This is a genomic window from Flavitalea plasmicola (assembly GCF_030546645.1).
Taxonomy (GTDB): Bacteria; Bacteroidota; Bacteroidia; order Chitinophagales; family Chitinophagaceae; genus Puia.
Genome location: NZ_JAUOTO010000005.1, coordinates 115344 through 173014 on the forward strand (window position 1 = coordinate 115344; position 57671 = coordinate 173014).

Annotated in this window: 48 protein-coding genes (2 of these 48 cut by a window edge); 19 read left to right on the top strand and 29 right to left on the bottom strand. The window is 48.7% G+C overall.

The window, feature by feature from the left end; all coding sequences use genetic code 11:
• From Q4E93_RS18820 to Q4E93_RS18830, 3 genes are all read left to right on the top strand, one after another.
• Positions 1 to 2107, top strand: the 3' portion of a protein-coding gene (locus Q4E93_RS18820) for an ABC transporter permease (protein WP_303587813.1). It extends 290 nt beyond the left edge of the window; only the last 2107 of its 2397 coding nucleotides appear in the window; its start codon lies beyond the left edge, outside the window; it ends in the stop codon at positions 2105 to 2107.
• Positions 2108 to 2362: 255 nt separating this feature from the next.
• Complete coding sequence (locus Q4E93_RS18825) at positions 2363 to 2908, top strand: hypothetical protein (RefSeq protein ID WP_303587815.1); 546 nt, start codon at positions 2363 to 2365, stop codon at positions 2906 to 2908.
• Between the two features lie 99 nt (positions 2909 to 3007).
• Positions 3008 to 3469: a hypothetical protein gene (locus tag Q4E93_RS18830; protein WP_303587817.1), complete on the top strand. Its 462-nt coding sequence runs from the start codon at positions 3008 to 3010 to the stop codon at positions 3467 to 3469.
• Positions 3470 to 3484: 15 nt separating this feature from the next.
• On the opposite strand, the gene Q4E93_RS18835 is transcribed toward Q4E93_RS18830, so the two are convergent.
• The 4 genes from Q4E93_RS18835 to Q4E93_RS18850 all read right to left on the bottom strand — a co-directional run bounded on the left by Q4E93_RS18835 (position 3485) and on the right by Q4E93_RS18850 (position 13793).
• Positions 3485 to 5866, bottom strand: coding sequence for an ABC transporter permease (locus tag Q4E93_RS18835; RefSeq protein WP_303587818.1), 2382 nt, complete (start codon positions 5864 to 5866; stop codon positions 3485 to 3487).
• Between the two features lie 178 nt (positions 5867 to 6044).
• Complete coding sequence (locus Q4E93_RS18840; RefSeq protein ID WP_303587820.1) at positions 6045 to 9083, bottom strand: sensor histidine kinase; 3039 nt, start codon at positions 9081 to 9083, stop codon at positions 6045 to 6047.
• Between the two features lie 146 nt (positions 9084 to 9229).
• Positions 9230 to 12883: an ABC transporter permease/M1 family aminopeptidase gene (locus Q4E93_RS18845; RefSeq protein WP_303587822.1), complete on the bottom strand. Its 3654-nt coding sequence runs from the start codon at positions 12881 to 12883 to the stop codon at positions 9230 to 9232.
• A gap of 16 nt (positions 12884 to 12899) precedes the next feature.
• Positions 12900 to 13793: an ABC transporter ATP-binding protein gene (locus Q4E93_RS18850; protein ID WP_303587823.1), complete on the bottom strand. Its 894-nt coding sequence runs from the start codon at positions 13791 to 13793 to the stop codon at positions 12900 to 12902.
• 380 nt (positions 13794 to 14173) lie between these two features.
• Between Q4E93_RS18850 and Q4E93_RS18855 the strand changes: the two genes are divergently transcribed.
• On the top strand, positions 14174 to 15181 hold the full coding sequence (locus Q4E93_RS18855) for a hypothetical protein (RefSeq protein WP_303587824.1): 1008 nt from the start codon (positions 14174 to 14176) through the stop codon (positions 15179 to 15181).
• A gap of 54 nt (positions 15182 to 15235) precedes the next feature.
• Here Q4E93_RS18855 and Q4E93_RS18860 read toward each other — a convergent pair whose 3' ends face one another.
• Positions 15236 to 15397: a helix-turn-helix domain-containing protein gene (locus Q4E93_RS18860; protein ID WP_303587825.1), complete on the bottom strand. Its 162-nt coding sequence runs from the start codon at positions 15395 to 15397 to the stop codon at positions 15236 to 15238.
• Positions 15398 to 15608: 211 nt separating this feature from the next.
• Between Q4E93_RS18860 and Q4E93_RS18865 the strand changes: the two genes are divergently transcribed.
• Positions 15609 to 16577, top strand: a complete 969-nt coding sequence (locus Q4E93_RS18865; protein ID WP_303587827.1) for a hypothetical protein — start codon at positions 15609 to 15611, stop codon at positions 16575 to 16577.
• Positions 16578 to 16683: 106 nt separating this feature from the next.
• Here the strand turns inward: Q4E93_RS18865 and Q4E93_RS18870 are convergent, their stop codons facing one another.
• The 3 genes from Q4E93_RS18870 to Q4E93_RS18880 all read right to left on the bottom strand — a co-directional run bounded on the left by Q4E93_RS18870 (position 16684) and on the right by Q4E93_RS18880 (position 20597).
• Positions 16684 to 18855 (bottom strand): TonB-dependent receptor family protein, encoded by a 2172-nt coding sequence (locus Q4E93_RS18870; RefSeq protein ID WP_303587829.1) that lies wholly within the window; start codon positions 18853 to 18855, stop codon positions 16684 to 16686.
• Between the two features lie 213 nt (positions 18856 to 19068).
• Positions 19069 to 19905, bottom strand: a complete 837-nt coding sequence (locus tag Q4E93_RS18875) for a sulfurtransferase (protein ID WP_303587832.1) — start codon at positions 19903 to 19905, stop codon at positions 19069 to 19071.
• Between the two features lie 29 nt (positions 19906 to 19934).
• On the bottom strand, positions 19935 to 20597 hold the full coding sequence (locus Q4E93_RS18880; protein WP_303587834.1) for a Type 1 glutamine amidotransferase-like domain-containing protein: 663 nt from the start codon (positions 20595 to 20597) through the stop codon (positions 19935 to 19937).
• Between the two features lie 109 nt (positions 20598 to 20706).
• Between Q4E93_RS18880 and Q4E93_RS18885 the strand changes: the two genes are divergently transcribed.
• The 3 genes from Q4E93_RS18885 (at position 20707) to Q4E93_RS18895 (ending at position 23970) form a co-directional block, all read left to right on the top strand.
• On the top strand, positions 20707 to 21864 hold the full coding sequence (locus Q4E93_RS18885; protein ID WP_303587835.1) for an erythromycin esterase family protein: 1158 nt from the start codon (positions 20707 to 20709) through the stop codon (positions 21862 to 21864).
• A gap of 47 nt (positions 21865 to 21911) precedes the next feature.
• Positions 21912 to 22739 (top strand): helix-turn-helix domain-containing protein, encoded by an 828-nt coding sequence (locus Q4E93_RS18890; RefSeq protein WP_303587836.1) that lies wholly within the window; start codon positions 21912 to 21914, stop codon positions 22737 to 22739.
• A gap of 112 nt (positions 22740 to 22851) precedes the next feature.
• On the top strand, positions 22852 to 23970 hold the full coding sequence (locus Q4E93_RS18895; RefSeq protein ID WP_303587839.1) for an epoxide hydrolase family protein: 1119 nt from the start codon (positions 22852 to 22854) through the stop codon (positions 23968 to 23970).
• A gap of 95 nt (positions 23971 to 24065) precedes the next feature.
• On the opposite strand, the gene Q4E93_RS18900 is transcribed toward Q4E93_RS18895, so the two are convergent.
• The 4 genes from Q4E93_RS18900 to Q4E93_RS18915 form a co-directional block, all read right to left on the bottom strand.
• A complete protein-coding gene (locus Q4E93_RS18900) occupies positions 24066 to 25400 on the bottom strand; it encodes a T9SS type A sorting domain-containing protein (protein WP_303587841.1) in 1335 nt (444 codons plus the stop codon).
• Between the two features lie 23 nt (positions 25401 to 25423).
• Positions 25424 to 26155: a hypothetical protein gene (locus Q4E93_RS18905; protein ID WP_303587843.1), complete on the bottom strand. Its 732-nt coding sequence runs from the start codon at positions 26153 to 26155 to the stop codon at positions 25424 to 25426.
• A gap of 285 nt (positions 26156 to 26440) precedes the next feature.
• Positions 26441 to 26884: a hypothetical protein gene (locus Q4E93_RS18910; RefSeq protein WP_303587844.1), complete on the bottom strand. Its 444-nt coding sequence runs from the start codon at positions 26882 to 26884 to the stop codon at positions 26441 to 26443.
• 17 nt (positions 26885 to 26901) lie between these two features.
• The gene (locus Q4E93_RS18915) at positions 26902 to 27477 is read right to left on the bottom strand and encodes a hypothetical protein (protein WP_303587845.1); all 576 of its coding nucleotides are present in this window, start codon (positions 27475 to 27477) and stop codon (positions 26902 to 26904) included.
• A gap of 278 nt (positions 27478 to 27755) precedes the next feature.
• Between Q4E93_RS18915 and Q4E93_RS18920 the strand changes: the two genes are divergently transcribed.
• Complete coding sequence (locus Q4E93_RS18920; RefSeq protein WP_303587847.1) at positions 27756 to 28241, top strand: hypothetical protein; 486 nt, start codon at positions 27756 to 27758, stop codon at positions 28239 to 28241.
• A 23-nt stretch (positions 28242 to 28264) separates the two neighbouring features.
• Here Q4E93_RS18920 and Q4E93_RS18925 read toward each other — a convergent pair whose 3' ends face one another.
• On the bottom strand, positions 28265 to 28612 hold the full coding sequence (locus Q4E93_RS18925) for a hypothetical protein (RefSeq protein WP_303587849.1): 348 nt from the start codon (positions 28610 to 28612) through the stop codon (positions 28265 to 28267).
• A gap of 202 nt (positions 28613 to 28814) precedes the next feature.
• Between Q4E93_RS18925 and thrS the strand changes: the two genes are divergently transcribed.
• Positions 28815 to 30758 carry a threonine--tRNA ligase gene (gene thrS / locus Q4E93_RS18930; RefSeq protein ID WP_303587851.1) on the top strand — a complete coding sequence of 648 codons (1944 nt, stop codon included), beginning with the start codon at positions 28815 to 28817 and terminating at the stop codon, positions 30756 to 30758.
• Positions 30759 to 30799: 41 nt separating this feature from the next.
• On the opposite strand, the gene Q4E93_RS18935 is transcribed toward thrS, so the two are convergent.
• A complete protein-coding gene (locus Q4E93_RS18935; protein WP_303587852.1) occupies positions 30800 to 31372 on the bottom strand; it encodes a cupin domain-containing protein in 573 nt (190 codons plus the stop codon).
• A 138-nt stretch (positions 31373 to 31510) separates the two neighbouring features.
• On the opposite strand from Q4E93_RS18935, the gene Q4E93_RS18940 reads away from it, so the two are divergent.
• Positions 31511 to 31819, top strand: a complete 309-nt coding sequence (locus Q4E93_RS18940) for a DUF1330 domain-containing protein (protein ID WP_303587854.1) — start codon at positions 31511 to 31513, stop codon at positions 31817 to 31819.
• A gap of 16 nt (positions 31820 to 31835) precedes the next feature.
• Here Q4E93_RS18940 and Q4E93_RS18945 read toward each other — a convergent pair whose 3' ends face one another.
• The 8 genes from Q4E93_RS18945 to Q4E93_RS18980 form a co-directional block, all read right to left on the bottom strand.
• Positions 31836 to 32642 carry an AraC family transcriptional regulator gene (locus tag Q4E93_RS18945; protein ID WP_303587856.1) on the bottom strand — a complete coding sequence of 269 codons (807 nt, stop codon included), beginning with the start codon at positions 32640 to 32642 and terminating at the stop codon, positions 31836 to 31838.
• A gap of 21 nt (positions 32643 to 32663) precedes the next feature.
• A complete protein-coding gene (locus Q4E93_RS18950; RefSeq protein WP_303587858.1) occupies positions 32664 to 33749 on the bottom strand; it encodes an aldo/keto reductase in 1086 nt (361 codons plus the stop codon).
• A 54-nt stretch (positions 33750 to 33803) separates the two neighbouring features.
• Complete coding sequence (locus tag Q4E93_RS18955) at positions 33804 to 34832, bottom strand: SDR family oxidoreductase (protein ID WP_303587860.1); 1029 nt, start codon at positions 34830 to 34832, stop codon at positions 33804 to 33806.
• Between the two features lie 113 nt (positions 34833 to 34945).
• Positions 34946 to 37123 (bottom strand): glycoside hydrolase family 44 protein, encoded by a 2178-nt coding sequence (locus Q4E93_RS18960; RefSeq protein ID WP_303587862.1) that lies wholly within the window; start codon positions 37121 to 37123, stop codon positions 34946 to 34948.
• Positions 37124 to 37403: 280 nt separating this feature from the next.
• Positions 37404 to 38381, bottom strand: coding sequence for a YncE family protein (locus tag Q4E93_RS18965; RefSeq protein WP_303587864.1), 978 nt, complete (start codon positions 38379 to 38381; stop codon positions 37404 to 37406).
• Positions 38382 to 38464: 83 nt separating this feature from the next.
• Positions 38465 to 39199 carry an ankyrin repeat domain-containing protein gene (locus tag Q4E93_RS18970; RefSeq protein ID WP_303587865.1) on the bottom strand — a complete coding sequence of 245 codons (735 nt, stop codon included), beginning with the start codon at positions 39197 to 39199 and terminating at the stop codon, positions 38465 to 38467.
• A 26-nt stretch (positions 39200 to 39225) separates the two neighbouring features.
• Positions 39226 to 39930: a LytR/AlgR family response regulator transcription factor gene (locus Q4E93_RS18975; protein ID WP_303587867.1), complete on the bottom strand. Its 705-nt coding sequence runs from the start codon at positions 39928 to 39930 to the stop codon at positions 39226 to 39228.
• Positions 39927 to 40970 carry a sensor histidine kinase gene (locus tag Q4E93_RS18980; protein ID WP_303587869.1) on the bottom strand — a complete coding sequence of 348 codons (1044 nt, stop codon included), beginning with the start codon at positions 40968 to 40970 and terminating at the stop codon, positions 39927 to 39929. Before Q4E93_RS18980 ends, Q4E93_RS18975 begins: the two co-directional genes overlap by 4 nt.
• Before the next feature lie 215 nt (positions 40971 to 41185).
• On the opposite strand from Q4E93_RS18980, the gene Q4E93_RS18985 reads away from it, so the two are divergent.
• Positions 41186 to 41869, top strand: coding sequence for a DUF5041 domain-containing protein (locus Q4E93_RS18985; RefSeq protein WP_303587870.1), 684 nt, complete (start codon positions 41186 to 41188; stop codon positions 41867 to 41869).
• Between the two features lie 38 nt (positions 41870 to 41907).
• Here Q4E93_RS18985 and bla read toward each other — a convergent pair whose 3' ends face one another.
• The gene (bla, locus tag Q4E93_RS18990) at positions 41908 to 42789 is read right to left on the bottom strand and encodes a subclass B3 metallo-beta-lactamase (protein ID WP_303587872.1); all 882 of its coding nucleotides are present in this window, start codon (positions 42787 to 42789) and stop codon (positions 41908 to 41910) included.
• A 125-nt stretch (positions 42790 to 42914) separates the two neighbouring features.
• Here bla and Q4E93_RS18995 point away from each other — a divergent pair, with 125 nt between their 5' ends.
• The 7 genes from Q4E93_RS18995 to Q4E93_RS19025 all read left to right on the top strand — a co-directional run bounded on the left by Q4E93_RS18995 (position 42915) and on the right by Q4E93_RS19025 (position 52072).
• The gene (locus tag Q4E93_RS18995) at positions 42915 to 43256 is read left to right on the top strand and encodes an ArsR/SmtB family transcription factor (protein WP_303587874.1); all 342 of its coding nucleotides are present in this window, start codon (positions 42915 to 42917) and stop codon (positions 43254 to 43256) included.
• On the top strand, positions 43237 to 43704 hold the full coding sequence (locus Q4E93_RS19000; protein ID WP_303587876.1) for an SRPBCC family protein: 468 nt from the start codon (positions 43237 to 43239) through the stop codon (positions 43702 to 43704). The genes Q4E93_RS18995 and Q4E93_RS19000 overlap by 20 nt, the downstream gene beginning before the upstream one ends.
• A 12-nt stretch (positions 43705 to 43716) precedes the next feature.
• Entirely contained in the window at positions 43717 to 45198 is a 1482-nt protein-coding gene (locus Q4E93_RS19005; protein ID WP_303587879.1) for an FAD-binding oxidoreductase, read from the top strand.
• Positions 45199 to 45208: 10 nt separating this feature from the next.
• The gene (locus Q4E93_RS19010) at positions 45209 to 46390 is read left to right on the top strand and encodes an MFS transporter (protein WP_303587881.1); all 1182 of its coding nucleotides are present in this window, start codon (positions 45209 to 45211) and stop codon (positions 46388 to 46390) included.
• Between the two features lie 48 nt (positions 46391 to 46438).
• Positions 46439 to 47227 carry a polysaccharide deacetylase family protein gene (locus Q4E93_RS19015; protein WP_303587883.1) on the top strand — a complete coding sequence of 263 codons (789 nt, stop codon included), beginning with the start codon at positions 46439 to 46441 and terminating at the stop codon, positions 47225 to 47227.
• Between the two features lie 182 nt (positions 47228 to 47409).
• The gene (locus Q4E93_RS19020; RefSeq protein WP_303587885.1) at positions 47410 to 49653 is read left to right on the top strand and encodes a DUF8696 domain-containing protein; all 2244 of its coding nucleotides are present in this window, start codon (positions 47410 to 47412) and stop codon (positions 49651 to 49653) included.
• Between the two features lie 148 nt (positions 49654 to 49801).
• Positions 49802 to 52072, top strand: a complete 2271-nt coding sequence (locus Q4E93_RS19025) for a TlpA family protein disulfide reductase (RefSeq protein ID WP_303587887.1) — start codon at positions 49802 to 49804, stop codon at positions 52070 to 52072.
• Between the two features lie 13 nt (positions 52073 to 52085).
• On the opposite strand, the gene Q4E93_RS19030 is transcribed toward Q4E93_RS19025, so the two are convergent.
• The 6 genes from Q4E93_RS19030 to Q4E93_RS19055 all read right to left on the bottom strand — a co-directional run.
• The gene (locus tag Q4E93_RS19030) at positions 52086 to 52607 is read right to left on the bottom strand and encodes a flavodoxin domain-containing protein (protein ID WP_303587889.1); all 522 of its coding nucleotides are present in this window, start codon (positions 52605 to 52607) and stop codon (positions 52086 to 52088) included.
• A 111-nt stretch (positions 52608 to 52718) separates the two neighbouring features.
• A complete protein-coding gene (locus Q4E93_RS19035) occupies positions 52719 to 53600 on the bottom strand; it encodes a hypothetical protein (RefSeq protein WP_303587891.1) in 882 nt (293 codons plus the stop codon).
• A gap of 133 nt (positions 53601 to 53733) precedes the next feature.
• Complete coding sequence (locus Q4E93_RS19040; protein WP_303587893.1) at positions 53734 to 55149, bottom strand: S41 family peptidase; 1416 nt, start codon at positions 55147 to 55149, stop codon at positions 53734 to 53736.
• 79 nt (positions 55150 to 55228) lie between these two features.
• A complete protein-coding gene (locus Q4E93_RS19045; protein WP_303587895.1) occupies positions 55229 to 55723 on the bottom strand; it encodes a hypothetical protein in 495 nt (164 codons plus the stop codon).
• Between the two features lie 2 nt (positions 55724 to 55725).
• On the bottom strand, positions 55726 to 56298 hold the full coding sequence (locus tag Q4E93_RS19050; protein WP_303587897.1) for an adenylate kinase family protein: 573 nt from the start codon (positions 56296 to 56298) through the stop codon (positions 55726 to 55728).
• A 200-nt stretch (positions 56299 to 56498) separates the two neighbouring features.
• A protein-coding gene (locus tag Q4E93_RS19055) for a BamA/TamA family outer membrane protein (RefSeq protein ID WP_303587899.1) crosses the window boundary here: on the bottom strand, positions 56499 to 57671 show its final stretch. Its footprint extends 1392 nt past the window's final position; the window shows 1173 of its 2565 coding nt (coding positions 1393-2565); its start codon lies off the right edge, out of view; it ends in the stop codon at positions 56499 to 56501.

The following is a 57671-nucleotide window of genomic DNA, read 5'->3' on the forward strand; positions in this document are numbered from 1 at the left end:
TCTTGTTGCAAGCGGGGGCACTCATATACTGGCAACGAGTGAAAAAAAAGTATCGGGTACAGCCATCTATGCGGAGAAGGATTTTCCGGAGATGTTTACGCTTGATATGGTGAGAGGCGGCCGGGACGTGCTGAAAGATCCCACTACCTGTATGATCTCACAATCCATGGCGCTGGCGATCTTCGGGCATGCGGACCCGATAAACAAGGCCATTCTTATCGATAACGAGGTTCAACTGAAAGTGGGTGCGGTGTATAAAGACCTGCCGGAGAATACTACTTTCTATGAGATGGCCTGTATCATGCCCTGGGAGAACAAGGCAAACTGGTGGAATTCGAAGGACCCGCAAAGCAACTGGTATAACCATAACGGGTCATTATATGTCCAGGTGAAAGACAATGTCAGCATGGAACAGGCCGCCGCCTCCGTAAAGGAGGCTCCTACCAGCCATATACAGGGATATACGGAAAACGCTACCTTGTTCCCACTGGACAAGCTCCATTTATACAATGAGTTCACCAACGGAAAAATGTCCGGCGGCCGTATACAAACCGTCTGGCTGTTTGGCATCATTGGGATCTTCGTGTTGCTGCTCGCCTGTATCAATTTTATGAACCTGAGCACGGCCAGGAGCGAGCGGCGGGCGAAGGAAGTCGGTATACGCAAGGCCATCGGCTCTCTGCGTACTCAACTGATCGCACAATTCATCAGCGAATCACTCGCTGTATCATTTTTGTCCCTGGGGCTGGCGCTTCTCCTGGTGGTGATCTCACTTCCCTTTTTCAATGGGCTGGCTGACAAACACACGTCCCTGCCCTGGGGCAATGGTCGTTTTTGGGTACTGCTGCTCACGTTCACGTTCCTGACCGGCCTGATCGCCGGTAGCTATCCGGCCTTTTATTTATCGGCTTTCAAGCCGATCAAAGTGCTTAAAGGCACCTTCCGGGTCGGCCGTTTGGCCGCAATTCCGCGAAAAGTGCTGGTGGTGGTGCAGTTCACGGTGTCGGTCACGCTCATCATCGGGACGATCATCGTTTTCCGGCAGATAAAATACGCGAAGGACAGACCTGTCGGCTATGACCGGGAAGGGCTTATTGCCGTTGATATGAATACGGACGATCTGCACAAACACGACGAGGCCATCCGAACCGCGCTATTGCAATCCGGCGCTGTCATGGATATGGGCGAATCCAATAGCCTCCCCACCGAGATATCTTCCGGCAATGGCGGCTTTTACTGGAAGGGGGTGGGCCCGGACAATTCCTATAATTTCGGTACGCTCAATGTGAATTACGACTATGGACATACGGTGGGCTGGCGGGTGGTGGAGGGGCGGGATTTTTCCAGGAATTTCCCGGGGGATACGGCGTCTGTCATGGGCGGGTTGATCGTGAATGAATCTGCCGTGAAGCAAATGGGACTAAAACATCCCGTCGGAGAGATCGTCAACTATAAAGGCACCATCTTCGCCAATGTCCCTCACGTTATAGTAGGGGTAGTAAAAGATATGGTAATGGAATCGCCCTATGATAAACCGGCCCCGGTGATGTTCTTTTGCGGGGGTTGGGTGGGCAATATGGTCATCCGGGTCAATCCGACAATGCCGATGCGGGAAGCATTGACCAAAATAGAGCCCGTATTTAAGAAATATAATCCGGGCAGCCCCTTCGATTTCAAGTTCATCGATGATATCTATGCAAAGAAATTTGCCGCCGAAGAGCGCGTCGGCCATCTGGCGGCTTTCTTTGCCGTGCTGGCCGTCTTTATCTCCTGTCTGGGCTTGTTCGGCCTGGCTTCTTTCATGGCTGAGCAGCGTGTCAAGGAGATCGGGGTCCGGAAAGTGCTTGGCGCGACGGTGTTCAATCTCTGGACGATGCTGTCAAAGGATTTCGTGATGCTGGTCATTCTTTCCTGCTGTATCTCCATTCCCCTTGCCTGGTATTTTCTGCATGCCTGGCTGGCGAAATACGATTACCGGACCGCACTCTCCTGGTGGGTATTTGTGGCAACAGGCGGCGGAGCATTGTTTATAACGTTATTGACAGTAAGTTTTCAAAGTGTCAAAGCAGCGATCGCAAATCCTGTAAAGAGTTTGAGAACTGAATAGCATTTTTCCCGGATACCAGTTTTTCCTGAAGGCCGTTAGAACTTACGATTTGAAGGCAGTTTAAATTAATCGGCCGAATTTGCTATTTTCACTGCTAAAGTCCAGGGCGATGAAGGCGAAGTATACGATGAAGAAGGCTATCTCGATTCGAGCCTGGAGAATGGTAGCCGCAAAATAAAACAGCCGACAAAACCTTGGTGGAAGTTCTGGTGAGAAATTTACAGAATTCCGTTACCGCATTAAAAGCATTTGACAATGAATCATCTGGACGCTATGTTTGAGCAATATTCCGAGGCTTTTTTAGGCACTATGACAGGGGAGGGTGACATTGTGCACAGAGAAAAAATTGACACAGCAATTTTAAATTACTCGCTGGAAAGTTTGCACGAAGTCGATCGATATTTGAAATTCCTTTATGAGCACCCCATAGAAACATCATGTATAGAATATCAAAATGTGGTTGTATGGTGCGGTGCATATATAGGAGAGGTTATTCGAAAAAATGCCGCCATCGTTTATCATTGGGTTCATTATGAGGAGTACATGAAAGGTCAGGGGGCAAAACTAAAGAATATGATACCATATACGTTGACAACCCATGCGCTTTTAGTGGCAGATGATTCAAGCTACGTAACGATGCCTATGAATAAAGTCGCCCGCTGGCTTGAGGAAGGAGAAGCAAATAATGTTCACTTCTATGCAGGGGCTGATATTTCAAGGAAAAAGCATAATGATGGTTTCGACTCTTCGTTGAAAAAGAGTGCCTCTGCTGATGGCAAACCATGGTGGAAATTATGGTAAAATTATTCGAGAAATACAGCGTATAGATTTGAGCCTTCAGGCCTAAAAAATTGATACGCCCTTTGCTGTAAAACGACACACCACACGCAAAAATACAGGATGAAAAACTCAAAACAAGAAGCAGCAATACCGAATCCTGCACTCAAACCTTTTGAGAGGTTGATTGGAGAATGGGAAACTATTGGGACACATCCATATTTTCCTGGCACTACTTTTCACGGACATACATCTTTCAAGTGGATTGAAGGAGGTGCTTTCGTGATTATGCATTCGGAAATTGAGGAAGAAGGTATTCCCAGCGGCATTGCAATTTTCGGGAGTGACGAGGCTACCGGGGAATATTTCATGCTCTACTTTGACGAAAGGAAAGTTTCAAGGAAATATGATGTTTCATTCAGCGAAAATAAATTGAAATGGTGGAGAAATGCTTCCGGATTTTCACAACGATACACCTGGGCAATTTCTGATGACGGCAACTTCATCATTAGTACGGGAGAATTATCCAAGGACGACACGACGTGGGAAAAAGATCTAGAACTAACATTCAATCGTATAAAGTAATAGAGAACTATGCACTTACTCGCTGCGCAGCGCGCTTACCGGGTTCATCATTGCCGATCTCACCGATTGGAAACCCACCGTTATCGTCGTAATGACCAGCGCAAGGACAGCCGCCGCAACGAATACCACCGGGCTGATGGTGATCCGGTAATAGTACCCCACCAGCCATTGATGCAGGAAATAATACGCCAAGGGCGCCGCTATCGCACAGCTGATACCCACCAGCAGGATAAAATCTGCCGACAGTAACATCAGTACCTGACTCACTGAAGCCCCCAGCACCTTGCGAATGCCGATCTCCCGGGTACGCTGTTCGGCTGTATAGGCCGCCAACCCGAGAAGTCCCAGACAGGAGATAAAGATCGCCAGCGCAGCGAACACCCCCGCCAGCCGCCCGATCAGCATCTCGGTGGCAAGCTTCGACGCATAGGTCTCGTCGACGAAAGAATAGGCAAAAGGATGATCCGGTTGATATTTTTCAGAAATGGTCTTTAGCTTTGCCAATGCCATGGACGTGGATACCGTTGGCGCCAACCGCATCGTGTACTGCCAGGACCAGCTGGGCCGGAAAAGGAACATGGAAGGTTCCGCTGCAGCAAAGGGATTCTGCGTCAGTGCGTCCTTGACCACGCCAACGATCCGCAACCGGTGAGGGGCGCCGTGGAACGAGCAGTGCAGGTATTGGTTCAGCGGCTGTTTCAACCGCATCCGCCGTACTGCCGTCTCGTTGATGATAACGCTGCTCGAATCCGCAGCTTCAACGCCCTTGAAATTATCTCCCTTAGCAAAGGCGATACCCAGCGTCCGGAAATAGTCAGCATCGCCAACGGCATTCACCGCAAGTGACAGCGGTTCGTTCGGCAGCCGCCCCGGCCAATTGTCGATCGTCAACTGTTCATGCGGGTCCGTCTGCAGGTTTGCGGAGCGCGTTAGGTTGCTGACTACCCCTGACCCCATCACCTCCTGCTTGAAAGCAGCAAACGCGTCCGAATGAGCCCGTGATACGATCAGCCGGTTTGGGTCATACCCTCTCGGCCGGTCCTTGGCATATTGTATCTGCTGGTAGACGATGATGGTACTGATGATCAGGGCGATGCTGCATGTGAATTGTAACACCACCAACGCCTTCCTCGGTAGGGATGCCGCCTTTCCGATGCGCACCACTGCTTTGAGGACCTTTACAGGCTGGAAGGAGGAAAGATAGAAGGCCGGCCGGCTCCCCGCGAGCAGCCCCGTCACCAACACAAGCGATAGCAGGATCAGCCAGAAATACCCGCTGCCATACGGCACACGAATAGCATCTCCGGTGAGTGCATCGAACGCGGGCAATACCGCCTGCACCAGGACAAGCGAAAACAGAAAAGCCAGCCCCGTCAGCAGCAGCGACTCTACCAGGAACTGCAGGATCAGCTGTCCGCGCAGCGACCCCATCACCTTTCTCACACCTACCTCCCTGGCCCGCCGCTCACTTCGCGCCGTCGATAAGTTCATAAAGTTGATACACGCGATCAGCAACACCAGTATTCCTACAATACTGAACATCCGTACATAGTCGATCAATCCGCCTTGTGGCTGGCCGTCCTTGAAGCTCGTATACAAATGCCAGTCCTTCAGCGGGAAGAGCATGGCTTCGCGGTGGAAAGTCGTATAAGACTGCGGCGCATACTGCCTCACCAACTGCCTGGCCTTGGCTTTCGCCCTCACGGCGTCGGCGCCCGGTCGCAACGAGACATACAATTGGAAGTAGGCGTCGTTCCAATTGGTCAACGCCTGTTTTATCCCGGGGTCCTGGGCAAAATCGCTGAAGGGCAGCAGGACGTCGAAATGAAAGCTGTTGTTTCGCGGCATGTCCCGCACTACGGCCGTCACCTTGAGTGGGGCGCTCCCGAAACGGACTATCTTGTTCAGCGCATCCTCTTTCCCAAACAGGCTCCTGGCCATTGATTCGGTGATCACGACCGACGGGCTTGCCCCTTTCAGCGCCGTCGCAGGGTCACCTCCCACCAGCGGAAGAGGGAATACCTGCAGGAATTCCTCCCCGGCATATAGTACATCGCCATAGATGCGCTTGTCTTTCACGACCATCACCTGCTGCCCTATATCGAAAGCCGCCGCCGCATGCGCCACCTCCGGGATATCCTTCTTCAGCGCGTCGCCAAGCGGCAAACAGACCTCGGCCTGGTTCCGGATAACGCCATTATCGCTATAATTGAAGCGCACCTGGTAGGCCTGTTCATAACCAGGGACAAACCGGTCATAGGAAAGCTGGTAATGCATCCAAAGCCCAATGAGTAACGCAACGGCCATCCCCATCGCCAGCCCCAGTACATTCAATAAGCTGTAAAGCTTGCCGCGGACGATATTGCGCCACGCGGTCTTGAGGTAGGTAATAAGCATACCAACAGGCCTCTAAAAAAATGCCGGTTCTTAAAATCCTTAAAAATCAAATGATTGCGGCGGCATCCCCACCCCTCCCTGTACGCTATCGATACACCGCCTGTCCGCGGGCGCGCCATTTCATCAGGCAATCCGTTCTATCGATGAAGCATACATCAAGCGCCACTTTACTCATACTTTAGTCCTCTCTATTTAAAACTATGGTTATTTTATTGCCCTTGCCAGCGGATGTATCGATGGCAAGCGTGCCATTGAGCCTGTCCAGGATCTCAATAACAATTTTATATCCCCAGCCATGTCCCGAATCTGCCGGGTTATAGGTTTTTTCAACAATACTCTTCACCAGCGCCTCATCCATGTTCTGGCCCGCATCAGTGATGGTAATGTGGGTAGCCAGCGTATGCTGTGAAGCCTCTATTTTTATTTCACCACCTTTGGTATATTTATTGGCATTGTCTACCAGATTTCTTATCATCACACTCAACAGGCCGGCGTCCGTATCCAGTGTAAGGTCCTCCGGGACCAGATTTACAAATATATTTTCCTGCAGCCGGGCGCCCACTCCATACAAGGTGAAAATATCCTCAATCATTTCTTTCAGCACGACACTTTTCCGGCGGACGACAAAGCCTTTTTTCTGCATATTTATAAACACAAAAAAGCCTTGGGTAAAATCATATATATCGTTGGTCGCATCCCGGAATTGAAGCAATAAATTGGATAATTTATCATTAACCTTCGTTTTATGATCGTCATACATAAGATTGGATAGCATTTGCAGAAACCTGAGCGGCGAGCGCAGATCATGCAGGATAACAGATACCATCAGCTCTTTTACCCTGTTGCTTTCGGACAGCTCAACCGTCCTCTCTTCTACTTTTCGTTCCAGTAATTCGGCCTTTTTTACCTGCAAATTATACCGCACCCGGAAGAAAAACCAGCATACACCCACCCCCAGTCCTGCCAAAAGGCACCTGAACCAGAAGGTCTCATACCAATAAGGCAGTATGGTCAATTGCACGGTGCGGCAGGTGTAATGCGCATAGCGATCCAGTTTTCTTACCGCCAGCGTATACTCACCTTTGCCCAGTCTCGTCAGTATCAACCGGCCGTTTTCGGACAGGGGATACCATTGTCCACTGATCTCTTTGATGGAATATTCTAACTGAAGGTTGTTTTTACTGCCAAAAAAGGGGGAGCAAATGTCGAAACTCAGCCGGTTGGAATCCTGCCTTTCCACCAGTTTGTCACGTAACGGTGTTTTTTTATCATCGGCCATCACTCTGTCGATGAATATGGGCTTATCGGGCAGGACTATATGCAAGCTGTCGGGATCAAACCCTACCAATCCGTCCAGCGAAGGAAAGAAGAAATGGCGGTCCCCGGTGACGATCCCGCAGGGAGTGCAACGGCCATTAAACTCATTGGTGCTGAAGCCCCAGGTTTTATCGATATAGTAGTAATATAGCTGCCCGGGATTTCCGGCGGCGTAATTGTCGAGCTCATGTTTGGTAACCCTGAATAACCCTCTGTTGGTCGTGATCCAGAAAAAACCTTTCCTGTCTTCCTTGATGCAGTGCACTATGGAAAGGCTTTTTTGCCCGTCCATCGGCATCCGCACAAAACGGCCGTCGTAATACTTATAATACCCCTGCCCATAAGTACCCATCCAGATACTGCTGTCGCCTGCTATAAAGACAAACGCCACGGAGGAATTAGCCGTCGAAGGCAGACTTTGCAGCAAATGAAGCGACAGGTTGTAAGTAAACAACCCCTTTGAGGTCCCGATCCAGATGATATCCTTACCGATCTCGCAAATAGTTTGGATCTCCGCCCCCTGCAACAAAGAGGGGTTGTTGCATAAAACGGTATCTCTCCCATTGCCCCGCTCCAGGCATAGCTGGTGGAGCGTGCTGTATAACACTTCCTTGTTTTTCCGCTCGATAATACCGGTGAGCGACCCCTCAATATGGCTCATGCTGATCACGGTGTGAAGGCCGGTGTCGGCCCTTTTTAAGAAACCGTTCTCGGAATACCAAATGAAACCGTCTGACGCCTTCAGCCACGCCTGCTTATCGGGATTACTTGCCGCCGCAAACGGCCGGTGGCCCTTGCCGGTCCGGCTCAGCAGGCCCGTACTGGTCAGTATGCCGTCAGGGACCTCAATCTGTGCAAACTGGCTATTGGCCATAAACCGCGGGCTCTCAAAATATAGCCGTTGGAACTGGTGCATTTTCAAAACATACAAGCCGCTGGTTATGGTGCCTATGAATAAAGCCTGCATTTTTTCATCATATACCATGCATTTGATATCCTTGATCGGGGCTCCGGCTGCCAGTATCACGTCCTCCAGCACGTTGTCTGCCATCCTTATCAGCCTGATGGTGTCATGACATACCATCAGCGTATGGCTGTCGTCCCTTCTTATTTTTAATGACGCCTGCACCGGGTCCGGGTCTACGGCCGCGGCTTCCCTGAGCAGCCGGTGCAGCCCCGCGCCGGCGGTTATATTTTTTTGCAGTATGCCTTCTTTATAGGCATAGAGGCGATACAGGCTGTCTATATAAATGAACGTATCGCCCACGGCAAATTGCAGCTTTAGGCTATGGCCTGCTATGTCTGGCAGGCTGCTGATGCTCCCGGTGTTTTCATTGAGAAAATAACACTGGTCGCCGTCTTTAAAATAAGCCTGTTTTTCATTGATCGTCACCAGACCTTTCGAATAGCCCAGTTTATCCAGCAGGGCTGCATACTTACCGGCGCTTTTTTCAGACGCCTGCGTTTTCCGGATGTTATTGCAGTAAAACAGGTGGTTGTTAGACGTGGTAAACTGGTACGGAATGCTTGAAAGCAGGCTGTCAGTCTCAATCTGGCAAAGGTCGTTGACCGCCAGGATCAGGTGATGGTCGTTCACAGGTTTGATCAGTATTCTCCCGGATGCAGCTACCTGCGGAAGGGAGTATTCATTCCCGTGCAAAGCGGGGCAGTTGTCCTGGTTGTATTCCCTGAAATTCCTGCCGTCGAACCGGACGATGCCCATTTTGGTGGCCATCCACAAAAAGCCATTCCTATCGAAAGCCATACCATTGATGCTGTTCTGGGGCAGGGCATTGTCACTGTTATAGTTAACAATATTATACCGGCCCGCACCGGTCTGTGCATTGGCCGGCGTAAATGCCAATAGGTAAATAAAAGTAAGCGATAAAAGCCTTAACAAATTTATCAGCATAAGCAGTGGCGCGCGGCCTCTTATCCGGCCTGTACAATATTAGCTTTATTTGCGGAACAATGGGCGCCTCTGCCCGGTATTACGACAAAACTCCAACTATTACTAGGTGCGGACTGCCGAAAATCGCTGTTTTTTCAGCGAAGGCTGCAATTTATTGTGTTATCGTCAGGCTGCCGATCGATCAATTTACCATAAGGATCAACACCAGCACTGACGGGGTCCCCCTTGACGGTGATATCAAGCTCATGTTCACCGGCCGTAAGCCTGTATCTCTTAAGATATAATTCATTTGTTTGCGTACGCCCTTCCTTATCCCGGCTACCCGTTCCGAAAATCCCGATATCGACATAGTCGTTCACCTGGTTCGCCGCCATCTCCCTTCCCGAACTGTCGCAATAGCGCTTCCCCACGCTCACCCTCAAATGAACTTTGTACTTCCCGCCCCCGATGGCCGAAGCCGTAGCCGAAATCACTTTATTATCATACAGCGTGATCCTCCCCCACGCATCATCCAAATAATACTGCAGCGAATCGGGCACCATTTTCCTGATGTATCGTAGTAAGTCGCCGCTCCCGGCATAGGGAGGATGGTCCCGGTAGGCATACCCGTCCAGGAATCGTTTTAGAGCCGCATTCAGGCTATCCTCGCCCATGAAGTCCTGAAGTCCATACAGGATCAGCCCCGCTTTCGTATCCGAAACAAAGTCGTTCTTAGAATCGATGAGCGGGTTTTCATTTCCAAACGCAGCGTTGTGCCGATCCAGGTAATATTTCATCTCATCCCGAAGAAAGTCCCGGACCTTATCCTTGCCCATCTTTTTCTCATACACCATTAAAGCCCCATACCTGGCCAGCCCTTCCGGTATTTCCTGTGACCCAAGGGTATAGTTGCCGGCTACCTGGAATGCCCACCATTGTTTCGCAAGCTGGAAGGCAGTGTTGAAATAACAAAAATCAAATTGATCCGGAGCGGTGAACCAGGTGGTCCAACCATTATTTTCGCCAAAGGTCATGCCGGTGGGAAAACTGTTCTGCCAGCCCGTGACTGTTTCGAGCAACCGGACCTCTTTGAAGGGATAGTCTCCAAAAGCACCGGAATAATACCGAAGCCCATCTTTGCATCCATCTGAAAAGCGTTTCAGGTTTGCTTCATGTTCCGGATGATGATAGATGTCGATCCCGACTTTTTTTCCGTCCGGCAGGGTGACGCTATCCCGGAGGACCTTATACCTTGCCGAAATCACCGGAAAATAGAAATAATTTTTGGGGCTGTCCAGCACATAATGGTAGTAATTCCTGCCGTTGTCGACCCAGGCTCTTTCGAGTCTTCCGGGCGCAACGGCAACCTGATCCGCCGAAGTGCTGATAATAGCTTCGAAGCTTGCGAGGCCGGTGACATTCGTAAGGAGCATTCGGCGAATGCCTCCTGCATCCGTCCGTGGCGGAAGATTTTCCCTTCTCTTCGGCAACCCGAATCGCGCCCGGAGTTGCGGGTCTCTCAGTTCGTCGTTCTCGTCATACCCAAGGTCCGGTAGCCCCCCGCCAAATACCGTGCCGTTGCCGAGGATATCGAACGGCGCCCATTTATTGGCAAAACCTGCCAGTTCTTTGGTGGATCTCAACTCCAGCAACGCGGTATCTCCGGGCGCAAGCGGGCGGGGAAAGGTATAAACCCGGTACATGGACGTATCCGCTGTGGATTTGAACGGGCTGAAGGCGGCCCGCGGAAAGATCAGCGTATAGGTCACCGGCATTTCTTTTCCATTACAGCGCAAACTATAGTCGGCAAGCTCGTCTCCATCCAATAAAATGGTATGGATCGGGGTCATGGTTCTGTTGACGATGGTAAAGTCAGCCCGGGTTGCCGTCCTTCGTTCCGCAGGAAAGATATCGGTATAAAGCTGGTAATTTACGATACTGGGCAGCGGATCGCCCGCGTGTTGCTTTAACTGCCGCTCATACATTGCCGCTCTCCGGATGTTTTCTCCCCCCGTGAGATAAGTGCCCTGATAGCTGACTTCATAGTAGTTGTATGCTCCGGTGGCCAGAAAGCCAATCAGCAAAACCGCCCCCGCCAGTTTTGCGCGGATCCCAAACCGCTGACGGGCCAATCGCAGCCGCTCGCCAAAAGAAGCCATTACACCCCTTGGATACAGCAACGAGCCCATGAGGAGCAACAACCCGCCGCAGAAAAGCCAGTACATCGCAAACCAAAACAGTGGTTTCGTCACTGGGATGATCCCGCCCATTTCCGAAAAAGCATAAGACGGCGTGAAGGAATAAAGCAGCAGGTTATAATTCATCACAGCGCCGTTGTTGCCGAGCCACAGCAGCCACCAGACCAGCAGCGCTACGGCATGTCCCGCAAACTTGTTATTGATCAGTACATGGACGGCAAAGACGAACATCAATAATTCAAGGCATTTCGGTAGTAAGATCCCGAGACAATAGGAGAGATACAGCGAGAGATGGAAATGCGGATACCCTTTTGCCAGCTGCACGCCGACGCCGACTAACATCGGCAATAGCGAAAGAAGAAGGGGGAGCATCAGCAAAGCCAGTAGCTTTGAACCATACAACATCCGGTCGGTGGGCGGCAGCGAGTCGTTGATGGCAGCAAAACGGGTTGCCTTTTCGCGGTGCAAGGCCTCGCCGGTGAAAAATAAGATGATAAGGAAGTGGAGGTAGAAAAAATTGTGATCGTAATTGCCAAGGAAACGCGTAGTTCGTGGCGCATCCAGCACCCCATACGCAATGGGACCCAGTGACCAGAAAGAAAGGACCATGCCGCAAATGCCGGCTAACAGGATGATCCGGAAATAATTGTCGCGAAGTATATTGGTCAGCTCCGTTCTTGTCAGGGAAACGACAACGGGAAGCCAATAGCCATGGTCGAAATTCGCTGAAGCAGCAGGGATGGATTCGGAGGTGATACGCTGGACCTTCGCCTCAACCGTATCCTTTTGTCTCTTTTCCCTTCCGCTGAAGAAGCGGGTAAAACTAAATCGCAGCCAGGTGCCGAAAAGGATCAGCAATCCGACCGCCGACCAAATGACCCGGTTGACCAACAGCCAGCCTTCGAGCCGGACCAGGGAGCTTTTGTGTTGCTCCGGCGAGAAAAAGCTGACTTTAAGCCGTACGGAATTAAAGGCGAAAGGATCTATCAGGTATACCCATGTCTTGTTGGGAATGTCTTGCAGGATATGTTGGGCAAAGCCGTAGCCAAAGAATAGTACAATGGCTCCCGCATAGATCACCCGGGTGTTCCGTACATAGGCTACCAGGCCAAAGAAAATGGCCGAGGTCACGAACAAATTGGGTACGACATAACAAAAGAATGGTTGCAGATAGTTGACCCAATGAAAGGGGGCGACCATGTCCGGGCCGAGCCAACCCAGCCGTACACCGATGAAGGGGCCTGCCAGGGCGCCCCAGATCAGCGAAGACCCGATGATCACCACAAAAAGAAAGGACCCCAGGAATCGGCCCCAGAAATAGCCATTCCGGCTGACAGGCAATGTAAGATAAGACTCGTATACGTTGAATTCGATGTCCCTGTACAGTGAGCCGCTCATGATCACTCCGCTGACCAACATCATGACGGTGGTGCATCCCGTGAATATATCGGCGACGATGGCGGGGCTGTTCACGAATACATTGCGAATGCCCGCCGGCGGACTCAGGGCGAACCCGATGGTTATGGCGAGAAAGAAAAAAAGGAAGAAAAGCCAGGTATCCAGTTTCCTGAGCCGGTATTTTATTTCGAAGCGGAAGATCTCGGAGAACATGATGGCATTGGTTGAGTCATGAGTTAATCCCGGCAACATCCACCTGCTCGCCGATGGCCTTAAAATAAACATCTTCCAGGCTTGCCTGGCCCGGAATGAAACCATCTCCGGGCGCCGTTTCACTGAATATCCTGATATACAGAACCCCGGACTTCAAATGGGTGGAAAGCACCCGGTGCTGTTGCTTATACCGGGCAAGCGATTCCCTTCCTATTAGTTTCGTGTAAATTTTACCGGTGAGCTCCATGACTGCTGCATCGGGCTCGCCCAAATACATGACCTCGCCATCACAGATGATCGCAAATTGTGAACACAACGTACTGACATCTTCTACGATGTGCGTCGACAGAATAACAATGGTGTTTTCTCCGATCCTGCTGAGAAGATTGTAAAACCGGTTGCGCTCGGCGGGGTCAAGACCTGCCGTAGGCTCGTCCACGATAATGAGTTTTGGCTCACCTATCAAAGCTTGCGCGATCCCAAAACGCTGTTTCATGCCGCCCGAAAAACCGCCCAATCTTTTCTTTTTATCCCTGGTGAGATTGACATGCTCCAAAAGCGTAGCGACCAGATCCCGGCGTTTGGCCGCGTCGTTCACACCTTTCAGCCTGGCTATGTGATCCAGCATTTCCTCCGCCGTCGTCCTTGGATAAACACCAAATTCCTGCGGCAGATAACCCAGAAGCCGCCTCAAGGCAGTCTTTTCCTTTAACACATCCAGACCGTCGAGGCTGATGGTACCCTGATCGGCATCCTGAAGCGTCGCAATGGTTCGCATGAGCGTTGACTTTCCCGCTCCATTCGGGCCAAGCAGCCCGAACATTCCTTTGTGGCAGACGAAGGAGACGTTTTTTAATGCTCTGACACCATTCGGGTAGGTTTTAGAAAGCGAGTTAATGACAAGTTGCATGAAAATTGAATTGATGTTGGGAATAGAGACCAAAGTGGCTTCCAGAAAAATGCCAGTTTATATGGCCTTGCAATTCAATTGATTAATATTAGAGTTGGCAAAAAAAATGACCGTTTTTGATGCAACCATGTGCGTTATTGTCTTTGGATTGACCAGGGCGCTTACTCCCTCTGATGCACAGGAATTTGTCACTATATATCGTGAAATCACTAACCTTTTCACGAATATTAGTGAATCTATTCGCCCCTCTTTGCAAAGGCCTGCGCGAATCAGGAACTTTCACGCCTTGGAGAGCGGGGGGAATGCAATTGGCACGACCGTTGTGGTCCCATATTCATCTATCGCAGCGGAGATATTCTTAACCTTTAAAAATATAAAATATGATGTTCAATGTGGAAGTCAAAGACACGGGCGCCATTCTATCGGACCTGTTAACAACGATACGCGATTTTCAAGGGGGAGAAAACGTGTTTGTAAGTCGCTTACAGGGCGACGACCGGTCAGGTCCCGCTACAGCCGGCGTATCATTAAGTTCATTGGGTATCAAGGAAGCGCAACTGCCTGAGCCATTAAACATTTTGGGAATCCGTAGCCTGACACTAAGTGCTCCCCATGACCTTGAGGCGCTGTCAAGGCTTAGTCTCACCCTTCCTGCCGGGCAATCTGAAGAACGTGCACTGGCCTTTTTTAATAACGAGGCTGTTATCGAAGCGCTCCGGTCCCTATTCCGCGATTGCCACACTGTTGCGTTTGACGACTGGGCATCCCTCCACGGCGCCTCTGCTTTGTGGGATGGTTTGCGTACCAAGGTCATCAAGCCCCTTGGCAAGAATGATCTGGAATTCATTTTTTACCTCGGCGACTCCGCAAGAAAACACACTTTTGAAGTGGACGAGGCCATTGATATCATCAACGATTTTTCAAAGCATGGAAAAGTCACACTTGCGTTGGATGAAAACGAAGCGGTTAAATTATGGATGGTGCTGAATGGGATGGATAACGACGCGCCTATCACAAAACAGTCGCTTGCCGACCGGAAGAAGAATTATTTCTCCATGTTCAGAACCCTGAATGTAGCCCATCTGCTGATATGGTCGGAGAATGACGTAATATTTTTTTCCAACGAGCAGCAATTTATGCTTTCGAGACAGCAGGGCGATCTTAGCATAGAAACGGCCCCGGATGCCAGGCAAAACTTTATTGCCGGCTATAGCCTCGGTCTGCTAATGCAGCTGGACGTTGCACATTGTATCTTGCTGGGCCTTGCCGTATTTGCCTCCATTGGCGAGTCGAAAAAGTATCCTGAACAAAAAGACCTTTCCAGATATATTCAACAATGGATCGAAGACTTGCAAAATACGGAATCCATCCATTTGTATCAGGACTAAAACAAGTGAAAATTGGTGATAACGGATTTCATTTGTAGTCATACATTTGTTAAATTAAATTTTGTACTTTTTGCGATAATCAACCGGAGGCATTCCTGCATACTTTTTAAAAACTTTTCTGAAAGCATTAATGTCATTGTAACCAACTTCAAATATTATTTCATTGACTGTTTTGCTACATATTTCCAGCTGCTTTTTTACCGACTCTACTTTCACTCTCTGCGAGTTGAAACCACTGTCAATGGCAATAGCATAAACAGATTTTTAGCGATAAAAGATCAGCTTCCTGAGCGCTCTTTCGAGGCGTTTGGTCATTTTGACAAATACTCCATTGACCCTTTTAATGCCGAATTATGGAGCGATAAGTGTTTATTGACTGTTGGTAATTTTCCTGCTTCATTAAAATAGAATATTTTTTACTTAAAAAATGGCGCAGTATCAATGGACCGCACAGCAACAAGCCATCGGATCGGATGGCGTCCCTTTTGGAATTCAATCTTCACCGGCCGTCGTTGCGACGGGAAATCAGGTCTTTATGTTCTGGAATGGAGGCGGTGGCGATGGTATCTATTATTCTATTTTCGATCTGTCCCAACTGAAGTGGACCCCGCAACAACAAGCCGGAACAAGTGGGAGTCCTTTTAGCGCGGGCGTACCTGCCTTAGCTGTGAGTAACAACACGCTTGCGATAGCCTGGAACAATTCTGGTGCAATCCTATATTCTTTTTATGATCTTGTTACCCAGGAATGGGCAGATCCGAAGGTTGCCGGTGGAACGGATGGGATAACGTTCGGAATCATGGGATCGCCAGCCATCGGATTTGCTGACAACCAGCTCTTCATGACGTGGTTGGGTTCCGGCAATGACGGAATTTACTATTCAGCATTCTACAACGAACGTGCTCAATGGCTGCCGCAACAACAAGCCGAGGGAATCGACGGAGTAATCTTTGGCTCCCTATCCTCGCCGGCCATAGCTGTTTCTGGCAGTCAGATCATGATGACCTGGAGCGGCACCGGCAATGATGGAACCTGGTTTTCGATATACCAATCCTTTTCGTTGGTGAATACATGGGCGGCTCAGCAACCTGCTCAGCGTGGCGTCCAGTTTGGCGCGAACGGCACCTCTACCGTGACATGCCAGAACAACACTATTTTTATGGCCTGGAATGGCGTTGGTGGTGAAGGGGTCTGGACTTCTCAATACGACATGAATGGCGGTGAGTGGACAGGTCAGCAAATTGCCTTTGACAGTAATGGAAAACCATTCTTTATTGAGAATTCACCCGGGGTAACGACTTGCGGAAACGGATTTTTTATGGCCTGGAATAAGGCCGGCACTGATGCGATCTATTATTCCAGTACCAATGGGTTGGCTATTCCCGCTTCGGAGTAGGGTTATGAATCGTCCCAATTGCATTGAAACGGTGGTTTTGAAATTTTCACATTACAGCGGCTTTGGTGAGCTGTATTTGCCTCATTTGGCGAATTGAAAAAGCATTTTAGAAATTGACAGAAATGCCTATATAGAGCATTCTTCCAATGGAAGGTATGATGCCGGGCCCGGGATATTCATCCGTACGGCGCGTGAAATACGCCTTATCTGCAAGGTTGTTTATTCCTCCTTTTACAGCAAACTTTCTTAACCTATAGGTGAGGCTCATGTCATAAACAGAGTAGGCCGGTATATAGCCCGCCACGGGATCATCGCTTAATTTGGCATTGGTAGCATCCCCGTATGCGTCCCCGACATTGCTCATCTGAATAGTTGCTGATAACCTGGTATCAAAATAAGTGATCCCGACCCGGTTGATGTATTTTGCCGCCGCCTCCACGCGATTGCCTTTAAATTCACTGCTGGTATACTTCGCATCAGTAAATGCAAAGGAATTAAAAATGCTTAGCCCTTTTTTAGACGAAGGATGGAGATACCTTAAGAGATTGAACTCGACATAGCTTTCTATCCCTTTATGTACGCTGTTGGCGACATTGGTGCGGAGGGTATATTCGTCGGCAGTCCCGGGATTGATGAGCACCGTTCCCACCCGCCTGTTGTAGGCCATGTAAAATAAGCCAATGTCAAAATTCAGAAAATTATTGATGGTGCCGCGATAGCCAAGATCGCTGTTAAAACCGCTGGCGTCCTTGAGATGGGGATCTATTTTTGAAGTTACGCCGATGGGTTCCAGGGAGGAATAATCCATTGGCCTGTAGGCCTGGCTGATATTAGCGTATATATTGGTGTTTACCCCGATCTTATATTCGGCGCCCAATCCAAATAAGGGAATATACCGGTTCCTGCCTTCATTGGCCGGCAACTTGTCGTCGTCGACGGTTTTATACCCCTTGGCGGTGCTCCTAAGGTATTCAAATCGAAAGCCGGGTGTGATGGTGAGACGGTCATTGATCCTGAAAATGTTCTCAGCAAAAGGCGCGACATTGGTGGTGGTAAAGTCAAGATCATATTCGTAATCGCCTAAAACTGTCAGATCGAAATCTGATCCCGTAGTTCCTTCTCCGCCTCCTTGCCTTTTGAACCAGGCGTAGGCATATCTGACCCCAGTTGCCAGGGTATTATTCATCCTGCCCAACCTGTAGTCATGCAGCAATCTCAATTCCGTCGTGCTGTTGTGCATGTCCTCGTTTTCTACTTCCCTATGCACATATTCTTTTGTCACCGGGTCCTTTTCGTCCAAGGCACCGGCGCCGCCATCTTCGTTACGCCACACGAGCGCCCTGTTGCTGAATAACAGCGATGTTTTAATGTTCAAAGATGTCTGAGGTGAAATGGCGTAATTAGCATAGGCGGTGATGATATTCCAGGGACTTTTAAGCCAGTTCCTGCTGCGAAAGGAGGCGCGGGGATTGGCATGGAACATGCTGTCGGTAAGCCCTCCCGGCATTTTGATCCTGTTCCTCAGTAAAGAGTACTCCACGCCGACCATCAATTTATCAGAAGCCGCATACTGGACCCTGCCGAATCCGGACACCTGCCATTGATGGCTGTTGGGTCTCCAGCCGTCCAGGGTTCTGTATTGAACAAACCCATAATAGCTCCATTTTTTAATGGTCCCGCCAATGGAGTTGAATGTATTGAACATCCCATAGCTGCCCCCTGTCTGGGAGGTGGTGCATTCAAAAGGCCTATTCTTAGGGCTTTCCTTGAGCACATAGTTTACCATCCCGCCGAATTGGGGCCCGAATTGCAAGGATGCGGCTCCTCTGACCATCTCGATGCGATTGACAGCCTCCATGGGCGGAATATAATAGGATTCATTGTATCCGTAAATATCGGCGCTGATGTTATAACCGTTCTGCCGGATATTCATTTCAATGCTTTGCGTGGGGTTGAGACCACGGGTGGCAATACCATTCGCCGTAAATCCCCCGCTTTCGGTTTCCACAATATTCAGTCCGGGTATCCTGCCCAGGATCTGACGGGTATTATTAATAGCTTTGTTGGCGTCTAAACTGTCCACCAGGATAACTTCATTCTTTTTGCCGGCATAGATGACTCCATCCTTCACTTCAGGCATATGACCTGTGCCACGGACCGTTTTAATGGCGGTGACGGTTACTTCCTTTAAGTAGCTACCTTTAGTGGTATCTTTAAGTTGTTGGGCAGACAGGGCAATGGGAAATACAAAAAGAAACAAAAGGCAGTAAGTTTTCATCACAATTCCTGGAGATTTAGCTGCAAAGAGAGCTAGTTATCCCCAACCCGGGTCCCAGAATTGGGAAAAACTGTTTCGAAATCCGGAATTTATAGTGTCGCTAGACGTAAACAGTTGATTTTTAAATCGTTTTTCACCGGTGAATCTGGACACGGGCTGCGGGTCAGCTCCCCTGAAGGCATTTATGTCGCTGTCTCAATTAATCGGCTGACACTATTTGTTCTCAGTGGCGATCGGCATGCCCCTTCTGGACCATTCACTCCAGGAGCCCACGTACAGCTTCGGTTCTGTGATATCAGCGCTGGCCATGCCCAGCAATGTGTGACATGCGGTAACTCCTGATCCGCAATGTACAATTACATCTTCCGGCTTAATATCGCCGATGGTATCCTGGTAAAGCTCGGCAAGTTCTTCCGGAGACAGATATTTGCCATCTTCACCCAGATTTTTGGCATAAAACAGATTAATCGCACCTGGGATGTGCCCGGCTACCAGGTCAAGCGGCTCGATCCGGCCAAGGTAGCGGGCGTTCTCACGCACGTCAATAACCATGCGGGCAACACTTTCAGCGGCATTGGCAACTTCTTTAATATCGGCCATACCTTTATATTCAGCCGGAACGGGATAGCCTGCGGTTGGTTTGGGTTGATAGTCATCTGTGCTTAATTCGATGCCTGCGTCGATGGCGGCCTTTAATCCGCCGTTTAAGACCTGTACATTTTTATGGCCTATGGCGCGCAGCATCCACCACAATCGGGCGCCCCCCATCGCAGCAAATTTGTCGTCATAGACAATTACATGGCTGTGGGGTGTAACGCCCCATCTGGTTAAGGTGGCAGCAAAGTCTTCTAAAGCCGGTAATGGGTGTCTTCCGCCGTAGGCAGGGTCGGTAGGTTTACTGGCAAGGTCGTCATCCAGCGTTGCAAAAATTGCGTGGGGCAGGTGGCCTGCCAGGTAGCGCTGGTGCGCGTCGGCACCTGCACGAACATCTATCAGTATGACTTCCGGATCATACAGTCCCCCATCTGTAATTTCAATAAGCGGCGACATAGCGTTACATTTTTTGTACCTCAAATATATTAGGTAAACAGCTTCCAGTTGCCCTCGGAGACAACTTCGATGGTGTCGTCTGTCACTTTAATGGCAGTCTGATCGTCAATGGCATATGACGGCACGGATATCGTGGCGGCTAACTTTTCCAGGTTGGCTAAGGAATTCTCGGGAAACCACTCATGATCCAGATGCGGATGCAGCGCAAAATCAACCAGTCCCAACGATTTATCGCTTTCTGCCGGCAGCGTATGGCAACCGTAGGTGGTTCCAAAGCGAGTCATTATCATACTCCCGGCGCTGAGGCCTACGTAGACCGTCTTGCGCAATAGCGACGGCAGGAGGGCTGCCAATCCGGAATGTTGCATCCAGTAGGACAGATACTGGCAGTCGCCGCCTCCTACCAGTAGTGCGTCAGTCTCCTGAAGCATGGGAACCCAAAGCGCTTGTTTGATGCTGGGCAGCGCGGTGAGTTCCAGCACTCCCAATGACTTCCACCCCAATTCGCAGAAAGGGTCACCTAATGATCCACCAATCACCTTCCTCGCAATGTCAGCACCGCCGGACAAGGCGTATATCGCAGTGGGAACGAAAAGTGCACTCGCCTCGGCAATCGGTTTACCCAGGAGGTCAACCAGTGCATTGCGAATGCTCGTGTTGCTGATGCCTGCGGACGTGAGAAGAAGCTTCATATTTTTTTGCCCATTATGGACAAATATAAAAAAATATAAATGGGCCGGGAAGATGGGGCTTTACAAATCCATATAAAAAAAGGGTTCGCTGTCGTATATTGCAACTGTCATGAGTATCTTTAAATGCTGGGCGCTTGGGTTCCTCTTCTATTGGGGCGTCCCTTCCTTTGGGCAAAACATCGTTCATCCACTGGGCGCGTTTCACCTGGATTCCACCACCCGGTGGCTGGAACAGGCATTCGATGCCCGGATCACGGACAGCGTGACCCTGATCGGGCTGGGAGAGGTTGTCCATGGAGGCAGGGAGGTGACCCGGTTTAAAGCAAAAATGGTCCAGTACCTTATCGAGAAGAAGGGTGTCCGGACGTTCTTATTCGAATATCCGAATGCGAAGCTTTCCATGGTGGATTATTACCTGGGCGAATCCCAATACAAAAACGAGGATACCTTAAAGTTGATGGCTGGCTATGCTTTGGCGGGCTCTTTATACGACCGGTCGTTCCTGGATCTGCTTTGCTGGATAAAGCGCTACAACCTTGCGCATGCCAGTGACAGGGTCGCCCTGAAGGGGGTGGATATCTCAGGGGCCGCCGGCAGCTTTAACTACTTTTTTATGCTCAATTTTGGCTCCCTGCTGGACAGCGGGATGCGGGTGGATATTGAAAAGGGTGGTGATAGCGTCACCCATAAATTGATCAGGTGGTTTTACGGCCATACGGGGTTTCTACAAAGCAAGGTCAAACAGTATTATGGCGAGCTTTTGTATAACGTACAAAGCGCCGAATGCAATCTGGCACATGATGCACTGCAGCAACATGACTTCTACGGTAGTGCTTACTACAGAGATACCGTGATGGCACGGAATATAGAGGCGCATCGCGGAACCAAAGCGGTCTTTTGGGCGCATAACATGCATGTCACCACCGCGGACTATGCGGTCAATGCGGGGAATATCCTGAAAGCCGATCTCGGCCAGCGCTATTATGTGATCGTTACGGATTTTTCCGGGAACGCCAGGGTGTTGAGGGCTGAAAAGACCGGTATGAAGGAAAACAGCTTTACACCGGATAAGCGGACCTTGGTCTACCAACTGTCCAGGAAAGAACATACGGACCAAGGCATTGTTTTTTATGACGAACTGGGGAAACGTCCGGCGCTTTTTGGATCCGTAGGGACATATGGAGATTACATGATGCTGGGAAAAGGGAAGGGATTTGACGCTTTGGTAGAATTCAATGAGATTACGCCGGATAGCCAAAACTTCTGACACCAACGAACTTTATTCATACCAAAAGGGAGCCACTCCAATCAGCCATGCAGATACAGCATCACCTTCCAAAATTTCCGCTGTCAAACTTTATTGAACACATCGTTTATGTATCTGGCTCATTGCCTGTGGCTTATATCAAAGAACTCCCGCAGGGCGGAATAAACCTGGTGATTGAGCTGAATGAAAATACTGTCAATACAGTGTATCCGGAAGCCGGCAATAAGAAAGTAGTAAAGAATGCCTGGATCACAGGTATGCAGAAACAGGCCATCATGTATAAGAACAATCCCCATTCCAGTATTATAAGCATTCGGTTTACGGTGGGTGGGTTTTTTTCGCTTACCAAGATCCCTGTAAACATACTGGATCAGGTGGGTATTGAAGCAGAGGAAGTTTTTGGCAGTTCCTTTACACGATTGTATGAGCAGCTGCTCAATGCCGCCGCGTTTTCAGACAGGGTTACATTTATCGAAAATTATTTCTTACAATATTCAGTTGTCGAGAACATGGGTGATCATATTGTGAGATTTATAAACCAGCATATTGATCAGCCCATTGATTGGTTGATACAGAAATCCGGTTATTCTCAGAAGCACGTCATACACCTGCTCAAAACGTATACAGGTTTTTCACCCAAATATCTGCAAAGGATCCACCGGTTACATCAGGTAGTGGCTGAAATTCAAAAGCAGAAAGACTATATTGACTGGTTTGCCATCATTCACAGGTATGGCTATTTCGACCAGGCTCATCTTATAAAGGACTTCTCGCATTTCACCGGACTAAAGCCGACGGACTATCTGAAATCTCAATTGGCTTTAGATGAAAATAAACTGGTCCCCGAGATGATCCTGCAAATTCCTGATAAATAGGTCCGGCGCCAGGTAGTTTTACGATCGGCGGCCAGGCTGTCCAGGTAAATTTTTTACAATGAAAGGAAGTACCCGCTGTCTATTTTTGTATCAACAAACAAATAAAACAGTTATGAAACCTTTTAAAATCAATGTACCACAAGAGGTGTTAAACGACCTGTCGATAAGATTGAAGCAGACCAGATGGACGGATGAACCGGAAAATGGCGGATGGGATTATGGCACCAACCCCGGTTATCTGAGGGAGCTGGTGCGTTATTGGCAGACGGAATACGATTGGAGGACCCATGAGGCGGCGATCAACCAATTCCCTCAATTTAAGGCCGAAATAGACGGGGTCACCATTCATTTTATTCATATAAAAGGCCAGGGAAGAAATTCCGCTCCCCTGATCCTGAATCATGGATGGCCTGACTCCTTTTATCGGTTTATCAAGATCATTCCTATGCTCACCGAACCTTCGGACAATGGACGCTCTTATGACCTTGTTATTCCTTCCATTCCCGGATTTGGCTTTTCCCAGCAAACGGCTCTAAACAGTGATAAGACGGCCATTCTGTTTAACAAACTCATGACGGAAGTATTGGGTTATCCCACCTATTTTGCAGCCGGGGGCGACATGGGTACCTTGATTGTGAAATCACTCGCGGTGCAGTTCCCCGCCAATGTAAAGGCCATTCATTTAACAGATGTAGGCTACCCTAACGGAAGCGAAGACTGGAGCACAATGACGCCTGCGGAACAGGCGTTTGGGCAGCAGGTGCAGCATTGGTTCTTTACGGAAGGAGCGTTCAATATGATACAGTCCACTAAGCCGCAAACCCTCGGCTATGCGCTCAATGACAGCCCGGTGGGCCTGGCTTCCTGGATCATTGAAAAATTCCATGCCTGGAGCGATCATAATGGAAATCCCGGGGACTGTTTCACCATGGATGAATTGATTACCAATATCATGATCTACTGGGTAAGTCAATCCATCAATTCCACTATCCGGACATATGCCGAAAATGCCCGTGCCGGCTTTATGGGAGGCCTGCAGTCCTCCCAACGGGTAAGCGTACCAACGGGGGTGTCGCTGTTTCCCAAGGAAGCTCAGTTCCCTAAAGAATGGGCGGAAAGGATGGCCAATGTCGTAAGCTTCCGTATAATGGAAAAAGGGGGGCATTTTGCAGCGATGGAGCAGCCAGAGGTCTATGCCAGGGAGCTCACCAGTTATTTTGAAAAAATATGAGGTCCGACGATAAAAAGAGGCTGTCTCCTATGTTTGTATCAGTAAGGAGACAGCCTCCATTGTGCAGACGATCAAAAGAAGACCATCCGCGAATCTTAATGCTTAATGAAGACCTTGTAGCTGTCCTTCGACCCGTCCTGATAGAATATGGTCAAAATATAGATGCCGGAGACCATAGCCTTAACATCTATCCTGTTATCATTCGATAGGAGCGGGACGGTCTGTAATGTTTTGCCATTCCAATCGCTCAGTTTTGCCACCCTGACAGCCCCGGGATGATTGGTTTGGATGTTGATAACGTCCGAGGCAGGGTTGGGATAAATAAATATTCCGCTACTTCCGTCCATGGAGATCGCGCAGACCTGGCTATAAGTATATTTCCCATCCAGGTCGATCATTTTCAGCCTGTATAAATTTACTCCTTCGGCGGGATCAGGGTGCGTAAAGGAATAGGCATTGTTCAGGGTGCCGGCTACGCTTATGGGGACAGTCCCGATCACGGTCCAATCACCCTGCATTGGAGTACTATGTTGGATCTCAAAGTGAGAGAAATTAACCTCATCCGTCGTTTCCCAGTTCAGTTTCACTCCGTCTGACGCCCTAATGGCAGTAAAGGAAAGGAGGGTAACCGGCAGGGCAACGCCGGTGTAACCCAGCGTATAAGCAACATAACTATTCGGCGTTATGGTTGCGCTGGTCGTGATGCTGCCTGCGGTAAGGCTGCTTGATCCTCCGAGAACGGAGGTCGCGTCGACGGTGGAAGGGATGTTTACCCATTTGCTGCCATCCCATCCCACGATCGTCAGTTCTGACAAGGTGTTGCCCGTGAGTGTACCGACCCCGCTCCCCGCATTCCAGGTCAGCGTAAGATTGGTAGCACCTGAGCCATCGATATCCCAATATTCGACGGGGCTAACGGAGGTCACCCCGGCACCCTTGCTGGAGGTGGAGAACGGAGCACCTGCCGGGAGAGGCGGATAGTTCCCGCCGGCAGGATCAGGGATTACTGCTGCATTGGGGTCTGCATGGAAATAGGCTCCGGTCGTTCCGTCGGCTGAGGCGGCGAAGGGGCCATAGTGACCATTGTTCCCCACTGGAAAAATAAAAGAGGCGGTTCCTGATTTGCGGATATATCCTTCGACATAGTTAGCATTGTCTGCTCCGGTGTAGCTGCTAGCGGTGGAGGCAAAGTTCAGGGTACCGTAAGGGGCCGTACGAACGGTGCCGATGATGCCAGGTTGTACGCCGCTCCCTCCCGTGAGAAAATTGTGGCTGCCGAAAAATGTCATCGTGGTCCCGCTGAAGATAACGGTATTGCCTTTACTACCCTGTTGGGATTTGGCCAGGGAAGGAAACAGCACCATGAGCAGGGCCACCTGAGGAAGGATGCGCATGGGCAAACCAGATCGGTGTGTTAATATCTTTTTCAAGGGATCGTTTTTGAGGTGAAGAATCAACGGATCTGGGCAATGGTCATGAAGGTACGGCTGGTGGTACCGTCGATGGTGCAGGTGCCTGTGGCAGGACCATACCCTCTGGGATATACCACATCGCCGGCGTTCAACTTGATGGTCAGTACAATAAAGACAGTATATGCGCCGCCACCCGGGGGAGAAACGTACATGACGCTTCCGGCATATTCCTGGCTATTGACCCGGAGGAGCACAGTGGGATTGATAGGGCCGACGTTGCAGGTAGCCAAGTTATAACAGGTCAACACATACGTGCCAGTCCGGGAGGCGGTAAACTTCCCCGTAGCCGTGCTGTATTCGTTGTATGCATCGCCTGCCGCGGTTTGAAATTTATAATCCCAGTAATTACCGGAATTTGTCATGGTGGTGGGGTTGGTAAGCGTGATACTGGTCAGGCCTGAGGCAACAGAATCAAGCTTTGTCCAGCCGGAGCCATTATTATAATAGATCCCCGGGGAGACATTGAAAGGCGCCGAACCTGCCGTGGCTGTGTTATACACTGCCATGCCGGCTGTATGGGCAGAAAGGGGAGAGGCGGAATTGGTAGCAGTAAGAGCGATGCGTGGCAGGAGAAAGCCCTTGTTCGTGGTTTCGGCTTCCAGTACTGCATCGGCATTGATTGTGGTGGGATTGTTCCCGATCTTGACCTGGCCGAAAGTCTTCGCGGATTGGCATAAGAAGGCTGCAACCAGGATTGGTAAAAGTGGTTTCATATATAACTTGATTTAGTGAAAACAATAACTTTCAGGACATTGATGGATAGACAACCAATGCAAGTACTGAAGGACTAAACAGAACCGTGGGAGTAGGGGGAAATAGATCTTTGTAGTTACTGAATAGGAGCGTATATACCTTTCAGTTGATCAATAGATTAAAATTACGAAATAAGTAGAAACATGGATGCCCGGATGGTAGAAATTTAGCAAAAAACAGATATAAAAAAATGGTTAATGCATAATTGAATGATTTCATTCACTGATTGGGGGAGTGGCGTAGATCTAAGCCGACAAGTCGACGGCTGGCGAGAGTAGACCATAGTCGATTTCGAAAACACCTGTTTTGTACTCAGGATCTCCTATTCCAATTGAATTAGTCCTATAAATCGTTCCATCAGGTGTGATAAGTAAAAAGGGGTATCGACCAGTAAAGTCAGCAATTACGGTTTCCATTTCAAATCTCTTTGCAGCAGAGATCGCCAAGGGCAATTCACTAAATTGATCTTCATTATATATTTCTCCTCTGAGAAAAGTCTTAAAGCCCGTACCGGCATACAAAAACTCGTACACAAAACAACATATTCCCGGCGGGCACTTCATTTCTTCATTGTAAAATTGGGCATGAGGATAAAAGGCTAAGGTGCTTTCAGGATAAAGCTCCTTAATCAATGGAAAAATATCATCTTCTGATACTTTGATGCGAAAACTAAATTCAAAAAATATCATAATTCTTCGGCTGTAGTTTATTTCTTTCTATATTTTAGGTATTTCCTAAATATAGTTGAGTATCTGTCTCCAAATTTTATGATGCTTATTGTGTCCATCTTAATTACTTTTGGTTTCTCGTCAAGGTATCCGTCAGGGTCGTAGTTATGGATACTCATACTTTTGTCTGCGACTCTTGTAATTTTTCCTATCCAAAAGTCAAGATAGCCATCATTAATATTTTCTATGATTACATGCAAGTCATAAGCTTTCAGGGCTTTTAAGATGTCTGACCAACTTGTCAACGGCAAGTGCTTATCAAATCCATATTCGGTGGATAGAAGACCTTCTGCATTAAATATTTTTCGTTGAGTTCGTTCATAGCTGGAATGCCTGATGCTATCAAAGTCGTCTATTCTGATCACAGCATATCCGTCCAGCATAAATTCATTGTCAAGTTGCAAAAACAAAAAGTTCTTTGACGCTCCTAAAATAAACCCTGATAAATTTTCTTCTTTATCGCAAACAGTTCTAAATATTTTAATATAATCTTTGTTGTTGATGTGTTTTTGCAACATCAAATTATCTTCTTTTATTTTTTCTCGCTCTGTCATTTCAAAAATATTATACCAGGCCGTAAGGGTATCTTAAAACTCAGTTATGGACAAATATAAAAAAATATAATTGTCCAGAACTATATGCTTTAACAGGCTAATGACCTGCCGATCCGTTTTCGGTCCGGGGCTGACCTGGCGACCGCTCATTCGATCCCGCCAACGGCTAATTGCTTTCGTTTTGCAGGTGATAAAAGGAGATTTTAGCAGTGGTGGTATTTTTGCCCTCAGACGGAGGGTGAAACATGGGGACGAACTGATACAAAAATATATATTAAATGAAGAGAATTATCGCGCTGTTCCTGATGGCAAGCATTCTTTTTTTAGGAGCCTGTAATTACAGCGCGGGCTTCAAAAAAGATTTTGGCACTGGCTTATCCTTCAATTATAATGGCTTTCATGTGCAGAATGTTCTGTTAGTGGGCCCTGGCAATAAGGTAATGGACAATAACAAGGTACAGCTCAATACACAAATGGCTATTGTAGCGCTGGGTATTGCCAATTATGGGCTGAAAGAAGAGAAAGTTTTTCCGGGAATGATGATCGTCGTTACCGACAAACACGGGTCTGAGGTCCTCAAGGGGACCGATCTATTTTTGGGCACTGAGGGGTATACGCCGGCCAATGCTACTGAACTGCGTGGCACTATTACCATTGCGAAACCCATGATAGCTGGGGAAACCTACCATTTGAAGATGCACGTGTGGGACAAGGTAAAGCCTGAGAATGTGCTGGATGCAGAAACAGATATCGTTGTCCAGTAAAAATCAGGATGCCGGACCCTTGTTCAGGCGGCCAGGCGGTAGATCAGCATGGCAATGCTGATAAGGAAAATGATCGAATAAATCAGCTTATTATACTTTGCCAGCCATTCGGGCAGAAAAATATCAAAGTTATCCCGCGTCGAATCGGAATACCTGCGGGCAACTAATGTGAGCGGGCATTTCATTTTAAACAGCAGTAATACGATACTCTCCAGCAATACAAGTCCGATGCATATCCAGACACGGAAATCAATTTTGTTGCTATATACGGCGTACAACAAGTAAAAGATAACAATATTGAAAAACACCCATATCGCCGTATGAATCAGCTTGACGATCCAAAGTTTCGATATCTGGCTTTTATTCTTCACCTGGCAAAGTTGCAGTTTGTGTTGTCTTTAAAGTTTTGAAATCCGGGCGGAAAAATCTATGATCTTGCTCATAATAGTCTATGATCAATGGTGGAATGCTATGGCCGGTGGCCGCTCCCGCATAAGCAGCTGCTAAATAATCTCTTAATTGAATGTAATTGTTTGTTAATTTGCGGCTCTTTCAGCAAATAATAGTAGTAAAATGAGCATAAACATTACATTCCCCGATGGCAATGTGCGCCAATACGAAGCGGGCGTAACGGGTCTTGAGGTGGCAAAGTCGATATCGGAAGGGTTGGCCCGCCATGTGCTGGCAGCAAAAGTAAATGGCGTTGTAAAAGACCTGTCGGCTGCGATAACGGAAGATGCTACCATTCATTTCCTGAAGTGGGACGATGCGGAAGGCAAGAACACCTTCTGGCATAGCAGCGCTCACCTGATGGCGGAGGCGGTCGAATCGTTGTTTCCCGGAGTGAAGTTCTGGGTAGGCCCGGCCCTGGAAAAGGGTTTTTACTACGATATTGACCTGGGCGATAATAAGCTGTCGGAAGAAGACCTGGCGAAGCTGGAGAAAAAAATGAGCGAGCTGGCTAAAAAGAACGAGGTTTTTGTTCGTAAAGCCATGCCAAAAGACGAAGCCATTGCTTATTTTACTGAAAAAGGCGATGAGTACAAACTCGACCTGTTGCAAAACCTGGAAGATGGCACCATTAGCTTTTACACGCAGGGCGACTTTACCGACCTGTGCCGTGGTCCGCATATTCCCCATACTGGTTTTATTAAGGCCATCAAACTCACCAATATTGCCGGCGCCTATTGGAAAGGCGATGAAAAGAATAAGCAATTAACCCGCATTTACGGCGTCACTTTCCCCAATCAGAAAGAGCTGGATGAATACCTGATACTGCTGGAAGAGGCGAAGAAGCGTGACCACCGTAAGCTGGGCAAAGAATTGGAGCTGTTTGCATTTTCCGAAAAAGTGGGCCTGGGGCTGCCGTTGTGGTTGCCAAAAGGCGCCATGCTGCGGGAAAGGCTACAGCAATTTTTGCAAAAAGCGCAAATTGAAAGTGGCTACTTGCCGGTGATCACCCCGCACATTGGGCACAAGAACCTGTACGTGACATCCGGCCATTTCGAAAAGTATGGCAAGGATAGCTTTCAACCGATTAAAACGCCGCAGGAAGGAGAGGAGTTCTTGCTGAAACCAATGAACTGTCCGCACCATTGCGAGATCTATAAAACATCGCCAAGAAGCTATAAGGACCTGCCTTTGCGCCTGGCTGAGTTTGGTACCGTCTACCGCTACGAGCAGCATGGCGAACTGCACGGGCTTACCCGTGTGCGTGGCTTCACCCAGGATGATGCGCATTTATTTTGCATGCCCAGCCAGGTGAAAGAAGAGTTTAAAACTGTGATCGACCTGGTTTTGTATGTGTTTAAATCGTTGGGTTTTACTGATTACACCGCACAAATTTCGCTGCGGGATAAGGAAGACCGGACCAAATATATAGGTAGCGACGAGAACTGGGAAAAGGCGGAACAAGCCATCATAGAAGCCGCTGCCGAAAAAGGATTGACCACGGTGACGGAATATGGCGAGGCTGCATTTTATGGTCCCAAGCTTGATTTTATGGTAAAAGACGCCATTGGCCGCAACTGGCAGTTAGGCACCATTCAGGTGGACTACAATCTGCCGGAGCGCTTTGAGCTTACCTACATTGGCGAAGACAATGCCAAGCATCGCCCCGTCATGATACACCGTGCGCCCTTTGGCAGCATGGAGCGGTTCATAGCCGTACTTACCGAGCATTGCGCCGGCAAATTCCCTCTGTGGCTTACACCGACCCAGGTTAAGCTGCTGCCTATCAGCGATAAATTTCTGCCTTATGCCGAAAGCGTATTAAAACAGTTGAAAACCGCCGACATACGGGCAGAAATTGACGACCGTAACGAAAAAATAGGCAAGAAAATTCGGGATACGGAGCTAGCCAAAATACCCTACATGCTGGTGATCGGCGAAAAAGAAGTGGCTGAAGGCAAGGCTGCCGTACGCCGCCAGGGCAAGGGCGATATAGGCACCCAATCGATCGAAGAGATTATTGCCGATCTCAAGCGGGAGATCGAAGAAAAGACAAGTGGTGAATAATTTCTTTATGCTATTGCTGCCCGAAGCTCCCCAGGTTATATCTATTGTTTCAGGTAGGTCAGGGGAGGGCCAACCACTTCGAAACCATGGTCTTTCCTGAACTGGGCGTTCTGTTCTGATGTCATGCCTTTTGTAGCACCTTTGCTCATAGCTGTGAAAAAAGCTTCCATTTTTCCGGCCGGGCTGAAAAGCATCAGCATTTTTGCTTCTCCTTCGCCGACCTTCGCGAAACAATGTGGGACTTTCCGGGGACCGAAGACACTGTCTCCTGCCTGGACGTTATAGACCTGATCGCCCACCTTTATCATGAACTTTCCCTGAAGTATATACCACCATTCGTCCTGGTCATCGTGCACATGAAGGGGTGGTCCGCCCGGATTAATACGGGTGGATTCATATACATAGAGGGAGCCGTCAGTGTCGCCCGTGGATATCTTCGAGTAAAAGGTATCGCCCTCAAAAAGGACGAGCGGGGCGTCTGCACGATCTTTACCGGCGGCGACAAAGAAGCCTTTTCCAATCCGGCGCAACACAGGGGCAGTGATCGCTATCACCGGTGCGGCCAGCGCTCCGAGTGCAGAGAGGGTTAGCTGTAGAAAGGATTTGCGTTTCATGAAAGAAATATAGATATTCATCTGAATATTCTACCCTTCAATGAGTCGTTGGCGGAAACTAATGAGCAAAAGCCATTGAGCTGACCGGGCATGTTTTGTAAAAAGGGTATATTTATATATTACCAACCATCCACCATTATGCCTGTATATGTTATAAATGCCTACGACATACATGACTTCGACACATTCAAGGATTATCCACCTCGTGTCAGGCCGCTGCTAACCAAATATGGAGCTAAAGTCCTTGCCATGGAAACCAATCCCAAGGCGCTGGAAGGCCGTCCGAGAACAATGAATGCCATCATCGAGTTCCCGTCGGAAGAGGCGGTGAATGGCTTTTATAATGACCCGGAGTATCAGTCATTCATTCATCTGAGACACGATTCGACCTCGAACACGACCATGATCGTGTTAAAAGAATTTAGACCGGAGTCGGGGAAAAATTGAAGAAGCATGCTGCTGATCAACTGCCTGCCTCGCTGGGATTATAGCCGAAATGCTTTTTAAACACATGGGAAAAATGGGACAGGTTCTCAAATCCCGCATCGACGAATATCTCGGAAGGTTTATGCTTCTTAACAGCAATTTGGTAATGAGCATGCTCCAGTCGTTTTGTCGTCAGCCATCTCCCCGGGGTTGTCCTGAAGACCTTTTGAAAATCTTTTTTAAAGGTAGTAAGGCTACGGCCCGTGAGGTAGCCGAATTTTTCCAGCGGAAGGTTATACTGAAAATGCTTCTCCATAAAATCGGCAAGGTCGACCTTTCCGGGTTCCTGAAACATACTAAGCAGCTGTTTGGCCTGTGGGCAGCAGGCTTCAAGGACTGTCAGGCATTCCATTACCTTGATATCGACCAGGTCCGGCGGCAATTCATCCTGCATTTCAAAATAAGGTATCAGCGAAGTAAACAGGCTTTCCAGCAGCGGATGCCCCGTCAACGCTACATGGCCTGTCCGTTTCCCTTCAGCTACATTTTCAGGACGTGGGCCATAAAACTTACGCAGCAATTGTTCGGGGAATAAGATCGAAATGGACCGGAACGGCTCTCCATTTGCAGGTGATTTGATCATTCGTCCCAACTGGTTCCTTGGAATGATCACGGTGGTTCCGGGTCCGAAGCGATGCATCTTGTCCGCATAATACAATTCAAGGGTGCCCGCAAGTACATAGACCAGCGCATGCTGGTCCAGTATTAATTCCCGGCTATAATGTTTCTGCTTTTTGCAGGATACAAATATCCGCCCTTTTACACTTGCGTCTGGATATTCCATAAATAAAGTTAACAAATATTGTCAATACCTGCCGGGAACCATGTTCCGTGTAAGCGGTAATACGGCAGGCTTATATCCGTTGACTTCGATGCCGCCATGGTGAAACATGCGCCCCGCTTCGCGATATTCGGTTACAAAAGAGGCCGGCGGGTTTGACAAATCGTCCAGTGATCTTATTTCATCGGTGGAAAGATCCACGTCAACAGCGGCAATGTTGGCTTCCAGTTGTTCCTGCTTGCGTATGCCGATGATAGGCGCGCTAACTCCAGGCCGGCTGAGGACCCAGGCCAGCGAAACGGCCGCGACAGTGGTGTCATGCGCATCTGCAATTTTACGCAGTTGGTCCAGCATTGCGATTTCCCTCCCTGAGAGCGTAACTTTACGGCCGGTGTCTCCCATGCGGGTTCCTGCGCTTTGATCCTCCATGGAAGGATTGTATTTTCCAGAGAGCAGGCCTCCTTTCAATGGTGACCAGGGTGTAATTCCCAAGCCCAATTCTATCGCCATTGGAACTAATTCGTCTTCAATGGTCCGGGCCAGCAGGGAGTATTCAACTTGTAAGGCAATAAACGGTGTCCAGTCTTTTAAAGCCGCGAATGTCTGCGCCTGCGCTATTTTCCACGCCGGCGCATAGCTTACACCGATGTAGCGAACCTTTCCGCTGCTGACGAGATTGTCCAACGTTCGCATGACTTCTTCCAATGGCGTATTCCAATCCCATTGATGGATAGAAAAAAGATCGATATAATCGGTCTGAAGGCGTCTAAGCGACTGATGACAGCTGGCTACGATGGCTTTGGTTCCTGTGCCGCCTCCATTAGGGTCGCCGGGATATATATTACCGGAGAATTTTGTACCGATAACTGTTTTTGTGCGTAGGCTTGACTGGCTGCCTACTACGTCACCGATGATCTTTTCAGAATGTCCGTTGGTATAAACGCTGGCGGTATCAATAAAGTTTCCGCCGGCGTCGGTGAAAGTCCTGATGATCTGTTCCGATTGTTTCTCGTCTGCGCCCCAGCCCCAGTCTTCACCAAAAGTCATGCCGCCCAGGCAAAGCGGACTTACCCGCAAGCCGGATTTACCCAGTGTTCTGTATTGTTGCATATATTAAGTTTGCCTGCAAGACGCAGCTTGTATTTGGAAAACAGCCAACCAGGATTATTTCACCAGCCCCAGCCTGATCAAGCTTTCCGCAGTTGCGACAATGGCCTCCTTATTGGTTGTAGGATGCCAGTTGAGCAGCCGGGTAGCTTTCTCGTGGCTGGCATCTTTCACCATACCCAGGTGCGGGAGAATCATTTTCACCTTTGGATTGAACAATCCCACCAGCCTGAGTATCCAGTTAGGCACCTCTTTTTTCGGGACCTTTGCTGCCTTATTGCCCAATGCACTTCGCAGAATAGTTGCTATATCCAATAAGGAAACGGATTCTCCGGACGTGGCCAGAAAACGCTGACCACGGGCTTCCGGATGGGTCATGGCTTTGATGTGCAGATCGGCTACATCACGAACGTCGACATACACTGATTTAATCCTGGGGACGCCTTTAAGCTGGCCGTTCAGCATCTGGCTGATGAACTGGATCGAATGTGAATAATCTGCGCCAAGCACAGGTCCTAAAACGCCCACCGGGTTAACAACGGCAAGCTCAAGGCCTTTGCCTTCGCCGTTTACATACTCCCACGCTGCTTTTTCAGCCATGGTTTTCGATCTCTGGTACGCTGGTATGTCTTTTGACAAGTCGGTCCAGTCTTCTTCCGTGTAAGGTCTTTTCCTGTCAGTCCCATAGCAGATGGCGCCAAAAGCAGATGTTAATACTACCCGCTCAACGCCGGCTGCTTTTGCTGCGCGCAATACATGCATTACTCCATTAACAGCCGGCACAATATACTCGTCTTCATGCTTTGCAATGAAATTCGGCGTTGGTGAGGCGGTGTGTATTACATAACGACAGCCTTCCGCAGCCGTTTTCCAGGCTGCCGCATCGGAAAGGTCGGCCTGAACAAAGGATAATGGTTCAAAATTGGTAACGCCGGCGACGGACAGGAACTCTTTTACCTCGGGTATACGGTGTAAAGAACGCAAGGATGCTTTTACACGATAGCCTTTTTTTAGGAGTCCGGCCATACAATGACTGGCTATAAAGCCTGATCCCCCGGTGATCAGGACCTGATCTGATTGAATCATAATTTTGACGTTTGACAAGCCAAAATTACCCCATCCATCAACAGGGCCGTTTGTTTAAAAGGCGCAATTTGTTTGTTCAAAAGGCGCGCGGGGAATCGATGCCAACGATTCGCCTATTGTTTTACGATTGGCAGGGTCTTTCCCCCGGCACTCAAATAATATACGCCGCTGGCAAGGTCGCTGATATCAATTGACGTGGAGATGACTCCGCCTGCCGATGGTAATCGAATCGCCCTGACCAGCTTGCCTGCACCATCATGCAACTCCAATTCGATGGGTCCCTGCTGGGCGGGCAACTGAACGTATAATACATCGTTTGCCGGATTGGGGAAGACGGTGATGCCCGTAGCATTATCAAATGCGACCGCTATGGTTCTGCTGTAAGTATAGCTGCCACTGCGGTCGACGATCTTCAGCCGATAATAGTCTACCGAAGGCAGGGGCCTGCGATCATAATAAGAATAGTTCCTTTCCAGACCGGCATTGCCGGGTATGGTCGCAGTAGCGGCAACCGTACCAATGGGGTTGAATGTTACCCCGTCAGCACTCCTTTCAATATAAAACGATATTACCCCAGGGTCGTCGCTGACCGTAAAATCCAACCGAACGTCATTACCTTCTTTCACTGCCGTCAGGGAAGTAAGGCCAACTGCCAAGACCGGTAAACTGCCCGTCAGCTGCAGCGAGCTGATCGACAACGGCGCCAGGGTCACTTGCACGCTGGTATCGCTGGCCGGCATTATGGTGGAGGACTGCAATGCGTTGTTGGTATGCGAAATAAACGTTTCGGTTCCTGCCGGAAGGTTAGACAAGGTGAGTACCTGGACTGGCTGGTTGGGCAAGGTGAAATGAGCAAGGTTTACCGTAACGGTTTTGGAGAGGGTAAGCGACCGGTTTACCAGCACCACCGTAATCGAATCATTGGCATCACTGGCCGTGGCGTAGGCGGATACATTAAGCTCGTCGTTGGAAAGTGCCTGAATGCTGGTTTTTTTATTATACCTGCTGTACAGGTGAAGTGTTTCCCACATGCCCTTTTCCCAATTCCAGGGCGAGAAATATTCCACGCCATGCTTCATGAATTCACCTAAGGTGGAACCATACCACACCGCCTGGGCATTGGGATTGTTATTGAGATTGACCGCCGTTTCCGAAACGCCAAAGGTCACCCCGTTGCCCGGCCCCATATACTGGTTCAGCCAGTTTTGGCACCTTCCGAATACATCTTCAATTTGTATGGAATTATCCCACCCGCCATTGACCAGATGTACGCCGTTGGCTTCCGGATATGCATAACTGCTGTCAAAAAATACCCGGTGATACTGCACAATGTCGGCGGGGTTGGTGCTCCCGGGATAAAAATGCAGGTCGATCACGTCCAGCAGACGTATACCGGTTCGTTGCTGCTCTTCGGCCAGCCGCTTGATAAAGTATTGCAGCCAGGGATAACGAAAGCCGTCGGACCCTGTCACCGGCCCTGCCCCAAAGGCATACCATTGCCATTCGTTGGGACTCACCGGGCCGCTCAGCTTAATACCAGGGCAGAGGGCCCGCGCCTTTTTCGCTACGGCGAAAAAACGCTGCATAAACGATTCCGCATCCAATTGAACGGGCATCACGTCATCATGCGTACCGGACCATATTTCCACTTCGTTGTCCATGTTCCAGTAGCGGAGATGCGTAGAATCCAAACCTTGTCCGCCGCTGCCAAACCAATGGTTCAGGATGCCTGTGGTGGAATCTTCATTCCAGTGTTCCAGATACAGGCTGGTATCGCCATTGACCAGGGCCTGGCTTCCGCCGGCGGGGTTAAGGGTTCCGCCGCCCGCGAGGTTCTGGCCCAGGCCCGACCAATATTGCGATTGGTTATAGGCCCAGTCATTGAAGTTATTGGCAGTGGTCAGCGCCGCCTGGCCTAAAAGCTGGAACCCCCACATGCCCTGTGCCGAGGGAATATTTTGTTGCAACGATGCAGCGGCAAAATCCCAATCGTGCTTGTATACATTATTGTACCAGTCGGGATGGCTGGCTAGTTTAAGCCGCCAATTGTAGGTGGATAGATTATTACCGCCGTTTTCACGGTAGAAGTTCAGGCCTGCATCTTTATACAGCTGCCAGGTGGCCGGGCTGGTCGGGTTGGAAGGGTCATCTGATATAGAACCATTCCTTCCATAAATAAAAGGGGAAACCGGCTTTCGGTTGGACTGCAGGTCTACATTTACCTGTACATTCTGGGCTAAAAGCAACGAATACGTTAAAACGAGTAGTAGGGACACGGCTATTTTTCTCATAACAAAAAGATATTGAGATCCTGCGGCAGCACTAATATTTACCCGAACGGGCAATAGCACAGCCAAAAAAAGATAAAATGACAGGGTGACTCTCCGTCGAGCATGCGAAGCAAGTGAACGAGGTAAAAAAGGAACACCGCGCTCAATGACACGGTGGCCAAACCTGCAAATTATGTTCCAAAAATGTCAGTGTCTAGGGTATCATTCTGTTATTTCGAGGGATAAAATGTTCAATTACATTAGCGCAGAGCGATAATCAGTTTTTTTTAGTCATGATTCACTATTTAGTCGGGATTCCCAGCGTGTATATCCACAAGGCAGCCTCGTCTTTTCCGCTGGCGGGGACAGCCAGCAACAGCTGCCGCTGATCCGGCAACCAAAGGCTGGTGCGGGCTCCTTTTCTTGTAGCGATATGGTTGATCAGGACATTGTTCCGGAACACATCCACGAAGCCTTCCCCTCCCGAAACAAAAAGCAGGCTGTCTTTTGCAGAATAAAACAGGTCATCAGCGTCCCCGACACAAGGCAGCGATTGCAGGAGCTTCCCCGTCCGGGTATCCAGCACCCGCACCTGGGCAGGATGGCGATAGCCAATAAAAAGCCGATTGCCTTCTTCATCCAATGCCATCGGGAAATTGGCGGACGCCCCGCTGTTTTTCCAGGTGTCGGTGACCTTCATTGTGCCCATCTCTGCGGCCACTACCATCCCCGCCTCCGGAACATTGACAAATAATCGCCCTGCACCCGTCAATTGAAAGGATTCCGGGTGCCCTTTCAACAGGAGGTCTTCCATCTTCTTCATTTGCCCGGGGTCGATCGTTGCAATGGCCCCACTACCATATCCGACATACAACCGTCCGCCACCATAGCGGACATTATCTGCATCGTCACCCAATGTGACCCTCCCCCCTTCTGTATAATTTTGGCCATTGTAAAAAACGCAGCTGCCGTCTGCACCATTGGCGACCACCAGGCGCTGTAATGCAGGAATATACAGCACTCCCTGGGGCTCATGCAGCCCGGGGATCGTATGTGCCCGGGTCTTGCCGGCCAGGTCGACTACCTCCACCGTGTTATTTCCCAACGCCGCTATGAATCCACGGTGTCCTGCCGGGTCATAGGCCAGATGATCAATCCTTCCTTTTACGCCCGGCAAAGGGATCTTCGTTTCCAGGCGCAAGATATCTTTTTCCAAATGCGTCGTATCCGGCCTGTTGTTGCATGACAGCAGGACCAGCAATATCGGGATGACCGCCATGGCTTTCATTTTAGTAAAATTACAACAAGGGATCGAACTCATCCCGGCGATTTGCGCAGTGTTTGGCCCAGGAGAACATTGTCCTAATCCTTTTCCGGCAAGTATTCTCCAAATAGTTTCCAGTCCATGCTATTTCCCCAACCTTGTCCATGGTCGCTTGTATTGACGGCTTTATGGTTGTCGCCAATATGGTACTTGCCATAACTTAATAATGACAAGATATTTCCTGGTCGTAAGTGCTCACTTGCCCAACTCAAAGGTGAGTCGCCATTAGCATCTTTGGCTGTTTTGTCTGCGCCATGTTCTATTAAATAGGAAATTGTTTTTTCATCCGCGTAAGCCGCCGCTCTGTGTAGCGGCGTTTCTCCTTTGGTCCTTACGTCACGCATAAAAGCGCCCGTTTCTATTCCCGGAATTGTTTTGGCGTTGACATTTGCTCCCTTGTCAACCAGCAATTTTACGGTGTAGAAATAGTAAGGCCTGCCGGCTTTTGAAAGTGCGCTATGCAATGGAGTTTCATTGGTAGTGTCAACATGGGCATTTACGTCTGCACCATTGTTTATTAAAAAGTCGCAAACTTTCCAATGTCCGAAGAAAGCCGCATGTCCTAATTCTTTGTGTAGATTAATGCTATCGAGCGTACCACCTGCTTTTAAAACTGCTTTCAGCCCCGTTGTGTCATTATAATAAACGAGCCACTGCAAAGGTTTTACTTGCCCTTCCTGTAATAGTTCCTTCCAGTTTGGTTGATCGAAAAGATCGAGAATAAGATCAGTGCGTCCCCTGCTGATGCGTGCCAGAATTTGTGCAACTTCCATAAATCGGTCTTTTAAATAGTTATGAATTAAAATTTAAGGTTACCAGGTATGTCGCGGAAAGATCCCAGCACCTCTTTTTTATACTTTTCACCAATAGGGATCGTCTTTTTGTTTATTTTCAGGGCATTGTTATACATCTCTGTGACGGCTGGCATAGCGACGATAAAGGAGCGGTGAACCCTTTTAAACTGATCTTCTCCGAGGAGCTCTTCGATGGATTTCATGGTCATATGCTTGATATAGGACTGGTTGGCCGTGTATAGCATGACATAATCTTTCCGTGATTCGATGTAAAGAATATCTCTGCAAAGAACTTTATTAAGCTTGCCGTCTTTTTTTACCAAAAAAAACTTCGTCTTTTCCAATGCGTCGGATGAGGTGTCGTGCAGGAATTTCCTGATGCTTCGTTCAAATCTTTCGAAGCCCACAGGTTTTACCAGGTAGTCCAGGGCGTCAAGGTCATAGCTTTCAGCTGCATATTCGGTGTAGGCCGTGGTAAATATGACTGCCGGTGGATGTTTCAACGACCGGAGCAATTGCAGGCCATTGATCGCCGGCATTTGAATATCCAGAAACAGGAGGTGAATAGTTTGTGTATGCAGCAGCTGGAATGCGGCTATCGCGTTTTCTGCTGACCCCCATACTTTCAGCTGCGGAAAGGACTGAAGGTGTTTTTCAATAACCTTTCTTGCCAAAGGTTCATCATCTATGATCAGGCAATTGTACGTCATGAGAGCATCAACGTTAAATTTACTTCAAACTGATGCGCTGTCTGCTGCACCAGAATGGTATGTTTGTTTGGATACAGCAGCTCTAATCTTTGCCGGAGGTTTTCAAGACCGATGCCGGAGTCGCCGGGAGGCGTACTTTGGGTATGGCTGTTTTTTACCTCGAAAATAATTTCATTGTTTTCTATGAGCATTCCGGCCTCCATCCATGGATTATGGATGACATTCAATCCGTGTTTAAAGCCGTTTTCCATTATGGGCATAAAAAGTAGCGGCGGAATGCATATTCCACGAACATCACCCTGTACAGTAAAGGATATCAGGCTGCTGTTGTCATGCCGGATGTTTTCCAGCTGTACGAAATTTTGCAGGAATTCAATTTCCTTTTGAAGCGGTACCCTGTTTTCTTTGCCATTGTAAACGATGTAACGCATCAGCTGGGATAGCTTATCCACCATCGGAGCGGTTTTTTCTGACTGGTACAAGGCAAGGCTGTAAATATTGTTCAGGGTATTAAAAAAGAAATGCGGGTGCAGTTGCGCCTTCAGGTAATCCAATTGGAGTTGAAGCTGCTGCTCCTTTAGCCGTCGTATGATACGCTCTGCCTCCCACCTGTTCAGGAAATAGGCAAAACCGGCAAGGGCAAATAGGTTGATGAAGGTGAAGTGCAGCGACTGCCGGGGGAAATGATAGTTTTTCCAGGTAAGCATGGGATATTTGCCCGGCATACCGGATGGGGAAAGAGCGTTTCCTGCTAACCAATCCGTCAAATGAAGATAGATATCAAAAAGGACAATAAACAGGAGGACTGACAAAAGAAACCTGCCTAACTTATTTTTTAATAGCAAGGGTACCTGCCACCTGTAATATAGATAATAAGGCAGCATTGTAAGGGGTATGGTAATAAGACGATATCTAAAGGTTTTCCAGGGGTCGCCTCCATCCAGCATAGAACGATACTGCCAGTCGTTGGCCAATTGCAGCAGGAAGAAGTAGAAAACAAAGAATCCTGCAACCGTCCAGGTCATTCGCAGTCGCTCCATGACATTGAAGTTAATTTAAAAAATGGATGTATGAAACTATACTGTAATTATCATTCCGCATTTTAGACAAACGCCCTTTTTTCTTAGACTAATAGGGATGGGCGGCGGCTTGTCAAAAATAACCGGGCGCCCGTCTAATTATTTTGCCGAAGGTCTGGAGGGTGCTGATATTGCATTGCAAATTTTATTATCAACGAATTTAAAAAGGATGCGTCATGCACAAGATTGTCGTAGTAATAGGCCTTTTTGTATGTAGTAATTTAAATGGCCAGCATTACCTAAAAGATGCTCGTAGCCCGGCGCAGAAGGAGGATCCCTACAATAGTTATCAGTCAGACTTTATCAGCAAAACGGATTTATTAAAGGCACTGGAGTTGGCCGGGGTCCAGGTGTTTAAATTTCCGCTTGCTTCATTTGCGAAGGAATATAAGCTGTCCGTCACCGTTGATGAATATGTTGACGGGAAGAAAGGCCGTTCAATAGATTTGTATGCCATCGGAAAGAACACCTATACTTATTTCAAGGACAGTAGCCTGGATATTCATCATGGGTTATTTACTGATTTTATTGATCAGCTGACCTTTTTATCGAGAAATGAGAATGACAGCTCGATAATTTTAGCATTAACTACTTATGCAGGGTCTGACAGAATAAGGCTTGCGAAAAGACAGACCCGGAAGTTTCAGTATTACAATTGGCGCCGCTTTAGTAAAACGGATTGGGTGCTCAACCGCGAAACCCCTCTTTTAGTCTGTGCATCTTCCTGGTATGACCCAAAAAATAATGTTGAACGATTTTGCGGGGTGGTTGACTTATCCCGCGATGAAAAAGAAACCAGGAAACTTCTAAGCGCTTCCCCCCATTACTACCTGATCAGCTACAAGGTATCTGAAAAATAGTATTTGAGACAGGGTCTGTGCGTTGGACTATGTTTTGTCTATGGGTTGATCCGCTTCAGATAGGCGTCCCGCAATTGACTGATTGCCAAATCGTAATCTGCGCGGTCAGAAAAGGCTTCCGGACGATAGCCATCCTCCGGCGCATGCTTTTTGTGCAGGTCGAACTGGTTGGCGTGCGCGGCAACCCAGATATCAAATTGCAGGCCTTTCATCGCTTCCAAAGTATATGCATAATCCTTTCCCACTTCGGGGTACGAAGGCATTCCGGGAAATTTTGTCTCTTCGAGGATCGTTGGCATATTAGCGATCAACACGCGATAGCTGCGCGCCTCATCCTTCACATCGAAAAGGAAGCTGCAGGACCCCTTGGTGTGGCCGGGATGGTGCAGTAAGACAATCCGCATCTCCCCTAATTTTACGGTATCCTGATCGTGCAGCCGTCTATCCACCTTCACTGGTTGGAAGATGGGGCCTTTGCCTCCCATGGTATAATCCGAATTGCCGCCATCTGCAAGCACGGGGGCATCCTTATCATCTATCATTATGCTGGCGCCCGTCATCTTTTTTATGGCAGCCATGGCGCCTACATGGTCGAAATGTGCCTGGTTTGTCAGCAGGATCCTGATATCCGAGAATTTGAATCCCAGCGCTTCCACATGTCTGCGGATCATGGTGTCAGATCCGGGGAGACCCGTATTGATGAGGATATGGCCCCTGGACGTCGTGATCAGGTAGCTGCAAAGGTCATAGGAACCCACGTAGTAGAGGTTACCTGCGATACGGAAAGGTTTGTAATCCTGCACCCACTCCTGTTTGAAATTGGGCAGCGGGATGAGTTTTTGGCAGGAAGAAGGTATAGTGACGAAGGAAAGGATTGTGATCAAGAGGAGTGTTGCCAGGGTCAAATTGAATTTTTGCATAAGATGAAAATCGAGGTTGAGGGCTAAAAATACAATTTTGAAAAGGTCAGGCTGCCGGGGAGATGAAAATAAATTTGAGCAAGCAAATACTTGCATATATATTTGCAGGCACATACTTGCATATCATGAAAGCCAGACGCGATGTATTCCAGGCAATAGCCGACCCCACCAGGAGAGAGATCATCAATATGATCGCTTCCCGGCCGCTTAATGTAAACGCCATTGCAGAAAAGTTCGATGTCAGCCGCCAGGCTGTATCGCTGCATATCCAGATCCTGATTGATTGCGGCCTTGTAACTGTTAAGCAACAAGGCCGGGACAGGTTTTGCGAAGCAAGGTTAGATCAGCTGAGCGAAGTTTCGTTGTGGGTAGATCAATACAAGCAACATTGGGAGAATAAACTGGACAAGTTGGAAAAATATATAGAACAACTAAAAAAACAGAGAAATGAAAAACATGACAAATGATACCAAAGACAGGGAGATCTTTCTTTCGAGGACGCTGAACGCTCCGGTGGCATTGGTTTGGGAGGTATGGACACAGCCCGAACATATCGCTAACTGGTGGGGCCCTACCGGGTTTACCAACACCATTTCCACTATGGATATGCGTCCCGGGGGCGAATGGAACCTGGTAATGCACGGTCCGGACGGAAAGGACTATATCAATAAAAGCATATTCAGGGAAGTAGCCTTGCACAAGAAGATCGTTTACGAACATGTCTCGTATCCAAGATTAGTTGCCACCATTACGTTCGAAGAGCAGGGCGACCAAACGGTTATCAACTGGCACATGCTTTTTGAATCCCGTGAACAATTTATCGAGGTGGCTAAGGCGCATAGGGTAGTGGAAGGACAAAAGCAGAATGTCGAAAAGCTGGAAGCTTACCTGGCTGGATTAATTACCAAACAATAAATCTGAAAACATATGGAAAAGATCGTAGCAGCAGATGTCCGTTATCCTGATCTTGCGGGCAAACGGTTCAATAAGCGTTTTACAGGGAAACCTGAATACATCTATATGCCACAGTCTGCCGATGAGGTGGTGGATGCCGTACAGGAGGCAGTCAACAGTAAACGGAGGTTGGTGGTACGCAGCGGCGGCCATTGCCTGGAAGGTTTCGTTTCAGACCCTGCCGTACAGGTACTTGTAGATATGTCGCTTATGACAAACATCTGCTATGATACTGAAAGATCGGCCTTCTCGGTCGAAGCTGGCGCTACGGTGGGTGAAATGTACCGGAGACTGTTCCTGGGTTGGGGAGTCGTGCTGCCGGCAGGCGAACATCCGGACATTGGCGTCGGCGGTCATATACTAGGCGGCGCTTTCGGTTTTCTTTGCAGGGAACACGGGTTGGCCGCAGACCATCTTTATGGAATAGAGCTGGTGGCCGTGGATGCGTCCGGGAAGGCACATCGTACCATCGCCACCCGCGAAGCAAATGATCCTAACCGTGAGCTTTTGTGGGCCCATACCGGCGGTGGCGGCGGCAACTTCGGTATCGTAACCCGTTACTGGCTCAGGTCTCCGGGCGCTGCGGGGTCTGATCCGGCGCTCGCGCTGCCCAAAGCGCCGGCAACGATCACCACTTTTCGGGTTTCATGGGAATGGAAGGACATTACTGAAGCGATATTTTCCCGGTTGGTGCAAAACTTCGGTGAATGGGCACTGCAGCATAGTGCGCCTGATTCCCCGTACAAACAGCTTTTTAGTTTGCTTTTCCTTAACCATCGTAATTTGAGTAAGTTGGAAATAAAGGGTGTTTCTACAGCTGGTGCAAAAGCCAATGAGCTGATCATGGGTCATTTGAACGCAATAACAGCCGGCACGGATCTGATTTGTACACCACAGATCGAGGAAAGCCCCTGGCTGCGCTTTGCACTGAACCCATTTCCGGAATTGTTCCAACCCGGCTTTGATAACGTACAAGCGAAACTAAAGGATGCGTTCTTTCGACGGCCTTTTACAGACAGTCAGATCGCAACCATTTACAAATATCTGAATACGAGTGACCCTGTAGGGGGCGGCTTAGGTATGGCAACTTATGGCTGTCAGGTAAATAAAGTAGCGTCGGATGCGACTGCATCCGCTCAAAGGGATTGTATCCTCGATGTTGCCTGTAATACAGGATGGGGAAACCCTGAGGGGGAAATTGCCAGTCTGGCCTGGGTGCGGGAGTTTTATCAGGAGCTTTTTAAGACTTCAGGCGGTGTCCCTGTTCCCAATGAGCAGACTGCCGGCAGCATGATCAATCATCCTGATACCGACTTTGCCGATCCGAAATGGAATAAGTCGGGCGTGCCTTGGCATAGCCTCTATTATAATGGCAATTATTCCCGTCTGCAGCAAGTTAAAAGCAAATGGGACCCTTTAAATATATTTTATCATGCCTTGTCTATCCGGCCATAGCTTTTAAAGCATGAAGATCATTACTCGTACAGTCTGGATACTTTCCATGATAAGCCTGTTTACGGACATCGCCAGTGAAATGCTATACCCCATTATGCCTTTGTACCTGAAGAGTATTGGATTCTCCGTTTTACTTATTGGCATATTGGAAGGGGTTGCTGAAGCGACAGCGGGACTCAGTAAGGGCTATTTTGGCAGACTATCCGATCGTACGGGCAGACGTATGCCTTTTGTGCAATGGGGTTATGGACTAAGCGCGCTCTCAAAACCGCTGCTGGCCTTTTTGGTCACTCCTTTATGGGTGTTCTTTGCCCGCACTATTGACCGCCTGGGCAAGGGGCTGCGCACAGGGGCGAGGGATGCGGTGCTGTCTGAAGAAGCTTCCCCTGCAACGAAGGGCAGGGTGTTTGGCTTCCATCGTTCAATGGATACATTGGGAGCAGTGATCGGCCCTGTGTTGGCATTGATCTATTTACAATGGCATCCACAGCATTATAAAGCATTGTTTGTTCTTGCGCTTGCTCCCGGTGTGTTGGCAGTGGGTTGTTCTTTCCTGCTAAAAGACAGATCCGAAAGCGTCAAGGCCCCTTCCGGAAAAACGCCGTTCTTTTCTTTCCTTCATTATTGGAGATCCAGCCCTGCGGCCTATAAAAGATTAGTCACCGGGTTATTAATTTTTGCGCTTTTCAACAGCTCTGATGTTTTCTTGCTCTTAAAAGCAAAGCAGGCAGGGTTAAACGATAGCCAGGTGATTGGGGTTTATATCTTTTACAACCTTGTTTATGCGGCATTTGCCTATCCTATGGGGATATTGGCTGACAAGATCGGATTGAAATTTGTATTTCTGTCAGGACTGCTCCTTTTTACGATCGTATACATTGGAATGGCTTTTTCACCCCCGGCGTACCTGTTTTATGTGCTGTTCTTCCTGTATGGGATGTATGCGGCAGCCACGGAAGGCGTAGCCAAAGCCTGGATCAGCAATATCACCCCGCATAAAGATACAGCTACGGCCATTGGTACCTATGCAGGATTCCAAAGCATCTGTAGTTTGCTGGCAAGTTCCATAGCAGGGGTAATTTGGTTCCAGTTTGGAGCAAGCATGACCTTTCTCTTGTCTGCCATAGTGACCTTCATGGTATGTATCTATTTCCTGGTTGTCAAACAATATAATTTCGGAGCAAGGCAATAATGTGCTATTTTAGAGATACTTCATCCATCATACCACAACCTATAAGCCATGCAGATTGCAAAAGCCATCTTAATCACCTGCCTTTTATGTAAAGTCTTTCCGGCTGGCGCACAAAACAGTACACTTTGGAAAAATAAAAAATGTGCTGTTGCGCTTACATACGATGATGCACTGAATATTGATCTGGACAAGGTGATCCCGGCATTGGATTCAGTGGGATTCAAGGGTACTTTTTACCTGATTGGTTCCTCTGATGCTTTCACCAAACGTATCCCTGAGTGGAGACGAGCGGCAGCCGAGGGGCACGAACTGGGCAATCACACGATGTTTCATCCCTGTTATGGAAAGCGACCGGGCCGTGAATGGGTAAAACCCGATTATGATCTGAATAGTTATACCATGCAGCGGATGACGGATGAGATAAAAATGAACAGCGCCTTGCTGGAAGCTACTGATGGCAAAACAAAAAGGACATTGGCCTGTCCCTGCGGTGATACAAAGATTGGGGATTCTTCCTACCTGTACCAGGTGAAAAATAATTTTGCAGCAGTAAGGGATGCTACACCAGATGCAAATGATGTAAATGGTTTTGGCAACGTGGTTATCCAATGGATGGGGCCGAACGGAAATTCCGGCGATCAGCTGATCGCAGCTGTAAAAAAAGCAATGGAAAGCCATGCACTGCTGGTCTTTGTTTTCCATGGAGTGGGGGGAGACCATAACATCAATATATCTTCGGAAGCACACCGTGCCTTGTTGCAGTTCTTAAAACAAAACGAATCGCAGGTGTGGGTGGCGCCTTTTATTGAAATAGCTGAATATATAAAAAGAAGATAAATCCTGCTTCAGGATTCTCTACAGGTTTACCTGTATCAATTGCCCAAATTGGGAATGACATTCCAATCCTGAAACAATATTCCCAAAAAAAATCTTCATTATTGGCTGATAATCATAAGAATACAAACTGGCAACATTTTTAAGCCCTTTATTCCCAGAATAAAGAAATCCAGTGTATTCTTATGAAACAATCCCTTATTTTTTCCTGTCTCCTGATGTTCACGATCGCTTCTTTCGCACAGAATACCGTAGCAAGCGGTAATTGGAGTGATCCCACCATCTGGTCCGGCGGAGCGACGCCGGCAGCAAGTGGAACGGTGAATGTAAACAATCCCCTTACCCTGGACGCCAGTCTTTCTCCCACGGGCAAATGGACTTTTAACAGCAATGCCATCGATCAGCCAGGTGGAACAGCTTACACGTTCAACCCGAATGCGGGGGCCGATACGATTTCGATCGACTCCGCTATGACAGTCAGTTTTGAAGGAGGTACATCCGGAACGCCCAACCTGTTCAGCGGCGGCACCATCACCGTATACGGCACCCTGATCCTTGGTTACACGCAGCTGAACAACAGCGGGAGTCTGAATGTGATCGTAGAGCCAGGCGGCATCCTCATCATCAATGGCGACCTCATCAATAAGAACAACTCCGGCACCTTCGATATCAACGGAGCGCTGATCGTCAATGGGAATTTTACCAACCAGACGGGAAGCATCACTGTCGGGGGCAGCGGGACGATCAATACCACGGGCTCGCTTACCTCCAACGGGGGCTCTACGATCTTTGGCACAACTAATGATTGTAACACGGGTCCCTGCTCCGCCACTGCCCTGGCTTGTTCTTTTACCAATACGATCACTCCTGTCAGCAAGAATATTTGCAGCGGAAGCACGGCTGGTACGTTGACGTCCGTCAACTCCGCTACTTCGCCGACCTATCAGTGGCTGAGGAGCACCGACGATGTCACTTACGTCAATGCGTCGGGCGTCAGCACCAATTCCACTTATGTAACGCCCGCGTTGACGCAAACCACCTGGTACAAAGTGAAAGTGAAATCCACCAGTGGCTCCTGTACCAGTGTTTCCGCGGCCGTCAAGTTCACTGTCCTGCCGGGCGGCGGCTGGATAGGCGGCACCAGCAATGATTGGGGTACTGCCAGCAATTGGTGCAGCAATGTCGTTCCGGGCAGCACCACCGATGTTGTCATCACGAATGGGGCCGGCATCGCCAACATGCCTGCCGTCAATGCCGGGACAGCGGCCCTCTGCCGGGATCTCACCATCAGCAACACCTCTCCCGTCTCGTCGGTGACCATCGCTGCCAGCGGGACGGCATCCTTAAGCATCTTCGGTGACTTCACCAATAACGGGAAGTTTACGGACAATTCGACTGCCGCCACGGCCGGCGTCATCATGGCCGGAAGCGCTACGCAGGACATTAAGGGCCTCACCTCTAATGTTTTTAACAACTTTACCGTCAACAATAGTTCCGGGGTGCATGTCAGCGCCAACAACCTGGCCGTGAGCAGCAATCTCGCCCTGACCTCGGGGCTGGTCAACCTGAATGGGTATGCGCTTACGCTTGGAACTTCCGCGTCCAGTACAGGGGCGTTATCCCGCTCGACCGGCAGCTGGCTTTACGGTGGCAGCATGCAGCGGTGGTTTCCCACTTCGGCAATTACCCTGGGTTCGACTGCCAGTCTTTTTCCCATGGGAGATGCCGCCAACTACCGGCCCCTGTACCTCGGCAGTTCGGGCCTCACTTCTGCCGGGGGCACCATCAAGGTAAGCCATACCAGTATTTCGGGCGCCTCCACTGTATCGTTTTCGGATGCAGGGACTCCTATCCAGGTGAGATCGAACTCCTTTTGGACGGTTGCGACAGGCGGAGGGATCAGCAGCACCGGAACGCCGTTTGCCATCCGCACCGAAGGCACGGGCATGGGACTGGTATGGTCAACTGCCGACCTCCGGCTGACACTGGCGGCAGCTGCAGCGCCGGGCGCCGCGGCAACCAATGCCGGGACTCCTGTCAATCCCCAGGTGAACAGGAGCACACTCTCCGTGGTCAACCTTTCCAATAATTTTTATTGGGGCTCTACCAACACCACGCAAACCACGCTGCCTGTGCTGGCGGCTCCATCCAACGGGCGACCGGCTGAAGAGCAGGGCCAGGGGCCGGGGTTCATCCTGTTCCCCAACCCCTCGGACGGAAGATCGATCACCATCAGGAGTAATATTGCGTCAGATAAAGGATATGCCCTTACCATTTTCGATAACCTGGGGGTGGTGGTAGCCCGCAGTAATTCCGTTCAATCGGGGGCTACCATTCATTTCGCTCCGGCACTTCCTCCGGGCGTCTATTATGCACGGTTGTCCTCCACCACTTCCCGGGCGGTGCAGCGTTTTGTTGTGTTAAGATGACATTAACGTCGGGGTTAAACGATAGCTAATTCCCGTCCCGGGGATTAAATTGTATAAAATATTTGCACGCTATGGCTAGCTTAAGTAATTTACTTCCTTAACCACGGCAATCCCATACAATAACTATCGTTTTTCCTTAACCGCATTTATGAAATATCTTCCATTGCTTGCCCTCTGTATCGGGCTGGCTGCCACCTTTCCTGCCATTGCTCAACGGACAGTACTCCATCCGAGAGAAGGATTCAAAGAGAATTGCTCCAACCTAACGACCACCCGTGTCGAGCTGCGTGACTCGGTAACTGTCCTTTACTTCAGGATAAAGGCCGCTCCGGGTAGTTGGATAAGGATCCCTGCCAATACCTATATCCAGCCCGCCGGCGACACGGTGAAATACTATGTTCAACGAACAGAAGGCATACCCTTCAACCAGCAATATTATATGCCTGACTCCGGCGTAATCAGCTATGCCGTTTGCTTCCCCGCCATCCATAAAAATACCGCTGTCATTGACTATGGCGAAGACGTATCCGGCGGCTGGAAAATATACGACATACAGCTGATTCGTCCCGCCGCCTCTCTCGTTCCCGACTTTTTAAGCACGGAATGGTATGACCGCAATTCCGGCGAAACAACCTATGCCTTCTATGACAATGTTGCTATATCGGGCGGGATGATCTTTCACTATGGCAGCTTTAGAAAAAAAGATAAGAACAGTTACACGGTCACACTACGGAATGAACAGCAGCAAACAGCGCTGCTCATCAGCCGGCTGTCGGATAGCGCTATCCGGATCACGAGACATGGCCTGTCCGCCGTATACGTCAACAGCAAAAAAGGCTGCACGATGCGGCACGATGATGCCCTCTATACGGCGCCCGTTCTCAAAGAGGGAACAGCCCTCCTCGGCGGCTATGTCAAGAACTATAAAGAGAAGCGTTGCCCGAAGAATTTGATGGTGTATGTGAACAACATTTTGACGGGCCAGCAGGAAAATGTCCTGATCGAGATTGCGCCGGACGGTCATTTCAGCAAGGAAATTCCCCTTTATAATCCGCAAGAGGTCTTTACAGTATACGGAAATTCACATGATCAGGTGTACCTGGAGCCGGGAAAACGGCTGTTTGTTATCCTCGGAGGGGAGGAGGCGCAGTTCATGGACGATCTGGCAAGTATCAACGAGGATCTGCAAAAGTTAAAGGACCTGCGCCTATTCGATTACGACCGGGTGTCAAAAGCACCAGTGATGGCCCCTGATAGCTTTAAGGCCTACGTTTTTAATTGCGGAGAAAGAGAGCGGCGGATCATCGATTCTTTTTATGCACGGAGAGAGATAGGCGGAAAGGCCTTGCAGGTTAGACAAACAGAAGCACGCTATAATTATTTAAACGTCGCCATGGAGTACCATTATATCTACCATGACGCTCCGGCTTATCCCGCCGGTTATTTCAATTTTATCACGCCCGCCATCGCCAACGACCCTTTGGCATATATCTCCACTTCCTATTCTACCTTTATCAACCGGGTTAAGTTTGCTGAGCCATTACGTCCAGAATTCCGGTATATTTATAATTATAGAGAAATGATTGACGCGTTGAAAAAATCGGGCATACCACTGTCGGACAACGACAGACGGATATATGAGCGGCTGACCCCGGATGGTATTGGGGTCCGATCGGACTCAGCCGACATGGATGCGAATACCTTATTGAAAACATTCTTTTCCTCGCACCATGCTTTTGTTCAAAATTTTGTACAACAGCGTTCTGATGAATTCTTTTACCACAAGTTTGACTCTGCCTTGTCTCTATCCAGCGGCCAGCAGACGATAGATATTTTCCGGTCGCAGGATATACTGTCCGCCATAGTGGAAAGGCTGACGCCGAAAGACGACAGTTCTTTAAAGATGGAAACAGCCGCCCTTAAAGATCCGTTTATCAGGAACTACATCTTTGAACAGAACGGAAAGACCATCCGGCAGATAGCTGCCAATAAACATGCCAGCGGCTATTCCGTCAATACGACACCCTTGGTGGCAGCCGATAAAATATTCGATTCGATCATGGCGAAATACCGTGGGAAGCTGGTATATGTGGACTTTTGGGCTACCTGGTGCGGCCCGTGCAGGGCTGGAATAAAGGAAATAGGACCTTTAAAAGATGAGCTTAAAGGCGAGAACATCGTCTTTGTCTATATCACTAACGAAACCTCACCGGTGGAAACGTATAATAATATGATCCCTACTATAAAAGGGGAACATTATCGACTGAAGCAGGACGAGTTCAACTACCTTGCGTCCAAATTCCAGATAACGGGCATTCCCCACTATGTATTGGTTGACAAAGAGAGTAAGGTAGTAAACGCCAGCCTGGGTTTCAACACCAATGAAAACCTAAAGGAGATCTTTAAAAAGTATCGATAGCAAGGCCCTGGGGTTACATTTCTATGCTTTGATTGAACGATCTGACGGCATCCAGCAATCCGGCGATATGCTCTTTTTTTACGGCATCGCTGTCCTGTGACAAGGCTGCTTTTTTGGCCGGGTCGGTCTCTGCCAGGGCTTTCTCCTTAAGCACGCGGCCATCCGTCGGGGAGAGCTGCCTGAAAATCCATCTTCCCGGCAGAAAAACGATGTCGGTGGAAGGCCGGAGCAGGTCACCGGGAATGTTGTCCATTATTATCTGGCCATGCCCGGACGCGTCAGGAGAGGGCGCGCATACGATGAAAAAGAACAGTTTTTTTTGCTCAAGGCGATGTTTGTTCCCTTTCAACCAGGCTTTCAGCAGAAGATCTCCCAGGTAGACGGAAGTGCCGATGACCAGGAAGTCACACCCTGCCAGCAGCTGATCATTGAGCATGTCGGGATCAATGACGGGTAATCTGAGGTCCGTCCCTATCCACTCCGCATATTGCCGCGTGGCGCCATACCTGCTTCTGTAGAGCACTAAGCCATTCATGACAAAAATTTTGCAATAATACTACTTTATATTTCCTGTAGTATAACGACTGTCATGGGGATGGCTGATCCTTATCACCTCAAACCTGGCAGGCTGGCTAAAACGGTGTCGCTAGTGCAAGTAATCCTGTCTCACATTACTGCATCTAAGCCGTGCATTGGTAATAGGTATGACATTATTATTCCCATCCAGCACCGTCCCATTAAAAGTCATAACATCCGAGCAAGGCATGATATTTACGACTGCTCCGACGGCCTCCGTCTTATAATTTGCTGCAAAGTGAACGGGCGGATCCGTGGAAAAACGGGACGTTGTAAAGTCGAAGGAATTGTGCGCTATGTTAACACCGCCTGACGTTGGACGGAAGCAGGCATTTACCGTATCATACACCGAGTATCCAATATTTATCGTCAGCGATGTATCCGAGTAGCCCTGCATGGATCCATAGTAGGCAGTGGGATCGTCGCCTCCGGGTAAGAGAAGCGCAACGCCAAAGACTGTACCGTGATAAAAATGTCCTCCTGCCGTGAACTCCCACGTATTGTCCGCTATGGAAAGAGCCGCGCTATCGTGTATCGGCACCCTGAACATACAGCTGGTGCTGTCGAAAGAGGTGGTGAAATCAGCGAAAGTGTGTTCGGTAAACATACCTGTGGCCTTGAGGTGTACTGTTGCCAGGCCCGTATCCCTGAAAACCCCGGAAGCTGAAAAGGAAACCCCTTTCTGCTGGTCGGTGGTGACCTTGTAAGTACCTGGAGAGGTGACCTGGACAAAGATCTCGACGTAATCGCTGTCCGTCGCCTTTACCCCGTTGTAAAAATTCCCATGTATACTATAGGGATAGCAGTTGCCACTCTCCGTCACCAATGACCCTTTCGCGGGCGGCTCCGTGGGATGTGGGTCCTTTTTACAGGCTGTAAAAGCAAATAGAATGGAGAATGTCAATACGGAGATAGATAAGGCGCAGTGGATGCGACGGGGCATGCTTTTCATGAAAAGGCGTTTATAAAAAATGAATGATCAAGTACAGGAGACCGTACCTGGCGCGTCGAAAACCGGCTTGAAGAAGTTATTGGAGTTTGGCAGGAATGTAAAAATATACAATTTTCATGCCGGGAATCTTACATTAGTTTTCAGCATTTAGTATTTTATTGACATGGTCAACCCAGCCATACTCGGGAACGGTGCTGTCAATAAAATAGTCGGGTTGTAATCCTATATCATCAATGGCGAAGTCAGGGATCCTGAAGCTTTTGGACAGGCCATAGTACAACTCAAAATCATTGCAGGGCGAAGGGATAATATTTACATTGGAGATATCAAGCATTCCATGGGTCGTTTTGCCAAAGAGTTTTACTTTTTTGCTTTGTTTGGCCAGCAGCAAAAATTGTTCAGTCGTACTTCCGTTGCCCTGGTGGATGATAATCCCTATATTTTTCGGATAGGGGAGGATCTTGTCCCTTTTTTCGATATCGACCTTCTCTTCAGACAGGTTGACAAATTCTCCCGGCGATTGATCCAGCTGGTCGTAGTATTTCCTGAATGTTTTTCTCGAAGCTTCATCAAAATCCATATTATTCGACAGCTCCAGCATCCGCTGGTTATTCAGTTTTGTAGACAGGAATGCTGTCCCCACTATTCTGATGGGATTTGTGTATAAGAATGGGATCAGCTGCTCATACGTCGCATCGCTGCCACCGGGATTATTTCTTACATCGATGATCAGGTTCTGCGTACGCAGGATGATATCCCTGTTCTTTGCGATGACGCTGTCGATCAGTGGCTTTTCGGTAATCTCGAAATCCGGGATCCTTAAGTAGGCGGTGGTTTCGTTTAATTTTTCAAAGAACGGTTTTTTGACATGCAGTTGCGCATACCCTTTTTCCACTTTTTCGTCCTCCTTTGTTGCAGGATAAACTTTATGCAGCGTCGCTTCCCCCAGCTTCAGGTATGTATTGCCAATGCGTTTTACGGACGTAACTTTTTCTTCCGTTTTGTCTCCCGCATAGTAGCTCCCGCCTTTGTCATTAAAGACGATTTTTATCTCATTGGCTTCCCAGGCTTTGTTGGGCGATTCCAAAACAAAGCCCACATAATCGATGCTTCTTTTCTTAATGCCGATCTTATATCCATTGATCGTCCAGACGCCTTCTAAAGTATCGTTGTTGTTTTTCCGGTCGAGGTATTGCATGAAATCATTATAGTTGGGACCGAATTTTTCAAGCTTGATCGGTTTTGCCGGTACGTCTTCTTTTAAATAGTTAATACCAATATGTCCATTCCTGAAAAATCTAATCCAACTATTGATCGCATCCGCACACGAGCGATCATTGGGCAGGTGTTTTATTTTATCCAGATAAAGACGATTGTGGATCTCATAAGCGTCTTTCCCTTTTTTATTGATGATATATTTAAAGCCGGCATCATTCGCTTCGAAGGTCGCTTTCACCCATTGAAAATTGCTCTCGCAGCTGCAGGTCTGGGAATAGTTTTTTTGGATGGCCGATAAGGTGAATAACAAAATCAGAAATAAAGCTCTCATAAATTTGTATTATTGTAAGGCGGGGATAACGGGTGAGGGGAAATGGGATCTCATTGCCTATTGGGTGTCCTGTATTACATTAAGGCCGGGGGCTCGTAAAAACGTGATAATAATATTTCAAGTCGTCGCTTTCCCCAAAATGGAATCTTTTAAATGCCTTAGCGATAGGGTCTGTGATAGTGCCATTCGGCAGTTTTATAACGAGCGGCATCATGGTGACCCCTTCCGGAAGGCCGGCTTCGGCCTGTGCGACCCAAAGACCTTCGTTATTATTGACCATTACCTGCCCAACATAGCTCCCGGCAATGAAAATGGTTTCTGCGAAGTCGTTCACTGACAACCCTTCGTCGCTAAATCTTTGCAGGAATTTGTCCACAAAATCTATTGTATCAACAGAATAGTCAAGCTCGATGCCTTCGTTTTGCTTTACAGCGCCTACAAATTGCTGTGCGAACAGGATGCCATTCTCAGGAGAAGGTGCGAAGGAGAGACGAAGCTCCCGGGTCGGCATAGGGTCAGTGTCTGGCACCGGTTTTTTGCCTTTGCCGCCAAATAGGGATTTAAGAAAGCTCATGGTCAAATAAGGGTTATATGTTCAGATATCCTATGTGTTACTTCAGCAATTGACCCTGTTCCATCTATATCCACTACCCGAAGCAATAGCTTCATGTATTCTATTGCAGGACGGGTGGAGGTTTCAAAAACCTGAACCCGCTTAAGGTGGATCTGCGGGTCCTTGTCATCTTCTCTGTCAGAAGCTTCTGCCCTTTTACCTGCTCTTGCCAGGAGCTCGGCTTTGGGCACTTCAATGTTGATAACCAGGTCTATCGTTTCTTTTTTGGAATTTACCAGAGCTATCAGGTCATCCACTTGCGCCTTTGTCCGGGGATAGCCATCTAATACGATCCCATTTTCGTTCCTGTTTTCGTCAATGATCTGACTGAAAAGATCCTTCATGATTGCGTCCGGCACCAGATCTCCTTTTTCTTCGAACCTGGATATGATCAAGCCGATCTCCGTTCTATCCGATCTCTCCCGCCTGCATCTTTCGCCTGTTGAGATGTGCATACAGCCTATTGCCTTGCTTATGACCTCGCAATGGGTACCCTTGCCGGAATAAGGAGGGCCAGTTACAATGATAATTTTCATTACGCCATTTTGTTCTTGCTAAAGAATAGCCAATCGTATAAAAGCTGTTTTATCACAGGAGATCAAATAATAAGCCTCCGGTTGATCCCCGAAGGCTCTTGCATTTCTTTTTGCCTGCGCGATACGAATGTACAAAAAATGCCTTACCCTGGTAACAATTCAATGCATTTTTCCTAAGGCTGCCGGCATCTTATATTTTTTTAGAATGTGAAGCCAATGGAGATATAAGGAAGCGATCCCTCCCGGGAAAATCCTATTGCCGCCTGGATGAGCAGCAGTTCTGCCGGGATAATATAAATGCCGCCGCCGTAGCCATCGTGCCAGTCATTCGAAGTGTCATTTTTCGACCATACGCGACCGATGTCGTTGAACCCGATCAGCCCTATGCTTCCCGGCAGGAGATAGGAGGTGAAATCAAGGACTTTCAATCGGACTTCCAGATTGTTGTACAGTGTGCTTCGCCCTGTAAAGCGCCATGTGTGGTAGCCTCGTAAAGTTTGCGGGCCACCCAGCTTCACCTGTTGAAAATAATCCGCCGTGCCGAAGTAGGTGGCGCCGCCCGTGCGGTTGGCAATGATCAATACCGCGTTCCTGTCAGGGTTGAGCAAAAAACTGAACTCTGACGACAGCAGTCCGAAAGTACTGTTCGAGTGGCTGACGCCCTGCATACCTGTAAACGTGGTATTCCAATATAGCCCGTGGGTACTGAGGGTGCTTTTGTCCCGGGTGTCGTAGTTTACATCCGCAACAAAGCCGGCATACCATTTTGTTGCAAATATGTCCTCGCCGGCGTGCGTCGAGTCATAGAACTTAAGAAACCTGTTTGCGTTGCCTGCAGCCCGGCTGGTGTAAAACTGGAATCCGGGGCCGGCGCTGACATGCCAGTTGCCATAATCATGATACAGCGATACATCACCCGTAATCCAATCAAATTTGTTCCGGTAATAACGGATGTCCTTGTCGCCCTTGTTGACAAATGGAGCGCCGTTGCCTATCCCGAAAAAGTTACTGACATTATTGGGGCCGCGGGAAAGGGCATTTATCCTAATGCCGTTGGCGCCGATGGCGTTCTTGAAATCGGCGGTGTATGTGAACAACAGCGACTTGCGCGAGATGGAATAATTTGTCAGCAACTCTGTCCTGAAAGCATACGGTTCACTTCGAAAGCCATGCTTTTCGTAAGAGAAGCCGCCGACCAGCAATACGCCGATGTCTGTGTTATAATGTGCCAGGATGATCGGCTCGAAGCGGTCATATTTAAAGCTGGTTCTATCATAGCTGTTCACCAGGGGGTCTGTAGCGGTACGAATTTTGGCGGCTCTTCCTGACGGCAGCATATTTAACGAATCGGAGCGGTCATAAATGTAGATCCT

Bases quoted from the DNA above. Each gene is read 5' to 3' on its own strand.
- Q4E93_RS18835 (WP_303587818.1), bottom strand. From the start codon at position 5,866: ATGCTTATTACCTACCTCAAGACCGCGTGGCGCAATATCGTCCGCGGC.
- Q4E93_RS18915 (WP_303587845.1), bottom strand. From the start codon at position 27,477: ATGACAGAGCGAGAAAAAATAAAAGAAGATAATTTGATGTTGCAAAAA.
- Q4E93_RS19045 (WP_303587895.1), bottom strand. From the start codon at position 55,723: ATGAGCTTTCTTAAATCCCTATTTGGCGGCAAAGGCAAAAAACCGGTG.
- Q4E93_RS18980 (WP_303587869.1), bottom strand. From the start codon at position 40,970: ATGGAGCGACTGCGAATGACCTGGACGGTTGCAGGATTCTTTGTTTTC.
- Q4E93_RS18880 (WP_303587834.1), bottom strand. From the start codon at position 20,597: ATGAAGCTTCTTCTCACGTCCGCAGGCATCAGCAACACGAGCATTCGC.
- Q4E93_RS19000 (WP_303587876.1), top strand. From the start codon at position 43,237: ATGAAAAACATGACAAATGATACCAAAGACAGGGAGATCTTTCTTTCG.
- Q4E93_RS18970 (WP_303587865.1), bottom strand. From the start codon at position 39,199: ATGGAAGTTGCACAAATTCTGGCACGCATCAGCAGGGGACGCACTGAT.
- Q4E93_RS19025 (WP_303587887.1), top strand. From the start codon at position 49,802: ATGAAATATCTTCCATTGCTTGCCCTCTGTATCGGGCTGGCTGCCACC.
- Q4E93_RS18890 (WP_303587836.1), top strand. From the start codon at position 21,912: ATGCAGATACAGCATCACCTTCCAAAATTTCCGCTGTCAAACTTTATT.
- Q4E93_RS18905 (WP_303587843.1), bottom strand. From the start codon at position 26,155: ATGAAACCACTTTTACCAATCCTGGTTGCAGCCTTCTTATGCCAATCC.
- Q4E93_RS18955 (WP_303587860.1), bottom strand. From the start codon at position 34,832: ATGATTCAATCAGATCAGGTCCTGATCACCGGGGGATCAGGCTTTATA.
- Q4E93_RS19030 (WP_303587889.1), bottom strand. From the start codon at position 52,607: ATGAATGGCTTAGTGCTCTACAGAAGCAGGTATGGCGCCACGCGGCAA.
- Q4E93_RS18920 (WP_303587847.1), top strand. From the start codon at position 27,756: ATGAAGAGAATTATCGCGCTGTTCCTGATGGCAAGCATTCTTTTTTTA.
- Q4E93_RS19010 (WP_303587881.1), top strand. From the start codon at position 45,209: ATGAAGATCATTACTCGTACAGTCTGGATACTTTCCATGATAAGCCTG.
- Q4E93_RS19050 (WP_303587897.1), bottom strand. From the start codon at position 56,298: ATGAAAATTATCATTGTAACTGGCCCTCCTTATTCCGGCAAGGGTACC.
- Q4E93_RS18845 (WP_303587822.1), bottom strand. From the start codon at position 12,883: ATGTTCTCCGAGATCTTCCGCTTCGAAATAAAATACCGGCTCAGGAAA.
- Q4E93_RS18935 (WP_303587852.1), bottom strand. From the start codon at position 31,372: ATGAAACGCAAATCCTTTCTACAGCTAACCCTCTCTGCACTCGGAGCG.
- Q4E93_RS18870 (WP_303587829.1), bottom strand. From the start codon at position 18,855: ATGAAAACTTACTGCCTTTTGTTTCTTTTTGTATTTCCCATTGCCCTG.
- Q4E93_RS18985 (WP_303587870.1), top strand. From the start codon at position 41,186: ATGCACAAGATTGTCGTAGTAATAGGCCTTTTTGTATGTAGTAATTTA.
- bla (WP_303587872.1), bottom strand. From the start codon at position 42,789: ATGCAAAAATTCAATTTGACCCTGGCAACACTCCTCTTGATCACAATC.
- Q4E93_RS18830 (WP_303587817.1), top strand. From the start codon at position 3,008: ATGAAAAACTCAAAACAAGAAGCAGCAATACCGAATCCTGCACTCAAA.
- Q4E93_RS18875 (WP_303587832.1), bottom strand. From the start codon at position 19,905: ATGTCGCCGCTTATTGAAATTACAGATGGGGGACTGTATGATCCGGAA.
- thrS (WP_303587851.1), top strand. From the start codon at position 28,815: ATGAGCATAAACATTACATTCCCCGATGGCAATGTGCGCCAATACGAA.
- Q4E93_RS19020 (WP_303587885.1), top strand. From the start codon at position 47,410: ATGAAACAATCCCTTATTTTTTCCTGTCTCCTGATGTTCACGATCGCT.
- Q4E93_RS18960 (WP_303587862.1), bottom strand. From the start codon at position 37,123: ATGAGAAAAATAGCCGTGTCCCTACTACTCGTTTTAACGTATTCGTTG.
- Q4E93_RS18865 (WP_303587827.1), top strand. From the start codon at position 15,609: ATGGCGCAGTATCAATGGACCGCACAGCAACAAGCCATCGGATCGGAT.
- Q4E93_RS18885 (WP_303587835.1), top strand. From the start codon at position 20,707: ATGAGTATCTTTAAATGCTGGGCGCTTGGGTTCCTCTTCTATTGGGGC.
- Q4E93_RS18940 (WP_303587854.1), top strand. From the start codon at position 31,511: ATGCCTGTATATGTTATAAATGCCTACGACATACATGACTTCGACACA.
- Q4E93_RS18825 (WP_303587815.1), top strand. From the start codon at position 2,363: ATGAATCATCTGGACGCTATGTTTGAGCAATATTCCGAGGCTTTTTTA.
- Q4E93_RS18945 (WP_303587856.1), bottom strand. From the start codon at position 32,642: ATGGAATATCCAGACGCAAGTGTAAAAGGGCGGATATTTGTATCCTGC.
- Q4E93_RS19035 (WP_303587891.1), bottom strand. From the start codon at position 53,600: ATGAAAAGCATGCCCCGTCGCATCCACTGCGCCTTATCTATCTCCGTA.
- Q4E93_RS18965 (WP_303587864.1), bottom strand. From the start codon at position 38,381: ATGGCGGTCATCCCGATATTGCTGGTCCTGCTGTCATGCAACAACAGG.
- Q4E93_RS18895 (WP_303587839.1), top strand. From the start codon at position 22,852: ATGAAACCTTTTAAAATCAATGTACCACAAGAGGTGTTAAACGACCTG.
- Q4E93_RS19005 (WP_303587879.1), top strand. From the start codon at position 43,717: ATGGAAAAGATCGTAGCAGCAGATGTCCGTTATCCTGATCTTGCGGGC.
- Q4E93_RS18995 (WP_303587874.1), top strand. From the start codon at position 42,915: ATGAAAGCCAGACGCGATGTATTCCAGGCAATAGCCGACCCCACCAGG.
- Q4E93_RS19015 (WP_303587883.1), top strand. From the start codon at position 46,439: ATGCAGATTGCAAAAGCCATCTTAATCACCTGCCTTTTATGTAAAGTC.
- Q4E93_RS19040 (WP_303587893.1), bottom strand. From the start codon at position 55,149: ATGAGAGCTTTATTTCTGATTTTGTTATTCACCTTATCGGCCATCCAA.
- Q4E93_RS18855 (WP_303587824.1), top strand. From the start codon at position 14,174: ATGATGTTCAATGTGGAAGTCAAAGACACGGGCGCCATTCTATCGGAC.
- Q4E93_RS18910 (WP_303587844.1), bottom strand. From the start codon at position 26,884: ATGATATTTTTTGAATTTAGTTTTCGCATCAAAGTATCAGAAGATGAT.
- Q4E93_RS18950 (WP_303587858.1), bottom strand. From the start codon at position 33,749: ATGCAACAATACAGAACACTGGGTAAATCCGGCTTGCGGGTAAGTCCG.
- Q4E93_RS18975 (WP_303587867.1), bottom strand. From the start codon at position 39,930: ATGACGTACAATTGCCTGATCATAGATGATGAACCTTTGGCAAGAAAG.
- Q4E93_RS18850 (WP_303587823.1), bottom strand. From the start codon at position 13,793: ATGCAACTTGTCATTAACTCGCTTTCTAAAACCTACCCGAATGGTGTC.